This is a genomic window from Micromonospora sp. NPDC005203 (genome assembly GCF_042872705.1).
Lineage (GTDB): Bacteria > Actinomycetota > Actinomycetes > Mycobacteriales > Micromonosporaceae > Micromonospora.
On the sequence record NZ_JBIAKV010000005.1, the window covers coordinates 1 to 55,432 of the forward strand.

The 55,432-nt window shown below is 71.3% G+C and carries 56 protein-coding genes, 1 tRNA gene and 1 riboswitch (1 of these 58 cut by a window edge); of the genes, 27 read left to right on the forward strand and 30 right to left on the reverse strand.

Annotated features, from left to right (window positions below):
- Positions 1-125: 125 nt before the first annotated feature.
- The 5 genes from ACFYPM_RS13660 to dnaK form a co-directional block, all read right to left on the reverse strand.
- Positions 126-320: a hypothetical protein gene (locus tag ACFYPM_RS13660; RefSeq protein WP_387195469.1), complete on the reverse strand. Its 195-nt coding sequence runs from the start codon at positions 318-320 to the stop codon at positions 126-128.
- A gap of 137 nt (positions 321-457) precedes the next feature.
- Positions 458-898: a heat shock protein transcriptional repressor HspR gene (locus ACFYPM_RS13665; protein ID WP_387196385.1), complete on the reverse strand. Its 441-nt coding sequence runs from the start codon at positions 896-898 to the stop codon at positions 458-460.
- Positions 899-928: 30 nt separating this feature from the next.
- Complete coding sequence (dnaJ, locus tag ACFYPM_RS13670) at positions 929-2,110, reverse strand: molecular chaperone DnaJ (RefSeq protein ID WP_387195472.1); 1,182 nt, start codon at positions 2,108-2,110, stop codon at positions 929-931.
- 159 nt (positions 2,111-2,269) lie between these two features.
- Positions 2,270-3,028: a nucleotide exchange factor GrpE gene (locus ACFYPM_RS13675; RefSeq protein WP_365065629.1), complete on the reverse strand. Its 759-nt coding sequence runs from the start codon at positions 3,026-3,028 to the stop codon at positions 2,270-2,272.
- Between the two features lie 48 nt (positions 3,029-3,076).
- Positions 3,077-4,939 (reverse strand): molecular chaperone DnaK, encoded by a 1,863-nt coding sequence (gene dnaK / locus ACFYPM_RS13680; RefSeq protein WP_387195475.1) that lies wholly within the window; start codon positions 4,937-4,939, stop codon positions 3,077-3,079.
- Positions 4,940-5,159: 220 nt separating this feature from the next.
- Between dnaK and ACFYPM_RS13685 the strand changes: the two genes are divergently transcribed.
- From ACFYPM_RS13685 to ACFYPM_RS13695, 3 genes are read left to right on the forward strand one after another with little or no spacing between them, the layout of a single operon-like run.
- A complete protein-coding gene (locus ACFYPM_RS13685) occupies positions 5,160-7,001 on the forward strand; it encodes an ABC transporter (protein ID WP_387195478.1) in 1,842 nt (613 codons plus the stop codon).
- The gene (locus tag ACFYPM_RS13690) at positions 6,998-8,683 is read left to right on the forward strand and encodes a GTPase (RefSeq protein ID WP_387195481.1); all 1,686 of its coding nucleotides are present in this window, start codon (positions 6,998-7,000) and stop codon (positions 8,681-8,683) included. The genes ACFYPM_RS13685 and ACFYPM_RS13690 overlap by 4 nt, the downstream gene beginning before the upstream one ends.
- 57 nt (positions 8,684-8,740) lie before the next feature.
- Positions 8,741-9,964, forward strand: coding sequence for a hypothetical protein (locus tag ACFYPM_RS13695; RefSeq protein WP_387195484.1), 1,224 nt, complete (start codon positions 8,741-8,743; stop codon positions 9,962-9,964).
- A gap of 84 nt (positions 9,965-10,048) precedes the next feature.
- Here ACFYPM_RS13695 and ACFYPM_RS13700 read toward each other — a convergent pair whose 3' ends face one another.
- Together ACFYPM_RS13700 and ACFYPM_RS13705 are read right to left on the reverse strand one after the other, a co-directional pair.
- The gene (locus ACFYPM_RS13700) at positions 10,049-10,672 is read right to left on the reverse strand and encodes a phosphatase PAP2 family protein (protein ID WP_387195487.1); all 624 of its coding nucleotides are present in this window, start codon (positions 10,670-10,672) and stop codon (positions 10,049-10,051) included.
- A 105-nt stretch (positions 10,673-10,777) separates the two neighbouring features.
- Positions 10,778-11,668, reverse strand: a complete 891-nt coding sequence (locus ACFYPM_RS13705) for a hypothetical protein (RefSeq protein WP_387195490.1) — start codon at positions 11,666-11,668, stop codon at positions 10,778-10,780.
- A gap of 562 nt (positions 11,669-12,230) precedes the next feature.
- Here ACFYPM_RS13705 and pdhA point away from each other — a divergent pair.
- From pdhA to ACFYPM_RS13735, 6 genes are all read left to right on the forward strand, one after another.
- Complete coding sequence (gene pdhA, locus ACFYPM_RS13710) at positions 12,231-13,406, forward strand: pyruvate dehydrogenase (acetyl-transferring) E1 component subunit alpha (RefSeq protein WP_387195493.1); 1,176 nt, start codon at positions 12,231-12,233, stop codon at positions 13,404-13,406.
- A complete protein-coding gene (locus ACFYPM_RS13715) occupies positions 13,406-14,395 on the forward strand; it encodes an alpha-ketoacid dehydrogenase subunit beta (RefSeq protein WP_387195496.1) in 990 nt (329 codons plus the stop codon). Before pdhA ends, ACFYPM_RS13715 begins: the two co-directional genes overlap by 1 nt.
- Positions 14,396-14,400: 5 nt before the next feature.
- Positions 14,401-15,858: a dihydrolipoamide acetyltransferase family protein gene (locus ACFYPM_RS13720; RefSeq protein ID WP_387196388.1), complete on the forward strand. Its 1,458-nt coding sequence runs from the start codon at positions 14,401-14,403 to the stop codon at positions 15,856-15,858.
- A 218-nt stretch (positions 15,859-16,076) separates the two neighbouring features.
- Entirely contained in the window at positions 16,077-16,214 is a 138-nt protein-coding gene (locus tag ACFYPM_RS13725; protein WP_357243345.1) for a hypothetical protein, read from the forward strand.
- Between the two features lie 342 nt (positions 16,215-16,556).
- A complete protein-coding gene (locus ACFYPM_RS13730; RefSeq protein WP_387195500.1) occupies positions 16,557-19,343 on the forward strand; it encodes a hypothetical protein in 2,787 nt (928 codons plus the stop codon).
- Positions 19,344-19,465: 122 nt separating this feature from the next.
- Positions 19,466-21,304 carry an NHL domain-containing thioredoxin family protein gene (locus tag ACFYPM_RS13735; protein ID WP_387195503.1) on the forward strand — a complete coding sequence of 613 codons (1,839 nt, stop codon included), beginning with the start codon at positions 19,466-19,468 and terminating at the stop codon, positions 21,302-21,304.
- Between the two features lie 35 nt (positions 21,305-21,339).
- Here ACFYPM_RS13735 and ACFYPM_RS13740 read toward each other — a convergent pair whose 3' ends face one another.
- The 3 genes from ACFYPM_RS13740 to ACFYPM_RS13750 are packed head-to-tail and all read right to left on the reverse strand — an operon-like array spanning position 21,340 to position 23,646.
- Positions 21,340-22,089 (reverse strand): 5-oxoprolinase subunit PxpA, encoded by a 750-nt coding sequence (locus ACFYPM_RS13740; protein ID WP_357571654.1) that lies wholly within the window; start codon positions 22,087-22,089, stop codon positions 21,340-21,342.
- Positions 22,073-22,936: a biotin-dependent carboxyltransferase family protein gene (locus tag ACFYPM_RS13745; RefSeq protein WP_387195507.1), complete on the reverse strand. Its 864-nt coding sequence runs from the start codon at positions 22,934-22,936 to the stop codon at positions 22,073-22,075. Before ACFYPM_RS13745 ends, ACFYPM_RS13740 begins: the two co-directional genes overlap by 17 nt.
- On the reverse strand, positions 22,933-23,646 hold the full coding sequence (locus ACFYPM_RS13750; RefSeq protein WP_387195510.1) for an allophanate hydrolase subunit 1: 714 nt from the start codon (positions 23,644-23,646) through the stop codon (positions 22,933-22,935). Before ACFYPM_RS13750 ends, ACFYPM_RS13745 begins: the two co-directional genes overlap by 4 nt.
- A gap of 107 nt (positions 23,647-23,753) precedes the next feature.
- Here ACFYPM_RS13750 and ACFYPM_RS13755 point away from each other — a divergent pair, with 107 nt between their 5' ends.
- Entirely contained in the window at positions 23,754-24,431 is a 678-nt protein-coding gene (locus ACFYPM_RS13755) for a hemolysin III family protein (RefSeq protein ID WP_387195513.1), read from the forward strand.
- A 299-nt stretch (positions 24,432-24,730) separates the two neighbouring features.
- On the opposite strand, the gene ACFYPM_RS13760 is transcribed toward ACFYPM_RS13755, so the two are convergent.
- A complete protein-coding gene (locus tag ACFYPM_RS13760) occupies positions 24,731-25,018 on the reverse strand; it encodes a DUF6458 family protein (protein WP_387195516.1) in 288 nt (95 codons plus the stop codon).
- A 112-nt stretch (positions 25,019-25,130) separates the two neighbouring features.
- On the opposite strand from ACFYPM_RS13760, the gene ACFYPM_RS13765 reads away from it, so the two are divergent.
- On the forward strand, positions 25,131-25,670 hold the full coding sequence (locus tag ACFYPM_RS13765; RefSeq protein ID WP_387195519.1) for a SixA phosphatase family protein: 540 nt from the start codon (positions 25,131-25,133) through the stop codon (positions 25,668-25,670).
- Between the two features lie 46 nt (positions 25,671-25,716).
- On the opposite strand, the gene ACFYPM_RS13770 is transcribed toward ACFYPM_RS13765, so the two are convergent.
- The 4 genes from ACFYPM_RS13770 to ACFYPM_RS13785 all read right to left on the reverse strand — a co-directional run bounded on the left by ACFYPM_RS13770 (position 25,717) and on the right by ACFYPM_RS13785 (position 30,030).
- A complete protein-coding gene (locus ACFYPM_RS13770) occupies positions 25,717-25,986 on the reverse strand; it encodes a DUF6458 family protein (protein ID WP_030487564.1) in 270 nt (89 codons plus the stop codon).
- Between the two features lie 197 nt (positions 25,987-26,183).
- The gene (locus ACFYPM_RS13775) at positions 26,184-28,040 is read right to left on the reverse strand and encodes an acyl-CoA dehydrogenase (RefSeq protein WP_387196391.1); all 1,857 of its coding nucleotides are present in this window, start codon (positions 28,038-28,040) and stop codon (positions 26,184-26,186) included.
- Positions 28,041-28,168: 128 nt separating this feature from the next.
- Positions 28,169-29,293 (reverse strand): PP2C family protein-serine/threonine phosphatase, encoded by a 1,125-nt coding sequence (locus ACFYPM_RS13780; RefSeq protein WP_387196394.1) that lies wholly within the window; start codon positions 29,291-29,293, stop codon positions 28,169-28,171.
- Positions 29,294-29,397: 104 nt separating this feature from the next.
- Positions 29,398-30,030, reverse strand: coding sequence for a septal ring lytic transglycosylase RlpA family protein (locus tag ACFYPM_RS13785; protein ID WP_387195522.1), 633 nt, complete (start codon positions 30,028-30,030; stop codon positions 29,398-29,400).
- 187 nt (positions 30,031-30,217) lie between these two features.
- On the opposite strand from ACFYPM_RS13785, the gene ACFYPM_RS13790 reads away from it, so the two are divergent.
- Positions 30,218-30,769, forward strand: coding sequence for a phosphoribosyltransferase family protein (locus ACFYPM_RS13790; RefSeq protein WP_387195525.1), 552 nt, complete (start codon positions 30,218-30,220; stop codon positions 30,767-30,769).
- Between the two features lie 49 nt (positions 30,770-30,818).
- Positions 30,819-31,250 (forward strand): ASCH domain-containing protein, encoded by a 432-nt coding sequence (locus ACFYPM_RS13795; protein WP_387195528.1) that lies wholly within the window; start codon positions 30,819-30,821, stop codon positions 31,248-31,250.
- A 71-nt stretch (positions 31,251-31,321) separates the two neighbouring features.
- Here ACFYPM_RS13795 and ACFYPM_RS13800 read toward each other — a convergent pair whose 3' ends face one another.
- Positions 31,322-32,209, reverse strand: coding sequence for an LLM class flavin-dependent oxidoreductase (locus ACFYPM_RS13800; RefSeq protein ID WP_387195531.1), 888 nt, complete (start codon positions 32,207-32,209; stop codon positions 31,322-31,324).
- A 99-nt stretch (positions 32,210-32,308) separates the two neighbouring features.
- On the opposite strand from ACFYPM_RS13800, the gene ACFYPM_RS13805 reads away from it, so the two are divergent.
- The 3 genes from ACFYPM_RS13805 (at position 32,309) to ACFYPM_RS13815 (ending at position 34,011) form a co-directional block, all read left to right on the forward strand.
- Positions 32,309-32,503: a hypothetical protein gene (locus tag ACFYPM_RS13805; protein ID WP_387195534.1), complete on the forward strand. Its 195-nt coding sequence runs from the start codon at positions 32,309-32,311 to the stop codon at positions 32,501-32,503.
- Positions 32,504-32,630: 127 nt separating this feature from the next.
- Positions 32,631-33,335 carry a dihydrofolate reductase family protein gene (locus ACFYPM_RS13810; protein WP_387195538.1) on the forward strand — a complete coding sequence of 235 codons (705 nt, stop codon included), beginning with the start codon at positions 32,631-32,633 and terminating at the stop codon, positions 33,333-33,335.
- Between the two features lie 31 nt (positions 33,336-33,366).
- On the forward strand, positions 33,367-34,011 hold the full coding sequence (locus ACFYPM_RS13815; protein WP_387195541.1) for a dihydrofolate reductase family protein: 645 nt from the start codon (positions 33,367-33,369) through the stop codon (positions 34,009-34,011).
- Between the two features lie 12 nt (positions 34,012-34,023).
- On the opposite strand, the gene ACFYPM_RS13820 is transcribed toward ACFYPM_RS13815, so the two are convergent.
- Complete coding sequence (locus ACFYPM_RS13820; RefSeq protein ID WP_387195544.1) at positions 34,024-34,443, reverse strand: VOC family protein; 420 nt, start codon at positions 34,441-34,443, stop codon at positions 34,024-34,026.
- Here ACFYPM_RS13820 and ACFYPM_RS13825 point away from each other — a divergent pair.
- The 3 genes from ACFYPM_RS13825 to ACFYPM_RS13835 are packed head-to-tail and all read left to right on the forward strand — an operon-like array spanning position 34,342 to position 35,910.
- Entirely contained in the window at positions 34,342-35,097 is a 756-nt protein-coding gene (locus tag ACFYPM_RS13825; RefSeq protein ID WP_387195547.1) for a hypothetical protein, read from the forward strand. The two genes, ACFYPM_RS13820 and ACFYPM_RS13825, sit on opposite strands and share 102 nt — an antisense overlap.
- Entirely contained in the window at positions 35,094-35,438 is a 345-nt protein-coding gene (locus tag ACFYPM_RS13830; protein ID WP_387195550.1) for a transcriptional regulator, read from the forward strand. Before ACFYPM_RS13825 ends, ACFYPM_RS13830 begins: the two co-directional genes overlap by 4 nt.
- A 34-nt stretch (positions 35,439-35,472) precedes the next feature.
- Positions 35,473-35,910, forward strand: coding sequence for a GyrI-like domain-containing protein (locus tag ACFYPM_RS13835; RefSeq protein WP_387195553.1), 438 nt, complete (start codon positions 35,473-35,475; stop codon positions 35,908-35,910).
- Between the two features lie 25 nt (positions 35,911-35,935).
- Here ACFYPM_RS13835 and ACFYPM_RS13840 read toward each other — a convergent pair whose 3' ends face one another.
- Together ACFYPM_RS13840 and ACFYPM_RS13845 are read right to left on the reverse strand one after the other, a co-directional pair.
- Entirely contained in the window at positions 35,936-36,736 is an 801-nt protein-coding gene (locus ACFYPM_RS13840; RefSeq protein ID WP_387195556.1) for a hypothetical protein, read from the reverse strand.
- On the reverse strand, positions 36,733-37,320 hold the full coding sequence (locus tag ACFYPM_RS13845; protein ID WP_387195559.1) for an RNA polymerase sigma factor: 588 nt from the start codon (positions 37,318-37,320) through the stop codon (positions 36,733-36,735). The genes ACFYPM_RS13840 and ACFYPM_RS13845 overlap by 4 nt, the downstream gene beginning before the upstream one ends.
- A 138-nt stretch (positions 37,321-37,458) precedes the next feature.
- On the opposite strand from ACFYPM_RS13845, the gene ACFYPM_RS13850 reads away from it, so the two are divergent.
- Together ACFYPM_RS13850 and ACFYPM_RS13855 are read left to right on the forward strand one after the other, a co-directional pair.
- The gene (locus ACFYPM_RS13850; RefSeq protein ID WP_387195562.1) at positions 37,459-38,403 is read left to right on the forward strand and encodes an ATP-binding cassette domain-containing protein; all 945 of its coding nucleotides are present in this window, start codon (positions 37,459-37,461) and stop codon (positions 38,401-38,403) included.
- On the forward strand, positions 38,400-39,149 hold the full coding sequence (locus ACFYPM_RS13855; protein WP_387195565.1) for an ABC transporter permease: 750 nt from the start codon (positions 38,400-38,402) through the stop codon (positions 39,147-39,149). The genes ACFYPM_RS13850 and ACFYPM_RS13855 overlap by 4 nt, the downstream gene beginning before the upstream one ends.
- On the opposite strand, the gene ACFYPM_RS13860 is transcribed toward ACFYPM_RS13855, so the two are convergent.
- Complete coding sequence (locus ACFYPM_RS13860; RefSeq protein WP_387195568.1) at positions 39,133-42,270, reverse strand: BTAD domain-containing putative transcriptional regulator; 3,138 nt, start codon at positions 42,268-42,270, stop codon at positions 39,133-39,135. The two genes, ACFYPM_RS13855 and ACFYPM_RS13860, sit on opposite strands and share 17 nt — an antisense overlap.
- A gap of 60 nt (positions 42,271-42,330) precedes the next feature.
- Positions 42,331-42,717: a winged helix-turn-helix transcriptional regulator gene (locus ACFYPM_RS13865; RefSeq protein WP_387195571.1), complete on the reverse strand. Its 387-nt coding sequence runs from the start codon at positions 42,715-42,717 to the stop codon at positions 42,331-42,333.
- A 102-nt stretch (positions 42,718-42,819) separates the two neighbouring features.
- Here ACFYPM_RS13865 and ACFYPM_RS13870 point away from each other — a divergent pair, with 102 nt between their 5' ends.
- The 4 genes from ACFYPM_RS13870 to ACFYPM_RS13885 all read left to right on the forward strand — a co-directional run bounded on the left by ACFYPM_RS13870 (position 42,820) and on the right by ACFYPM_RS13885 (position 45,351).
- A complete protein-coding gene (locus tag ACFYPM_RS13870; RefSeq protein WP_387195574.1) occupies positions 42,820-43,443 on the forward strand; it encodes an NAD(P)-dependent oxidoreductase in 624 nt (207 codons plus the stop codon).
- A complete protein-coding gene (locus ACFYPM_RS13875) occupies positions 43,443-43,868 on the forward strand; it encodes a nitroreductase family deazaflavin-dependent oxidoreductase (RefSeq protein WP_387195577.1) in 426 nt (141 codons plus the stop codon). The genes ACFYPM_RS13870 and ACFYPM_RS13875 overlap by 1 nt, the downstream gene beginning before the upstream one ends.
- Positions 43,869-44,065: 197 nt before the next feature.
- Complete coding sequence (locus ACFYPM_RS13880) at positions 44,066-44,569, forward strand: NUDIX hydrolase (protein ID WP_387195581.1); 504 nt, start codon at positions 44,066-44,068, stop codon at positions 44,567-44,569.
- A gap of 236 nt (positions 44,570-44,805) precedes the next feature.
- Positions 44,806-45,351, forward strand: coding sequence for a 2'-5' RNA ligase family protein (locus tag ACFYPM_RS13885; RefSeq protein WP_387195584.1), 546 nt, complete (start codon positions 44,806-44,808; stop codon positions 45,349-45,351).
- Between the two features lie 128 nt (positions 45,352-45,479).
- Here ACFYPM_RS13885 and ACFYPM_RS13890 read toward each other — a convergent pair whose 3' ends face one another.
- The 4 genes from ACFYPM_RS13890 to ACFYPM_RS13905 all read right to left on the reverse strand — a co-directional run bounded on the left by ACFYPM_RS13890 (position 45,480) and on the right by ACFYPM_RS13905 (position 47,290).
- The gene (locus ACFYPM_RS13890) at positions 45,480-45,713 is read right to left on the reverse strand and encodes a hypothetical protein (protein ID WP_387195587.1); all 234 of its coding nucleotides are present in this window, start codon (positions 45,711-45,713) and stop codon (positions 45,480-45,482) included.
- Positions 45,714-45,805: 92 nt separating this feature from the next.
- Positions 45,806-46,174, reverse strand: coding sequence for a hypothetical protein (locus ACFYPM_RS13895; RefSeq protein WP_387195590.1), 369 nt, complete (start codon positions 46,172-46,174; stop codon positions 45,806-45,808).
- A 116-nt stretch (positions 46,175-46,290) separates the two neighbouring features.
- A tRNA-Gly gene (locus tag ACFYPM_RS13900) sits at positions 46,291-46,364 on the reverse strand.
- A 353-nt stretch (positions 46,365-46,717) separates the two neighbouring features.
- Positions 46,718-47,290, reverse strand: a complete 573-nt coding sequence (locus ACFYPM_RS13905) for a pyridoxamine 5'-phosphate oxidase family protein (protein ID WP_387195593.1) — start codon at positions 47,288-47,290, stop codon at positions 46,718-46,720.
- Positions 47,291-47,389: 99 nt separating this feature from the next.
- On the opposite strand from ACFYPM_RS13905, the gene dcd reads away from it, so the two are divergent.
- On the forward strand, positions 47,390-47,968 hold the full coding sequence (dcd, locus tag ACFYPM_RS13910) for a dCTP deaminase (RefSeq protein WP_196928889.1): 579 nt from the start codon (positions 47,390-47,392) through the stop codon (positions 47,966-47,968).
- Positions 47,969-48,031: 63 nt separating this feature from the next.
- On the opposite strand, the gene ACFYPM_RS13915 is transcribed toward dcd, so the two are convergent.
- Positions 48,032-49,072: an NlpC/P60 family protein gene (locus tag ACFYPM_RS13915; RefSeq protein ID WP_387195596.1), complete on the reverse strand. Its 1,041-nt coding sequence runs from the start codon at positions 49,070-49,072 to the stop codon at positions 48,032-48,034.
- Between the two features lie 13 nt (positions 49,073-49,085).
- Positions 49,086-49,221, reverse strand: a riboswitch (cyclic di-AMP (ydaO/yuaA leader).
- Between the two features lie 235 nt (positions 49,222-49,456).
- On the opposite strand from ACFYPM_RS13915, the gene ACFYPM_RS13920 reads away from it, so the two are divergent.
- On the forward strand, positions 49,457-51,448 hold the full coding sequence (locus ACFYPM_RS13920) for an N-acetylmuramoyl-L-alanine amidase (RefSeq protein ID WP_387195599.1): 1,992 nt from the start codon (positions 49,457-49,459) through the stop codon (positions 51,446-51,448).
- A 55-nt stretch (positions 51,449-51,503) separates the two neighbouring features.
- On the opposite strand, the gene ACFYPM_RS13925 is transcribed toward ACFYPM_RS13920, so the two are convergent.
- From ACFYPM_RS13925 to ACFYPM_RS13940, 4 genes are all read right to left on the reverse strand, one after another.
- On the reverse strand, positions 51,504-52,514 hold the full coding sequence (locus ACFYPM_RS13925; RefSeq protein ID WP_387195602.1) for an NlpC/P60 family protein: 1,011 nt from the start codon (positions 52,512-52,514) through the stop codon (positions 51,504-51,506).
- A gap of 167 nt (positions 52,515-52,681) precedes the next feature.
- The gene (locus ACFYPM_RS13930; RefSeq protein ID WP_387195605.1) at positions 52,682-53,683 is read right to left on the reverse strand and encodes a hemolysin family protein; all 1,002 of its coding nucleotides are present in this window, start codon (positions 53,681-53,683) and stop codon (positions 52,682-52,684) included.
- The gene (locus ACFYPM_RS13935; protein WP_387195608.1) at positions 53,676-54,998 is read right to left on the reverse strand and encodes a hemolysin family protein; all 1,323 of its coding nucleotides are present in this window, start codon (positions 54,996-54,998) and stop codon (positions 53,676-53,678) included. Before ACFYPM_RS13935 ends, ACFYPM_RS13930 begins: the two co-directional genes overlap by 8 nt.
- A 107-nt stretch (positions 54,999-55,105) precedes the next feature.
- Positions 55,106-55,432 carry the 3' portion of a (Fe-S)-binding protein gene (locus ACFYPM_RS13940; protein ID WP_387196397.1) on the reverse strand. Its footprint extends 1,929 nt past the window's final position, so 327 of the gene's 2,256 nt are visible here — the last part of the coding sequence; the start codon falls outside the window, past its right edge; its stop codon occupies positions 55,106-55,108.

Sequence of the window (55,432 nt, forward strand, 5' to 3'; positions counted from 1 at the left end):
GCCCGCACTCATGACGACGAACGGGCCGCGACCCCCACCCTGGCATCACCGCGTCCCGGCCCGCACTCATGACGGCGTGCGGGCCGGGACCCCCCGTGGGTCCCGGCCCGCACGTCGGTCACCGGTCAGTCCTGCTTGCGTTCAGTTTCGGCTCGGCTCCGGTCGCCGCCATGGTCGCCCTGTTCGGCGAACCGGCCCTCGACGATCCGGTCCCGGTAGGTCCCCTCGGTCACCTTGTCGAACTTCTTGCGGACGGTCTCGGCCAGGTCGTCCAACCGATCTTCCGTCTGCTGGGCGACCTTCTTCGCCGGTTCCGCCATCGCTCCCCCTCGCCATGCCGATAGGTCCGTATTAAGCCGATTGGACCCGTATCAACAGGCTAACCGAAGCGGCCCGGACCGCGCCGGGGAATCCGGTGCCGTCCGGGCCGAGAAGACAGCTCCGGATGTGCGGCAGGTCAACGATCGGGAGTACGACGGGGTCGCCACACCACAAGCGCGGTGGACGTGCGATGGGTCGGCACGAGATCCCGTCCCGGAAAGCGGGCGAGTGATTCCAGCTCGGCCACCCGTCGGTACGCGGCGTCCAGCTCCGCCTCCAGTCGGGCCACCCGCTGCTGCGCCTGCTCCAACAGCCGCTCCAGCCCGATGATCCGCTTGACGCCGGCCAAATTGATCCCGTCGTCCTGACTGAGCCGCTGCACCTCGCGCAGCAGCACCACGTCACGGACGCTGTACCGACGTCCGCCACCAGCGGCCCGGCCGGGCTGCACCAGCCCCAGCCGGTCGTACTGGCGCAGGGTCTGCGGGTGCATCCCCGCCATTCGAGCCGCAACCGAGATCATCAGCACCTTGGCCTCGTAGGCAGGGTCACCCGAACCGAGGAACTCGCCCGACATCCCGCTCACCTCCGCGTCCCTTCCACCGGACTAACTGACCCGACGCACCCGAGCCTCGAGATGGTCCCGGGCCGCTGGCGGGCTCTGCTCGGCGAACGCCTCCAGCGCGGTGCGCGCCTCGTCGGACACCCGGGCCGGCACCACCACGTCCAACGTGACCAGCAGGTCGCCGGCCTGCCCGTCGCGGCGGACCACACCCTTGCCCCGGGCGCGCAGCACCCGCCCGCTGGGCGTCCCGGGCGGGACCCGCAGGGTCACCGCGCCGTCGAGCGTGGGCACCCGCAGGTCCGTGCCGAGCACGGCCTCCGCGAAGGTGATCGGCACGCTCAGCGTCAGGTCGTCGCCGGTACGCCCGAACAGCTCGTCCGGCCGAACCTTGACGTGCACGAACAGGTCACCAGCCGGGCCGCCGCGCTCGCCTGGCTCACCGCGCCCGGCCAACCGGATGCGCTGACCGTCGGCCACGCCGGCCGGGAAGCGCACGTTCATGGTGCGCGTCTTGGTGACCCCGCCGCTGCCGTGGCACTCGGGGCACTTCTCCTCGACCACCGTGCCGACGCCCTGACAGTTGCGACACGGCTCGGAGAAGCTGAACGACCCCTGGTCGCGGGTGGTCACCCCGGCACCGTGGCAGACCGGGCAGGTCCGCGGCTGGGTGCCGGGCTTGGCCCCGTTGCCGTGGCAGGTCTCGCAGACGCCCGGCGCGCGCAGTGTCAGGGGCAGCGTCACCCCGCGCACCGCGTCGCCGAAGTCAAGTGCCACCTCGGTCTCCACGTCCCGGCCACGGCCCGGACCGCGGGGCGCCGCCTGCCCGCCGCCCTGGCCGCCACTGAAGATCGAACTGAACAGGTCCTGGAAGCCGGCGCCGCCGAAGCGACGATCGCCGGCCCCGCCGCCGCCGAACATGTCGGAGACGTCGAACGGCATGCCGCCCGGCTGACCCGCGCCACGGGCGTTGCGCCGGAACGCACCCGAGCCGAACAGCGAGCGCATCTCGTCGTACTCGCGACGGCGGCCGGCGTCCGACAACACGTTGTACGCCTCGGACGCGGCTTTGAACCGCTCCTCCGCCTTGGCGTCGCCCGGGTTGTGGTCCGGGTGCGACTCCCGGGCCACCTTGCGGTACGCCTTCTTGATGTCATCCGCGGAGGCGGCCTTGTCCACGCCGAGCACGGCGTAGAAGTCCTTCTCGATCCAGTCCTTGGAACTCACCGGTCCACCCCCTCTCGACCGTCGCCGCCCGGCCGTGGCCCCCCCCCCCCCGCGGGGGGGGGGGGGCGCCCCCCGGGCCCCCCCCCCCCCCCCGGCCCCCCCCCGCCCGCCCCCCCCCCCGGGGGGGGGGGGGGGGCACGGCCCGGTCACTGCTTCGCACTATTCCGGATCCGCGACCGCGACCAGCGCGGGGCGCAGCAGCCGCTCACCGAGCTGGTAGCCGCGCCGCATGACCTGCACGCAGGTCGGCTCGGTGACCTCGGCCGAGGTCTGGTGCGCGACCGCCTCGTGGCGGGTCGGGTCGAACGGGTCGCCCTGTTCGCCGAAGGCGTTCAGGCCGAACTTGCCCAGCGCGGTGGTGAGCTGTTCCGCCACCGTGCCGAACGGCCCGACCAGGTCGCCGTGTTCCCGAGCCCGGTCCAGGTCGTCGAGGATCGGCAGCAGCGCGGCAAGCACCGAACCGGTCGCCTGCTCCTGCACCAGGTTGCGGTCGCGGTCGACCCGCTTGCGGTAGTTGGCGTACTCTGCCGACACCCGCTGCACGTCCCGGGTCCGCTCGTCCAACTCGGCCCGGAGCGCCTCCATCTCGGCACCGAGCGACGTGCCCGTGCCGGCGCCGTCAACCGGCTGCGCCGGGGCGTCCACCACCGGCGGACCGGACGGCTCCGGACCATCGGTGGAGTTGACCTCGACCTCGATCTCGTCGACCACGACCTCGGCGTCCTCGACCAGACCCTCGGCCGGCACACCGGTCTCCGCGTCGGCGGCGGTGCCCTCCGGCTCCGCCGTGTCGACGAGCTTGCGCTTGTTGCGGATGACGACCCGCTCCCCGTCGCCGGTGGTCGGCTCCGTGGGCGCGGAGCCACCCGGCGTCGACCCGGTGTCGCCCGGGTCGGCGGCTCGTGGCTTCTGCGTCATGCGGCTACCTCATCCCCTTCGCCGTGACCAGGTGTCGGAGGCCGACGGTCACTTCTTGCCGTCCTCGTCCACGATTTCCGCGTCGACCACGTCGTCGGCACCGCCGGACTGCGGGCCGGGCTGGGCGCCGGTCGCACCCGGGCCGGCCTCGCCACCCGGCTGCTGACCCTGCTCGGCCTGAGACGAGTAGAGCAGCGAACCGGCCTCCTGGGAGACCTTCGCCAGCTTCTCGTGGGCGGACTTGATCTTCTCGATGTCCTGACCGCCGAGGGCACCGCGCAGCTCGCCGAGCGCCTCGTTGAGCTGCTCCCGGTTTTCACCGGGCAGCTTGTCGCCGCTCTCGGCGAGGAACTTCTCGGTCTGCCACTGGAGCGCCTCGGCCACGTTGCGAGCCTCGGCGTCGTCGCGGCGACGCTTGTCCTCCTCCGCGTGCTCCTCGGCGTCCCGGCGCATCCGCTCGATGTCGTCCTTCGGCAGCGAGGAGCCACCGGTGATCGTCATCTTCTGTTCCTTGCCGGTGCCCAGGTCCTTGGCGTGCACGTTGACGATGCCGTTGGCGTCGATGTCGAAGGCGACCTCGATCTGCGGCACGCCGCGCGGCGCCGGCGGGAGACCGGTCAGCTCGAAGGTGCCGAGCTTCTTGTTGTAGGCCGCGATCTCCCGCTCACCCTGGAAGACCTGGATCAGCACCGACGGCTGGTTGTCGTCCGCCGTGGTGAAGACCTCGGAGCGCTTGGTCGGGATGGTGGTGTTGCGCTCGATCAGCTTGGTGAAGATGCCACCCTTGGTCTCGATGCCCAGGCTCAGCGGGGTCACGTCGAGCAGCAGGACGTCCTTGACCTCACCCTTGAGCACACCGGCCTGGAGGGCGGCGCCGACGGCGACGACCTCGTCCGGGTTGACGCCCTTGTTGGGGTCGCGGCCGGTGAGCTGCTTGACCAGGTCGGTCACGGCCGGCATCCGGGTCGAACCGCCGACCAGGATGACGTGCTCGACGTCGGAGATCTTGATCCCGGCGTCCTTGACGGCCTGCTCGAACGGGCCCTTGCAGCGGTCCAGCAGGTCCTGCGTCATCCGCTGGAACTCGGCGCGGCTGAGCGTCACGTCGAGGTGCAGCGGGCCGGCCGCGCCGGCGGTGATGTACGGCAGGTTGATGTTTGTGGTGGTGGCGGCGGACAGCTCGATCTTGGCCTTCTCGGCGGCCTCACGGAGGCGCTGGAGGGCCATCTTGTCCTGACCGAGGTCGATGCCGTGCTCACCACGGAACGTCTTGACCAGGTGGTCGATGATCCGCTGGTCCCAGTCGTCGCCACCGAGCTGGTTGTCACCGCTGGTCGACTTGACCTCGACGACGCCCTCGGCCAGCTCCAGCAGCGAGACGTCGAAGGTGCCGCCGCCGAGGTCGAAGACCAGGACGGTCTGCTCCTTGGAGCCCTTGTCCAGCCCGTACGCCAGGGCGGCCGCGGTCGGCTCGTTGACGATCCGCAGCACGTTGAAGCCGGCGATCTCGCCAGCCTCCTTGGTGGCCTGGCGCTGGCTGTCGTTGAAGTAGGCCGGAACGGTGATCACCGCGTCGGTGATCTGCTCGCCCAGGTACGCCTCGGCGTCCCGCTTGAGCTTCATCAGCGTCCGGGCCGAGATCTCCTGGGGGGTGTACTTCTTGCCGTCGATGTCGACGGACCAGTTCGTGCCGACCTCGCGCTTGACCGAGCGGATCGTCCGGTCCGGGTTGGTCACTGCCTGGCGCTTGGCGACCTCACCGACGAGCACCTCACCGTTGCGGGCGAACGCGACGATCGACGGGGTCGTCCGCGAGCCCTCAGCGTTGGCGATGACGGTGGGCTCACCGCCCTCGAGAACGCTGACGCAGGAGTTCGTCGTGCCGAGGTCGATACCGACCGCACGTGCCATCTTCGCTTCCTCGCTTCATAAGGTTGTGCAGGTGACGGGCGTCGCCCGTGGGCTGCTGGCGAACACCGCCGGCAGCGGGCCCCACCACAAGTTGAGTGAACTGGACTCAATAGTGCCACGCGTTGGCGAATCGTCAAGTCGGGTTGAGTCAACCCGACGCAACCCACCCGTTACTACCGTCCGGTTGTCTTCCCTTGCATCGGTCGGGCACGCTTTAGCGGTGACGACGCCCGGCGATTCCGCCACCCGTTCCGGCGTGCCCGCCGTCGCAGCCCGCACCGGTCCGCCGGACGCCGCGGAGGAGCCGCCCGCCACCACCGGGGACGACGGCCTCCCCGGCGCCCTGTCGGGCCTCCGGGAGGCGATCGGTGCGACCCGGTACCCCCTCGCGCTGCCCTCCGCCGGCCCCGCCCGGCACACCGCCACCGCCCTCGCCGACCAGCTCGACGACTACCTGCTGCCCCGGCTCGCCCGGCTGGACGCCCCGCTTCTCGTGGTGGTCGGCGGCTCCACCGGCGCGGGCAAGTCGACACTTGTCAACAGCCTGGTCAAGGCCCGGGTCAGCGCCGCCGGCGTGCTCCGGCCGACCACCCGCTCCCCGGTGCTGGTCTGCAACCCGTCCGACGCGGCGTGGTTCCGGCAGGGCGACCTGCTGCCCGGCCTGACCCGCACCACCGAGCCGAGCGACGACCCCCGCGCCCTGCACCTCGTCACCGCCCCCGCCCTCCCCGCCGGGCTGGCCTTCCTCGACGCGCCCGACATCGACTCGGTGGTCGACGCCAACCGGGCGCTCGCCACCCAACTGCTGGCCGCCGCCGATCTCTGGCTCTTCGTCACCACCGCCGCCCGATACGCCGACGCGGTGCCCTGGGAGCTGCTGCGCAGCGCCCGGGCGCGCGGCGCGGTGATCGCCATGGTGTTGGACCGGGTGCCCGCCGAGGCCACCGAGGAGATCGCCGCGCACCTGACCGAGATGCTCGCCGAACAGGATCTCGGCCGGGCGCCGCTGTTCGTGTTGCCGGAGACCTGGGTCGACGGGCAGGGACTGCTGCCCGAGGGCGCGACCGCGGCGCTCGCCGACTGGTTCGCCCGGCTGGCCGGCGACGCGGACGCTCGGGCGGCGGTGGTCCGCCAGACGCTGGACGGTGCGCTGGCCGCGCTGCACCCCGCCGTCGAGGAGTTGGCCGACGCCGCCGACGAGCAGGTCACCGCCGCCGACGGACTGGACGACCGGGTCCGTTCCGCGTACCGGGGTGCCGAGCGCACCGTCGAGCAGGGGCTTCAGGACGGCCGACTGCTCCGGGGCGAGGTGCTCGCCCGCTGGCAGGAGTTCGTCGGCACCGGAGAGTTCTTCCGCACGCTGGAGGCACGGATCGGCCGCCTCCGGGACCGGGTCGTCGCCGCTGTCACCGGTCGACCGGCACCCGCCGTCGAGCTGCGCAACGCCATCGAGTCGCAGCTGGTCACGCTACTGCGCGGGGTGGCCTCGGAGGCTGCCGAGTCGGCGTACACGGGTTGGCAGGCGCATCCGGCGGGCAGCGAGCTGCTCGAGCCGGCGCTCGCCCACCCGAGCGACGACCTGCCCGAACGCGCCGAACGGATGGTGCGGGACTGGCAGCGTGGGGTGTTGGAGCTGGTCCGGGTCGAGGGCGGCGACAAGCGGTTCGTGGCCCGCACCGCCGCGTACGCGGTCAACGCCACCGGCCTGGCCGTGATGATCGCCGTCTTCGCCTCCACCGCGTTCATTCCGACCGGGCTGGAGCTGGCCACCGGGGCCGGCACCACGGTCGCCGCGCAGGCCGTACTCCAGGCGATCTTCGGCGACCAGGCGGTGCGTACCCTGGCCGCCAAGGCCCGCACCGACCTGCTGGCCCGGGTGCGGACGCTGCTCGACGCGGAGGCCGACCGGTTCCTCAGCCGCACCGCCGACGCCCGCCCCGCCGCGGACGTCGGCGACGGGCTGCGCCGGGCCGCCGGCCGGGTCGAGCTGGCCCGGCACCGCAGTGGCCTGTCCGCTGGCGGCGACACCCCGCCGGCCCGCGACGAGGAGGGCTTCCGGTGACCAACCTCACCGGCCGGGTACGCGAGGCGTTCCGCGGTGACCAGCGGGTGGACGCCGACGCGCTGATCGCCCGACTGGACGCGGTACGGCGCTTCCTGACCGCGGTGGACGGCCTGCTGCCCGACGCCGAACTGGTGCCCGCGCACACCCTGGTCGAGCGGGCCGGCACCCGGCTGACACTGTCCCGGGACCACACAGTGGTCGCGCTGGCCGGTGCGACCGGCAGCGGCAAGTCGAGCCTCTTCAACGCGTTGGCCCAGCTGGAGCTCTCGCCGGTGGGGGTCCGCCGGCCGACCACCGGCGTCACCCACGCCTGCGTGTGGGGGCCGTTGGCGGGCGCCAACCAGTTGCTCGACTGGACCGGCGTGCTGCCCCGACACCGCTTCGTCCGGGAGAGCGCCCTGGACGCGGACGACGAGACGGCGCTGCACGGACTGGTCCTGCTCGACCTGCCCGACTTCGACTCGGTGCAGCGTTCCCACCGCCTGGAGGTGGACCGGCTCCTCGGCCTGGTCGACCAGGTGGTCTGGGTGGTCGACCCGCAGAAGTACGCCGATCGGGTCATCCACGACAGCTACCTGCGCGAGTTCCACCGGCACCGCGACGTCACGGTGGTCGTGCTCAACCAGGCCGACCGGCTGTCCCCGGCCGAGGTGCCCCGGGTCCTGGACGACCTGCGTCGACTGCTCGACTCGGACGGGCTCACCGGGGTGCCGCTGCTGTCCACCACCGCCATCGACCCGGCCGGCATGGTGGGGCTGCGCGGCGCGTTGGAGCGGACCGTCGCCGAGCGGCAGGCCGCGCTGCGCCGACTCGCGGGTGACGTCGACACGGTCGTCGCCGGCCTGGACGAGTTGGTCGGCTCGGCCCGCCCCACGGGTGGACCGGGCAACTCGACTGTCGACGGGCTGAACCGGGCGTTGGCCGGAGCGGCCGGCGTGCCCGCGGTCACCGCCGCCGTGGAGCAGGCGTACCGGCATCGGGCCGGCGCGGCCACCGGCTGGCCCGTGGTCCGGGGTTGGCGGCGGCTGCGACCCGACCCGCTGCGGCGACTGCACCTGCCCGGCCCGACCGGCGGCCGGGACGACCCGGCGGAGAGTCTGGTCGCGGCCACCTCGGTGCCGGAACCATCGGCCGCCCAGCGCTCGGCGCTGAGCCTCGCGATCCGCGCGGTGGCCGATCGGGCCGCCGCCGACCTGCCCGCCGCCTGGCCCGGAGCGGTGACCTCGGCCGCCCGGTCCCGCCTCGGCGACCTGCCGGACGCGCTGGACCGCACGATCGCCGGCACCGACCTCGGCCTGGACCGTCGACCGCTGTGGTGGCGGGCCGTCGGCGGTGTCCAGTGGCTGGTCACCCTCGCCGCCGTGGTGGGGCTCGGCTGGCTTGCGCTCGGGTACGCCCTGCGAGCACTGGGCCTGCCGGCGCTGGACAACCCGACGGTCGGTCAGGTGCCGCTGCCCACCCTGCTGCTGCTCGGCGGCCTGCTGGCCGGGCTGCTGGTGGCGGCGTTGACCCGCCCGGTGGTGCGCTGGGCCGCGCGGCGTGCCCGAGCCCGAGCCGAGCAGCGGCTGACGGCGAAGGTCGCCCTGGTCGGCGAGGAGTACGTGCTGGCACCGGTGCGGACCGTGCTCGACTCGTACGCGCAGGCGCGCGACGCGCTGCGGGACGCCGCCCACCGCTGACGCCTCGCACGGCTCGCTACCGCTCTCCATCGGCCCCGGGCGGCGTAGGGTCGGAGCATGGCCACGCCTGAGACCCCCTACGACGCGGTGCTGCACGCCGCACGCGACGTGACCAAGCTGGAGTCCGCCCTCGACGCCGAGATGCTCGGCAGCGCGCTGCTGGGCAGTGTCTACGCCATCGCGGAGACCGACCGCGACACCGCCGTACGGGAGTTCGTCACCGGGTTCCTCGCCGCCACCGCCCGTCGCCGGGTCGCGGCGGCGACCACCATCCGGCAGGTCTTCGCCGCGCTCGTCCCGGACGCCGGGGGCGCCGATCGGGTCCGTCCGGGCAGCCAGGCGCCCCCCTGGTCCGGGCAGCTCGGCCGGGTGCACCTCACCGGCACCTGGGCGTACGGCGACGTGTACGGCGACCAGACCTCCTACCTCGCCACCTTCGCCTACGACGACGCGTCGGGCGGCACCGAGCACGCGTTGGTGGCCCTGGTGGACCACAACATCGGGATCACCAAGGACATCTTCGTCGGCGGCCCGGCGGAACGGATCCTGGACCAGGTCCGGCAGATGTGCGCCGACGACGAGTTGACCTGGTTTCGTACCGAGAATCCGGCCCGGCTCCGGGGCGAGGTGGCCCGCCATCTCGCGGTGACCGACGACCTCAGTGAGCTGCCCGGCGAGGGTTCACTCGCCACCGACCGGGCGCTCGTCGGTGCCCGACTGGCGCTGCTGCCCACCGCGGCCGAGCCGACCGGCCCGGCGGCGGTCGAGCCGCTCTCCGCTGCTGAGCGCACCGACCTGGTCCGGCAGTTCCTCGCCGCGCCGGAGGCCGCCCGCTTCGGGTTGGACGCCGTCGACGGCGCGGAGTTGGCCTCACTGCACTTCTGCCTGAGCCTGGTGCTGGACCACTCGGCGAGCTTCCCGGACGGCGACCCGATGCGCTGGAGCCCGGCGGTGTCCGGGCTGTTCCTGCTCGACTGGGTGCACCGCCGTGCGGTGTTGGACATGGACGACGCGGCGATGCTGCCCCGGGTGCTGCGCGCCTGGGCACGGTACGCGTCCCGCCAGCGCGGACTGCCGGAGGCGGCGGCGACGCGCACCGACGAGGCGATCGAGGAGATGGTGCCGGAGTTCGCCCGCCTCTACTCGACGGGTGAGCGGCGCAGCCCGGCGACCGCGGCGGTGGCGCAGCTGATGGCCGACGGGGTGGACCCGGACGATCCGGCCGCTCTGGACGCCTGGATCGAGGCGAACCGGCACCGCCTCGCCGACGACGGCGCCTGACGGTTTACCCGGGGCGGGCGACACCCCGTCCGCCCCGGCTCTCGTCCGCCCCGGCGGCGGGCCTCGGTCGGGAGCAGATCGCGGTCAGCGCAGCGCGCCGAAGACCACTGCGGCGATCAGCGCGCCGAGCACACCGCCGGCGAGCACCTGCGACACCGTGTGGTCCCTGAGCCGCACCCTGGACCAGCCGACCACCACCAGCAGCGGTGCCGCGACGACCAGCCGGGTCCCGAAGGTCAGCATCAGGATGACGAGTGTGCCGGCGGCCACCGCCGAGTGGATCGAGATCTTCCACCAGTGGCTCACCGACACACTGACCACGAGACCGACGAGCCCGGCCACGGCCAGCGCCAGCACCGGGCGGGGCGCGCCGAGGACGACGAGCAGGACGAGCCCTGCCGTCACCGAGGCGAGGCCGACCAGCAGCGGGGCGCGGCGCTGCTCCCGGCGGCCGACGTGGTGGTCGGTGAGGCGGCCACGGCGTACCCCGCCGACGACGTAGGCGAACGGAATGCCGATGACGAAGAGCGTGGCGAGCAGACCCCAGACCAGGCCCTCACCCGGGCGGCGCGCGCTGTGCCAGCTCACGGTGATGATCAGCAGCGACACGAGCACGGCCGGCGCGCTCACCTCGGTGACCAGCCGGGCGACCCGCAGCCCCGGGCCGGGTCGGGTGGTGACCGGGCGGAGTCTCGCACCGCCGCCCACGTCACCCCCTCCGGTACGTGCCTGACGCCGGCACACCGCCGGCACCGGATGGGTCACGCCTGAGGGTCACCGTACCGTCGGGGCGTCAACCGTGGGGTGCGTTGGTCAGGCCACCGGGGAACCACCGACCGGGTGCGTCTGCGATACGACCGGAGGCGTCGGGACCGCTGGGCCGGGCCGGCTGGTCGGTGACGCGGGAGCGGCGGGTGACCCGGGGGTGGTGACCGGCGCTGACGGCGCCCTGGTCGGTACGGCGGTCGCGGTGGGGACGTCGGTCGGGCTCGGACCCAGCGTGGGCGTCGGATCCAGCGTGGGCGTCGGATCCAGCGTCGGCGTCGGATCCAGCGTCGGCGTCGGGTCCAGCGTCGGCGTCGGATCCAGCGTCGGCGTCGGGTCCAGCGTCGGGGTGGGGCCGGGATCCGTCGGGTCAGGTTCGGTGGGGTCCGGGTCAATGGGGTCGGTCGGGTTGGGATCCGGGAGGTCGGTCGGCGGGCCGGTCGTCGGCGCTGGCGGGCCGGCCGGCGGCATGGCGGGCCAGGTGCCGCGGGAGGGCTTCGGCGCCAGCGGCGGGTAGGTCGCCGGTCGACCGGGCCCCGTGCCGGTCACGGTCTCCGATCCGGGCCTCTCCGAGGTACGCCGGGGAGCGGCGGGCAGCCAGCCGCTGGTCGGGCCGACGCTGGGTGTGCCGGGTGGTGGCAGCGCCGGCTGGCTGGTCATCGGCATCGGGATCACCACCGGCCCAATCGACGGGGTCGGGATGAACGGGGTGCTGCTGTCGGGCAGCGCGGTGCTGCCCGGGGTGGCCGAGCCGGCGCTGATCGCGGCGAGAATGGGCATCGACGCGGTGCCGGCCAGCAGTGCGACGGTCAGCAGGTAACCCCGGGAGGGCCCGCCCGCGCCGGGGGCGCGGTGGACGCCGACCACCCGGCGGTAGCCGCCGGCGGACCGATGCCGGCCGAGTGCTGGCGGGCCGGGACCGTCACCTGGCTCGTACAACGCGCACCCCTTGTTGTCGGCCGTCAGTGGACATGGATGGACGCCGCGTCATCGCTTGGCCGCCACCGCCGCCAGGCTCGCCGCCGTCAGCTATAAAACAGGCATATAACCCGACAAAGATGATCCTGCGGGGATCAGCCTGGCCCAGTCACCCTCCGTCAGCCAACCTCCACCGCGTGTCGACACGCCGGGCTGACCGAACCGTGACGAATCAGTGCCGGAACGTCTCGGAACGGCAGGCCGGCAGGAGGGCGACAAACAGCGGCAAAGGGTGGGCGGTCGGAATACGGGGCGGGCGTACTGTGGGCGCGCTCACCTGCTCTGCGAATATGGAGCACGACGGCAACGCAGCCGTGACCTCCGCGCACCCACGCGGCAGGCGCGGCCCGGGGCCGGCGCTCCCGATCCGGGTTCGGCCAGAACCCGGCTCACGCCGTGCGGCAACCCCCACCGGGGCTAGGCGCGGCCGCCAGGAACCGGTCCGGCAAGAGCCGGACAGGCGCACGAGTTGCGTGGCCGGGTGACCCCCCGGTGCCGACGCAGACACGACAGGGAGAGACCGATGGCAAAGGGCGACCCCGGGGGTACCACCCGCGGCAGGCGGGCGACACCCCGCTCCAAGAAGGGCACGGCCGGCGACCCCGAGCTGGTGCAGCTGCTCACCCCCGACGGCGAGCGGATCGACAGCGCCACCGGGCCGGACGGCACCGAGTACCGCGTCGACTTCACCGACGAGGAATACCGCGGGCTCTACCGCGACCTGGTGCTCGTCCGCAAGCTGGACGCCGAGGCGACCGCTCTCCAGCGCCAGGGCGAGCTGGGTCTCTGGGCCAGCCTGCTCGGCCAGGAGGCCGCGCAGGTCGGCTCCGGGCGCGCCCTGCGGGCGCAGGACATGGCCTTTCCGACCTACCGCGAGCACGGCGTCCTCTACTGCCGGGGCATCGACCCGATCATGCCGCTCGGCCTGTTCCGCGGTGTCGACCAGGGCGGCTGGGACCCGAACGAGTTCAAGTTCAACATGTACACGATCGTCATCGGCGCGCAGACCCTGCACGCGACCGGGTACGCCATGGGCATCACCATGGACGGCAAGGTCGGCACCGACGACGGCGAGGCCGCGATCGCCTACTTCGGCGACGGGGCCACCAGCCAGGGCGACGTGAACGAGGCCTTCGTCTGGGCCAGCGTGTTCAACGCCCCGCTGGTGTTCTTCTGCCAGAACAACCAGTACGCGATCTCCGAGCCGCTGGAGCGGCAGACCCGCGTCCCGCTCTACCAGCGGGCCGCCGGCTTCGGCTTCCCCGGTGTACGGGTGGACGGCAACGACGTGCTGGCCTCGTACGCGGTCACCCGCACGGCGCTGGACAACGCCCGGCACGGGCAGGGCCCGAGCCTGATCGAGGCGTACACCTACCGGATGGGCGCGCACACCACCTCCGACGACCCGACCCGCTACCGCATCGCCAGCGAGGTCGAGGCGTGGCAGGCCAAGGACCCGATCGCCCGGGTCAAGGCCTTCCTGCAGAAGCAGCAGATCGCCGACGCGGCCTTCTTCGCCGAGGTGGACGAAGAGGCCCGCCGCGAGTCGGTGCACCTGCGTGAGCGGGTGCTCGACATGCCCAACCCCGAGCCGGTGACGATGTTCGACCACGTCTACCCGAACGGGTCTCCCCTGCTCGACGAGCAGCGCGCGCAGTTCAGCCGCTACATGGAGTCGTTCGAAGGGAGCGCCCACTGATGGCCACGGAGACGCTCACCCTCGGCAAGGCCCTCAACACCGGCCTGCGCCGCGCCCTGGAGACCGACCCCAAGGTCATCATCATGGGCGAGGACGTCGGCAAGCTCGGCGGCGTCTTCCGGATCACCGACGGGCTCCAGAAGGACTTCGGCGACCAGCGGGTGATCGACACCCCGCTGGCCGAGTCCGGCATCATCGGCACCGCGGTCGGTCTCGCCATCCGCGGCTACCGGCCGATCTGCGAGATCCAGTTCGACGGCTTCGTCTACCCCGCGTACGACCAGATCGTGTCGCAGGTGGCGAAGATGCACTACCGCTCGGGCGGCAAGCTCAGCATCCCCATGGTGATCCGGATCCCGTACGGCGGTGGCATCGGCGCCGTCGAGCACCACTCCGAGTCGCCCGAGGCGTACTTCGCGCACACGGCCGGCCTGAAGGTGGTGACCTGCTCCAACCCGCAGGACGCGTACGTGATGATCCAGCAGGCCATCGCCTCGGATGATCCGATCGTCTTCCTGGAGCCCAAGCGGCGCTACTGGGAGAAGGGGCCCGTCGACCTGGACGCGCCGTTGTCCGAGGCGTACCCGCTGCACTCGGCCCGTGTGGTGCGGCCCGGCACGGACGTGACCGTGCTGGCCTACGGGCCGATGGTGCGGACGTGCCTGGAGGCGGCGACCGCCGCCGCGGAGGACGGCCGGGAGTTGGAGGTCATCGACCTGCGTTCGCTCTCCCCGCTGGACCTGGCGGCGGCCTACGAGTCGGTGAAGCGCACCGGCCGCGCGATCGTGGTGCACGAGGCGCCGTCGAACATCGGCCTCGGCGCCGAGTTGGCCGCCCGGATCACCGAGGAGTGCTTCTACTCCCTGGAGTCGCCCGTGCTGCGGGTGACCGGCTTCGACACCCCCTACCCGGCCTCCCGGGTGGAAGAGGAATACCTGCCCGACCTCGACCGAGTGCTCGACGCCGTCGACCGCACCTTCGGCTGGTGATCGACATGTCCCGGATCAAGACGTTCAACCTGCCCGACCTGGGCGAGGGGCTGACCGAGGGCGAGATCCTGGCCTGGCTGGTCAAGGTCGGCGACACGATCGAGCTGAACCAGCCGATCGTCGAGGTCGAGACGGCCAAGGCGGCCGTGGAGATCCCGGCGAAGTGGGCCGGCCAGGTGCAGGCGATCCACCACCCGGAGGGCACCACGGTCGAGGTCGGTACGCCGATCATCGCGATCGACACCGACCCGGGTGCCGGGCCGCTGGACGCGCTGTCGACCACGGCCACGCCCAGCGCGGACCTGCCCACCCCGTCGGCGGCTTCGCTGGCGGCGGTGGAGGTGGCACCGGCCGAGGGCATGATCGAGCCGGGCCTGATCGGCGGTGCCGCCCCGGGCGGGCGGACGGCGGTGCTGGTGGGCTACGGCCCGCGTACGACCGCCGCGAAGCGCCGCCCGCGCAAGGGCGGCGTCCCGGCGCAGGCCGCATTGGCACCTGCTCCGGCGGCACCTGCTCCGCAGCCGGTGGTCGCGCCCGTGGCGGCGCCGGCTCGTAACGGGCAGTCCGCGATGGCAGCCGGTGGGCTGGTCCTGGCCAAGCCTCCGGTGCGCAAGCTCGCCAAGGACCTCGGGGTCGATCTCGGCACGGTGACCGGGTCGGGGCCGCTCGGCTCGATCACCCGGGAGGACGTGCAGCGGGCGGTGAGCGGCGCCGTCGTGGTGGCGGAACCGCTCGCCGCGACGACGGCTCCCAGCTTCGGCGCGGACCGGGAGCAGCGCATCCCGGTCAAGGGGGTCCGCAAGTTGACCGCCGAGAACATGTCCCGCTCGGCGTTCACCGCCCCGCACGTGACGGAGTTCCTGACCGTCGACGTGACCCGGGCGATGAAGGCACTGGACCGGCTCCGGGGTCGGCGGGAGTGGCGCGACGTGCGCGTCTCGCCGCTGCTGCTGGTGGCGAAGGCGGTGCTGTTGGCGGTACGTCGGCACCCGATGGTCAACTCGACCTGGGCCGGCGACGAGATCGTGGTGAAGGAGTACGTCAACCTCGGCATCGCGGCGGCCACCGAGCGCGGTCTGATCGTGCCGAACGTCAAGGATGCCGGCCGGCTCTCGTTGCGGGAGTTGGCGGACGCGCTGACCGACCTGGTGCAGACGGCGAAGTCCGGGCGTACCTCGCCGGCGGCCATGTCCGGCGGCACCCTGACCATCACCAACGTCGGCGTGTTCGGGGTGGACACCGGCACGCCGATCCTGCCGCCGGGTGAGTCCGCGATCCTGGCCCTCGGCGCGGTGCGGGAGATGCCCTGGGTGCACAAGGGCAAGGTCAAGGTGCGTCAGGTCACCACGCTGGGGCTGAGCTTCGACCACCGGATCATCGATGGTGAGCTGGGTTCGAAGTTCCTCCGCGACGTCGGCGACTTCCTCGCGGATCCGGAGGCGGCGCTGCTCGCCTGGACCTGATCGTTCGAGACGCCAGCCACGGCCGGTGTGCCACGGGTTAACGCCCGGCACACCGGCCGTGTCCGTTGGGCGACGTAACCGTTGGTCGGATGGCTTGTTGACCTTCGATTGTTAGGCGGGTGTCTCAGCTCACCTAATAATCGTTGGAAGTTCCCCGGCTTCTGCTGTTGAATAGACACATCAGGGGCTGACAACCGAATAGCTAGGGGGACCCACCAATGAGCATGATCGAGCGAATCCGCAACCACCGCGACGCCACCCGCCGCGCCCGTGCCATCGAGCACGCGCTGCGCTCGGCGAACACGCCGGCAGTTCGCGAGGAACTCCTCGTCATCGCCCAGCGTCACATGAGCTGACGCTCCACGACATTCCGCACCTCCTCCAGATCGATGGCCCACCCGGCCCACCGGGTGGGCCATCGGCGTTCCCGGCCACCCGCCACCGGGATTCCGCCCTGCCGCAGCGCCCGGTACGGTGGGCTTCGGTCGCCGCCCGCCGACCCGGCAGAGGCCGAGCAAACCGAAGCTGCTCGACACCGACCGGCAACGGGGAGTGACGACCGGGCTCCTTGGACGTGCCGTGCCCGCACCCGATACCGTGCGGGGAGCCGGCACAGCGGTACGCCGGTGACGCCGGCAGCCGTGCCGAGGAGACCGATCGGCGCCGGCGAGCCGACATGTGATGGAGGAGGCGCACCCATGACGTCCGAGGGCCCGCACCGCACCGGCCAGGAGCCGGACGAGGTGTCACCGGGCGCCGGCGGACCGGCGCCGTACGGCGACCGCCCGGCGCAGCCGGACAACGGCCACAACGCCGCCGGCCCCGACCTGGGCTGGGCACCCCCGCCACCGGCGCGGCCCGACGCGTCGACGCCGGCATGGGCGACTCAGCCCGAGCAACCGCCGGCCCCCGCCTGGGGTGCCGCCGCTGCCCCACAGCCCACCGACCCGCCGCAGCCCGCCTGGGGTGCCGCCCCCGTGGCGCAGCCCAACGACCCGCCGCAGCCGGCGTGGGCGTCCGGCGGTGGCGTGAGCGAGCCGCCGCAACAGCAGCCGATCGCCTGGCCTGGCAGCGAGGGCGCAGCAGCCCCGGCGCAGCCGGCCTGGGCCGCACCGCAACAGCAGGGCTGGACGCCGGCTGAGCAGAGCACGCCCGCACCCACCTGGACCGCGAACGCCGCCGAGCAGCCCGACTGGGCGCAGGCCCAGCCGCCCGCGCGGGGCGCCGCACAGGTGCCGCCCGCCACCACCGCCTGGCCCGCCCAGGAAGACCCGGCCACCTCCGGTGGCTGGGCTGGCGCGGCGCAGACCAACCCGCCCACCACTGAGTGGCGCGGAGCCGAAGCCCCGCAGGCCGAGCCGCCGCAGGCCACCACCTGGTCCGGCGGTGCCCAGCAGGACGAGGCATCCGGCAGCGGCGGCTGGCCCGCCACCACAGCGGGACGCGACGACCAGCCCGCGTGGACGCCGGCCGAACAGTCGCCGCCGGCCTGGGGTCAGTCCGCCGAACCGGCCGAACCCGCCCCCGGGTGGGGTCAGGCCGCCCAGCCCGCCGCGGCCCGTGGCGCAGCCCAGGTGCCAGCACCGGCGACGAACTGGCCCGGGCAGGACGACCGGGCCCGCTCCGGTGGGTGGGCCGCGCAGCAGCAGGCGCAGCCCGCCGGGTGGGGTGACGGCGACGCGCGGCAGGACCAGCCCGCGCAGCCGGCCGCCTGGGGCGATGCCGAGAGCCGCCCGCAGCAGCCCGACTGGGTGCTCTCACCGCAGGAGCAGCCCGCCGAGCGGCCGGAGCCGGTCGGGTGGACGCCCCCGGAGCAGAGCGCACTGCCCTCGCGTCCCAGCGCGCCCGGTAAGGACGGCCCGTCGGAGGTCGAGCCCTGGGCACCCGGCGAGGTGTGGGGTCGCGCCGAAGCGGAAGCCTCCGCGCAGGCCCGTGGCGGTTGGGAGGCGGACCGGGGCGACGAGGTTCCGGCCTACCAGCCCGGCCCCGCGCCGGGCATCTCACCGGCGAACGCGGTGCCGCTGCCTCCGCAGGAGCAGCGCGTGCCCGGCGCCAGCCTGGCGGCTGCCCCGCCGGCCGACTACGCGCCCCAGGCCGCCCAGTTCCCCCCGATCCCCGAGCAGCCCGCGTACGCCGAGCGGGAGATTCCGGACGCCGCCGCGCAGTACGAGGCGGACCAGGCCGGTTGGGGCCGCGCTGAGGACGTTCCCGCGAGTGGCGCAGTGGTGCCCGCACCGCGTACCTCACCGGAGTCCGGAGCGGGCCGCGCGGTGGTGCCGGTGTCGGACGCCGAGTCGGCAGCCGGCGCGGCGGCCCGGGCCACGGCAAGCGCTTCGGTGCCGCTGGCCAGCCGGGTGATGCCCCCGACCGACCAGGCCATCCGTCCGACCGGCACGGCCACACCACAACCCCGCGTGTACGGCCGGCCGGCCCGACCCGAGCCGGAGAACGAGCCGGAGCCGGAGGCGTTCCCGGCCGACCCGGGTGCCGAGCGCCAGGCCGCCCCGGAGTGGCAGAACGACTCCCCGCACCAGGCCGCACCGGAGTGGGCGAACGAACCGTCCCGCCCGGCCGCACCCGAGTGGGCGAACGAACCGTCCCGGCCGGCCGCACCCGAGTGGGCAAACGAACCGCAGCGCCAGGCCACGCCCGAGTGGCCGAACGACCCGCAGCGGCAGGTCGGCTCCGGCTGGGGCGGCGAATCCGCCGCTGAGCCGCGCTTCGACGACCGGCAGCCCACCCCGAACGCGTTCGGCGAGGCCCAGGCACCGCCGCCGGCGTTCCCGCCCGGCGTGCCGTCGTTCGTCGACGCGCCCGGCAACAACCGGCCGGTGAACGGCACGCGGCCGCACGGCGGCGCCGAGCGGCCAGCCGACCAGTTCGGCGGCCCCGGTTCGCCAGCCGCCGGCACCGCCGCGGTCGGCGGCGCCTCGACCTACGGCGCGCCGAACTTCGGCGCGCCGAACTTCGGCGGACCGGGCTCCGGCGGGCAGGGCTTCGGCGGGCCGGCCATCGACTCGGGGCCGGGCAGCAGCTTCCCGCCAGCCTTCCCGCCACCGCAGCAGCCCGTGCCGTCCTGGGGCCAGGAGCCCGGCAAGTCGGATCACGGTCGGTTCGACGCGTTCAAGCCGGACGCCGAGGAGCCCAAGGCAGAGCTGCCGACACCGAAGGTACGCAACGGTCGGGTGCTGTCCGCCGTACTGATCGCCGCGGTGCTCATCCTGGCGGTGCCGCTCGGCCTGCTGCTGCTCCTCGGGAAGGTCGGCGAGGACGATCCACCGGCCTTCGACCCGGCGGTCGGCAGTTGCGTGAAGCAGTCCGGTCAGGGTGGCGCCTCGGCAGCAACCTGCGGCGAGGCGGGCTCCTTCAGCGTCGTCTCCAAGGTGGACGCGAAGGAGAAGTGCACCGACACGACGCAGCCGCACGTGGTGCTGCCGGGTAGCGGTGCCAACCGGGTGCTCTGCCTCAAGCCGGCCAACAAATAACTCCACCAACGGCGGGGTCACGGGGCAACCGTGACCCCGCCGTCGTCGTACCTCCGCGACGACGACGGGATCTGTCGTCCGGGTCACGGCGGCCGGGACCAGGGCGTGGCAGGCTGACAGGCATGGGAACGACAGCGCGTGTACGTGCGCCCGAGCTGCGGGGCCGCCAGTGGCTCAACACGGGCGGGCGGAACCTGACCTTGCAGGACCTTCGCGGCAAGATCGTGATCGCGGACTTTTGGACGTTCTGCTGCATCAACTGCCTCCACGTTCTGGATGAGCTGCGCCCGCTGGAGGAAAAGTACGGCGACGTGCTCGTCGTGATCGGTGTGCACTCGCCAAAGTTCGAGCACGAGAAGGACGCCGACGCGCTCGTCGCGGCCGTCGAGCGGTACGGGGTGCACCACCCCGTTCTCGACGATCCGGACATGGACATGTGGCAGCAGTACGCGGCCCGTGCCTGGCCGACCCTGTCGGTGATCGATCCCGAGGGTTACGTGGTGGCCAGCATGGCGGGCGAGGGTCACGCCGAGGGGTTGGCCCGGTTGATCGACGAGCTGGTCGCCACCCACGAGGCCAAGGGCACCCTGCACCGGGGTGACGGGCCGTACGTTCCGCCGCCGGCCCCGGAGACGGCGCTGCGCTTCCCGGGTAAGGCGGTGCTGCTGCCGAACGGCAACCTGCTGGTCTCGGACTCGGCCCGACACTCCCTGGTCGAGGTGGCCCCGGACGGCGAGACGCCGGTGCGCCGGATCGGCTCGGGCGAGCGGGGCCGGGCCGACGGGCCGGGTGCCGCGGCGACGTTCTCCGAGCCGCAGGGGGTGTGCCTGCTGCCCACCCATGTCGCCGAGGTCGCCGGCTACGACCTGGTGGTGGCCGACACGGTCAACCACCTGTTGCGGGGCGTACGGCTGGAGTCCGGCGAGGTGGTCACCGTGGCCGGCAGCGGCCGGCAGTGGCGTGCCGAGGTCGACGACCACGCCCACGACGCGCTCGCGGTGGATCTCTCCTCCCCGTGGGATCTGGCCTGGTACGACGACAAACTGATCATTGCGATGGCCGGCATCCACCAGCTCTGGTGGTTCGACCCGATCAAGCGGACCGCGGGCATGTACGCCGGCACCACTGTCGAGGCGCTGCGGGACGGCCCGTTGGCCGAGGCGTGGATGGCGCAGCCGTCGGGGCTGTCCGTCTCCACCGACGGCGCCCGGCTCTGGATCGCCGACAGCGAGACCAGCGCCCTGCGGTACGTGGAAAACGGCGTGCTGGGCACCGCCGTCGGGCAGGGCCTGTTCGACTTCGGGCACGTGGACGGTCCGGCGGAGTCGGCGCTGCTGCAACACCCGCTGGGCGTGTGCGCGTTGCCGGACGGCTCGGTGCTGATCGCGGACACGTACAACGGCGCGGTTCGTCGCTTCGACCCGGCCACCAACCAGGTCTCCACCGTCGCGGAGGGGTTGGCGGAGCCGAGCGACCTGGTGCTCAGCCCGGCCGGCGAGGTGCTGGTGGTGGAGTCCGCCGCGCACCGGCTGACCCGGATCGCCCCGGGTGCCCTGTCGGCGGCGGGTGCCAGCACGGTCGACGGTCCCCGGCACCGTACCGAGCGCAAGCCGACCGACGTCGCGGCCGGTGAGGTCACCCTGGACATCGTCTTCACCCCGGCGCCAGGGCAAAAACTGGACGAGACGTTCGGGCCGTCGACCCGGTTGGTGGTCTCCGCGTCACCGCCGGAACTGCTGGTGGATGGTGCCGGCACGGGCACCGAGCTGACCCGTCGGCTGGTGCTCAACGGCGATGTCACCGCCGGGGTGCTCCAGGTGACCGCTCAGGCGGCGACCTGCGACGCGGACGTCGAACACGCGGCGTGTCACCTGACCCGGCAGGACTGGGGCGTACCGGTCCGGGTCGTCGACGGCGCCGTGACCCGCCTGCCGCTGGTGCTGCGCGGCCTGGACGCCTGAGGTGATCGGAGGGGTCCACCCGGACCCCTCCGATCTCACGCGAAGGGCGCCAGGGTGATGTCGGCGTCGATCAGGCTGGCCCGGACCAGTTCGGCGGCGGAGACCGCTCCCGGGGTGTCGCCGTGCACGCAGATCGAATCGACCGAGCAGGGAATGACCGTGCCGTCCACCGCCACCACGATCCGTTCGGTGGCCATCCGCGCCGCGCGTTCGGCCACCTGCTCCGGGTCGGTGATGACCGCGCCGGGTGTGCCGCGCGGCACCAGCGCCCCGTTGGGCAGGTAGGCACGGTCGGCGAAGGCCTCCGCGACGACCGGCAGGCCCGCGCCGACGGCGAGTTGAGCGAGCATCGAGCCGGGTAGGCAGAGGATGGGCAGCTCAGGGTCGTAGCCGGTGACCGCCGCGACCACCGCCGCCGCCTGGGACTCGTTGGTGCTGGCCGCGTGGTAGAGCGCGCCGTGCGGTTTGAGGTAGCGGACCCGGGTGCCGAACAGCCGGCAGAACGCGTCCAGCGCCCCCACCTGGTAGGTCACCTCGTCGCGCAGCTCGGCGAAGTCGTACGCGATGTGCCGTCGACCGAAGCCGGCCAGGTCCCGGTAGCCGACCTGCGCGCCCACCGCGACCCCGCGTCGCGCGGCGCCCTCGCAGACCCGCCGCATGGTGGACGGGTCGCCACCGTGGAAGCCGCAGGCGACGTTGGCGGAGGTGACGAGGCTCAGCAGCGCCTCGTCGTCGCCGAGACGCCAGATGCCGAATCCCTCGCCCAGGTCAGCGTTGAGGTCCATGGAATCTGACGGTAGTACCTGGCCGGGCCTGCGCGAGCGGGGTCACGTCGGTGACCACCCCGATGACGGGGTATCCACCGGTGGTCGGATGGTCGGCGAGGAAGATCAGCGGCTGTCCGTTCGCGGGCACCTGCACCGCGCCGAGCACGATGCCCTCGCTTGGCAGTTCCCCGGCCACCGCGCGGGGCAGGGCGGCGCCGGCAAGCCGCGCGCCGACCCGGTTGCTCACCGGGCTGACGGTGTACGAGGTGCCGAACAGCCGGTCGAACGCGGTAGGCGTGAACCAGTCCTCCCGAGGACCGGGACCCACCATCAGGTGCAGCTCCGACTCCGCCGCGGAGCAGACGGTCACGTCCACCGGCGCGGGTGGGCCGGGTGGCTCGCCGAGGGGCAGCCGGTCGCCATCGCGCAAGGGAGCCGGGCCGAGCCCGGACAGGGTGTCGGTGGCCCGACTGCCGAGCACCGGCGACACGTCGATGCCACCCGCCACCGCCAACCAACTCCGTACGCCCCGACGGGCCGGGCCGATCCGCAGCACCGTCCCGGCCGGCACGGTGAGCGGTCGTCCGGTGTCACCGGGCCGATCGCCCGCCTGGACCGTCACCTCGGCCCCGGTGACCGCCACCGTGGTGGCCCGGGTCAGCCGCACCGTGCAACCGGACAGGGTGACCTCCAGGCCGGCGGCGTGCTCCGGGTTGCCGACCAGCCGGTTGGCCAGCCGCAGAGCAGCCGGGTCGAGGGCACCGGAGCGGGGTACGCCCAGGTGCGCCCAACCGGGCCGGCCCAGATCCTGCACGGTGGTGAGCGCGCCGGCGCGAAGGACCTCGACGGCGGCCGGACGGGTCATGCCGCCACCATCCGCACCCGGGCGCCGGGTCCGAGTCGGGCCGGCGGGTCGGCGTACACGTCGAAGAGCACCAGCTCGGTCCGGCCGACCAGCAGCCAACCTCCGGGGGACGCGCTCGGGTAGATGCCGGCGTACGGGCCGGCCAGGGCGACCGACCCGGGCGGCACCCGGGGGCGAGGGGTGGCCAGCCGGGGCAACGCCAGCTCGGCGGGGAGCCCGGTCAGGTAGGGGAACCCGGGGGCGAAACCGCAGAATGCGACCCGGAACCGGGTGCCGGTCAGCCGGCGCAGCACGGCGGGCACGTCCCCGCCCCAGTGCGCGGCCACCACCGGCAGGTCCGGCCCGTCGAACTCGACTGGAACGATGACCTCCGCACCGCCGGCGCGGTTGTCGGTGCCAGGTTCGATGTCGGCGCTGTCGTCGGCGCTGCACTCGATGGCGCCGCGCTCGTCGGCGGCGTTGGGACGGGCGGCACGGGGGACATCGGCAGCCCACCGGGTCAGCTGCTCGATCGTGACGGCCGGGTCGGGCAGCCCGTCGAGCAGGACCGTGCTGGCCGCTGGCACGATCTCCACGGCGGTCAGGTCACCCCGCTCCCGACGCCGCCACAGCTCGGCGCGCCACGCTTCCACGAGCGCGGCTTCGGACGTGCCGGCGGGGGCGGTGCAGTCGAGTAGCAGGGCGTGCGCCCCGACCTGTCGGATCCGCATCCGCTCATCTTCGCCGATGTCGTGCCGGTACGGAGTTCACGAGGGCGGTGCCCGGCGTCACCAATACCACTACTTGCAAGTAACCTACGGTGCCGTAACCTGACTGCGTGAGTACCTCCGCCCCGCTTCGCCTGAAGCCGGTCGACATCGGTAAGCCCCGGATGCGCGGCTGGCTGCACACGTACGCCTTCTTCGTGGCCCTGATCTGCGGCGTCGTGCTGTGCTCGATCGCCGCGACCCGGCCGGGGTGGGCACCCCTGGTCAGCTGCCTGATCTACAGCGTCACGGTGTGCGGGCTCTTCGGCACCAGCGCGCTCTACCACCGTCGGGTGTGGTCGGAGCGCGGCTACCAGGTGATGCGCCGGATGGACCATTCGATGATCTTCGTGTTCATCGCCGGCACGTACACGCCTCTCTGCACGATGCTGCTCACGCCCCGGCCGGCCACGGTGATGCTGGCCCTGGTCTGGTGCGGTGCGCTGGCCGGTGTGGCAGTCAAGGTGGTGTGGCCGCACGCGCCACGCTGGGTGTCCGCGCCGCTCTACCTGGCGCTGGGCTGGGTGGCCGTGGCCATGTTGCCGGACATCCTGCACGGCGGCGGCGTCGCGGCACTGGTGCTGCTGATCGCCGGCGGCGCGATCTACAGCATCGGCGCGGTCTTCTACGCGCTGCGCCGGCCCAACCCGTGGCCGACCGTCTTCGGTCACCACGAGTTCTTCCACGCCTGCACGCTGCTGGCGGCACTCTGCCACCACATCGCGATCTACTTCGCGCTGTTCGCCTGACCCAGACGCCCCGGCCAAAACGCCACGGCTGACTGTCGTGGCTTGTAGATCATGACGCGTCGAGCAGGACAATCGCGCCGATCTTGCACTTCCTGTCGCCGATTAAATTGGGAATGCACCTTATGTCGGGGCAGAAAGTGCAAGATCGCGATGCAGGATCGGTTGACGAACAGTCATTCCGCCTCACGGCGTTGATGTCCTGGATCGAGCACGATTCCCTCCGCGCACGCACGCGTTGGGGTCGAGACGCGAGCCGGGGTCCCGCGACGCTGCGGGACCCCGGAGTTCGTGAGCGAGGATCAGACTGGCCGGCCCGGCCGACGCACCTCGCGGTACTCCTGCACGACCTGGTTGTCCTGGACCGGCACGACCCGCTCGGCCACCACGTGCTCTTCGCGGACCGGCGCGGCGACCACGGTGCGACGGCGGCTGCTCCAGAAGTAGAGGGTGGTGATCAGGCCGGCGACACCGGCCAACATCAGCACCCAGCCGACCACGGACAGGTCCAGCCAGCCCAGATCGGCTTCCACGGCGAATGCGAGGATCGCGCCCAGCGCGATCAAGAAGATGCTGCCACCAATGCCCATGTCTCGCTCCTCGGCTCTAACCTGGCGTACGACGCGCCGCGGCCGTCGGTAGGGGTGCGGCATCCATCGACTTACCCAGGCACGGAGATCGCCAATCGGGCAAGCTGGGGGCATGACGGACGCCGACTCCGAGACGCGGACACTTGTGTTGCTCCGGCACGCGAAGGCCGAGCAGGGCAGTGACGCGGCCGATGATGCCCAGCGCCCGCTCAGTGCCCGCGGGACCGCCGACGCGGCAGCGGCTGGCGCCTGGTTGGCGCACCACGGGTTGCTGCCCGACGTGGTGATCTGCTCGACGGCGAGACGTACCCGGCAGACCTGGCACGGCGTGGCGATGGGGATGACCGGCACACCGCCGGAGGGCGGCCCGACCGGTCCCCGGCCGACGGTGCGTTACGAGCCCGGCGCGTACGACGCCCATCCGGAGGAGTTGTTGGCGCTGGTCCGCACGGTTGACGAGGCGGCCGGCACGGCACTGTTGATTGCCCACAACCCGGGCATCTCCCTGCTCGCGGCCCTTCTCGACCCGGAGGGTGCGTCCGACGAGGGGTTACGGACCGCCGAACTGTCGGTGCACCGTGGCCGGTTCACCTGGGCGGAGTTGGGGCGGGCGGGAGCGCCGATCACGGCACGGCACATCGCACGCAGCTGAGCCACCCGTCGATCAGCGACAGGTGGCTCAGGGGCACGTCCCGGCGTCAGGACGGCGGCGCGGTTGGTGGCGGTGGGTCTGGCGGTGGCGGCATCATCGCCGTCGGATGGGAGAGCCGGTTCTCCTCCACGATGAGGGTCCGGGCCCGCTTGCGTCGGTCCTGCCAGAACCAGACCGTGGTCAGCAGTACGGCCAGCCCGGCCAGGATGAACACCCAGCCGACCGCCCGTACGTCGATCCACCAGACGTTGGCTCTCAGCGCGAAGGTCAGGATCGCGCCGATCGCGATGAGAAAAATGCCGCTTCCTACACCCATGTGCGCTGCACTCCCCCGTGCGGTGGCTCTGGGCGTTCCCTTTCGAGGTCACGCGACGGTTACCCGCCACGCCAGCGGCATACCCGACCGGCCCCGCCCAATACGCGGCGACGGCCGGCGGGCCAGCGCCCCGCCGGCCGTCGGTGTGTCCGGTCCCGGGTGGTGCGACCCGGAAGGTCAGCCGTGCCGTGGCACGGTCAGAAGGCCTCCTCCGGGAGGTCCATGATGTCGAGGTCGGTGCTCTCGATGATCCGTCGATCGGCGCCGATGCGGGGCAGCACCTCGCGGGCGAAGAAACGGGCGGCGGCCACCTTACCGGTGTAGAACGCCTTGTCGCTGGCGGTGACCTCGCCGGCCAGCGCCTTCAGCGCCACCTCGGCCTGCCGCTGGAGCAGCCAGCCGACCACCAGGTCGCCGATCGCGAGCAGGAAGCGCCGGCTGCTCAGCCCGACCTTGTAGAGCGCGCGGGTGTCGCCACCCTGCGCCTCGCCCAGCCAGCCGGTCAGCACACCGAGGATGGTCTGCACCTCGACGAGCGCCTTGCCGAGCGCCTGTCGCTCCTCCTTGAGCTGACCGTTGCCCGCCTCGGAGGAGATGAACTCCTGGATCTCGCCGGCGACCGCCATCAGCGCCTTGCCGTTGTCCCGGACGATCTTGCGGAAGATCAGGTCCAGGCTCTGGATGGCGGTGGTGCCCTCGTACAGGGTGTCGATCTTGGCGTCGCGGACGTACTGCTCCAGCGGGTAGTCCTGGAGGAACCCGGAGCCGCCGAAGGTCTGCAGGGCCTCGTGCCCGAGCATCTCGTAAGCCCGCTCCGAACCGACGCCCTTGACCAGCGGCAACAGCAGGTCGTTGACCCGCTTGGCCAGCTTGGTGGTCTTCTCGTCGCCGGCGGCCTCGGCGATGGCGACCTTGTCCTGCCAGGTGGCGGTGTAGAGGACAAGGGCACGAAGACCCTCGGCGTACGACTTCTGCAGCAGCAGCGAGCGGCGGACGTCCGGGTGGTGGGTGATGGTGACCCGCGGGGCGGTCTTGTCCGCCTGCTGGATCAGGTCGGCGCCCTGCACCCGGCTCTTCGCGTACTCCAGGGCGTTGAGGTAGCCGGTGGAGAGGGTGGCGATGGCCTTGGTGCCGACAAGCATCCGGGCGTACTCGATGATCATGAACATCTGCCGGATGCCGTCGTGCCTGTCGCCCAGCAGCCAGCCCTGGGCCGGTACGCCGTGCTCGCCGAAGGTCAGCTCGCAGGTGTTGGAGACCTTCAGGCCCATCTTGTGCTCGACGTTCGTGGTGTAGACGCCGTTGCGCTCACCCAGCTCGCCGGTGGTCTCGTCGAAGTGGAACTTCGGCACCACGAAGAGCGACAGGCCCTTGGTGCCGGGGCCACCGACGCCCTCCACGCCGACCGGGCGGGCCAGCACGTAGTGCACGATGTTGTCGCTCAGGTCGTGCTCGCCCGAGGTGATGAAGCGCTTCACGCCCTCGATGTGCCAGGAGCCGTCGGGCTGCTGGGTCGCGCGGGCGCGGCCGGCGCCCACGTCCGAGCCGGCGTCCGGCTCGGTGAGGACCATCGTCGAGCCCCACTGCCTGTCGATGAAGAGCTTGGCCCACTTCTTCTGCCGCTCGGTGCCCTCGACGTGCAGCACGTGCGCGAAGGACGGGCCGGAGGCGTACATCCAGATCGGGGCGTTCGAGCCGAGCACCAGCTCGGCCATCGCCCACCAGAGGGCGCGCGGCGCGTTCGTCCCGCCCAGAGCCGGCGGGAGGTCGAGCCGCCAGAACTCGGAGTCCATGAACGCCTGGTAGGACCTCTTGAACGACGCCGGCAGCGGCGCGCTGTGCGTGGCCGGGTCGAACACCGGCGGGTTGCGGTCACTGTCGGTGTAGCTGGCGGCCAGGTCCTCGCGCGCGAGGCGGTCGAGCTCGGCGAGGAAGCTGCGGGCGGTGTCAGTGTCGAGATCCGAGTACGGCTCCTGGCCGAACGACCGGTCGGCACCGAAGACCTCGAACAGGTTGAACTCAAGGTCCCGCAGGTTGCTCTTGTAGTGGGTCATGCTCACTGGCCCCGCTTCCGGACAGGTGTTACCGATCAGTAACCCTGACTGTATTACTCGCGGGTAGGCAGCGACAAGCGGATCACCCAAGTGACAGCGATTACACAGAACTCCGTAACCCAGCCCGGTCAGCTCTCGGCGGCGCCGACCTCCCAACTCGGGACGGCCGCCGCCGCGCCGGCACGGGCACCGACGTACTCCATCAGGACCAGGGCGATGTCGTCGTCGAGGTGGCCGTGCACCCACTCGATCAGGGCGGTTTCCAGGGAGGCCAACCCGTCGGCGACCGTGCCGTGACCGAGCAGCCGCCAGGCGCGGTCGGCGGTGGGGAAGAACTCACCATCCCGCCGCGCCTCGCCGAGGCCGTCGGTGAACAGCAGCAGCCGGTCTCCCGGCTCCAGGCGCTCGACCCGGGGGCGGACCACCGGCATGAACCCGAGCGGGGGTGCCGGCGCCGGCGGTTCCAGCGGGATCACCGCACCCCGGCGCAGCAGCAGCGGCGCCGGATGCCCGCAGTTGACGATGGTGAGCGTGCCACCGCGCTCCTCGACGAGTGCCGCGGTCACGAAGTCCTCGTCGCCGACGTTGCGGGCCACCGCGCGGTCCAGGTCGGCGACGACGGCGCGCAGGTCGGCACGCTCGTAGGCCACATGCCGGTAGGAGCCGAGCACGATGCTCGCCAGCCGAACCGCGTCCAGGCCCTTGCCGCGCACGTCACCGATGATCATGCGGACGCCGTAGGGCGTGTCGATCGCCTCGTACAGGTCACCACCGATCTCGGCAGTCGCGGTGGAGGAGATGTAGCGTCCCGCGACCGAGAGCGTCCCGACCTGTGGCCCGAGTGGACGCAGCACCGCCTGCTGGGCCACCGAGGCGAGCTTGGTCAGCTCGACGATCTGCTCCGCCTGCCGCTGCCGGACCGACGCCACCGCCACGGCCAGTCCGGTGACGACCGCGACCGCGACCACGCTGACCGGAGTGATCATTGACATCTTCGGCTCGGTCAGGGCGAAGCCGGCCCCGGTCAGGGTCGCCACGACACCCACACCCAGCACCACCGGCCACGACGCCACGGCGGCGGCCAGCAACGGTACGGCCGACAACAGCGCGACGTAGTGGGCGAAACGGCCGTCCGCCGCCTCCACCGCCGACACGATCGCGAGCAGGACAAGGGCCGCGCCGAGGCCGGCGCGGGATCCGGGGCTCAGCGGGCGACGGCCCGACTGGAGGAGTCGCGTGGGTACGACTGACAGTTTGCCTGATCCACGTGAACCGGTGAATGAACCTGACCCGTCGTCCGAGAAGGTTCTGTCCGGCCGGCCCAGTGGACAGGCCGAATCGGCGCGACCCGAGCCGGTCAGCCGAGGACCTCGTAGCGGACGGTGAGCGCGCCCACGTCGACCGAGGCGATGGTGGCGAACGCCGCCCGGGAGAGGTCGAGGCAGCGGCCGTCGATGAACGGGCCACGGTCGTTGATCCGCACCACGACCGACTTGCCGTTGGCCGGGTTGGTCACCCGGACCTTGGTGTTGAACGGCAGCGTCTTGTGCGCGGCGGTCAGCGCGCTCGGGTTGAACGACTCACCGTTAGCCGTCAACTGCCCGTCGGAGTAGAACGACGCGCCACACGAGCCGCTCTCCACCACCTTCGGCGCCGGGGTGGTCTTCTTCGCGGTCGGCTTGGGCTTCGGCGGCGCGGTACGGGCCTTGCCCCGGGAGGCCGCCTGCTGCGACCGGATGGCCGACGGGCTGGCGGACACGCTCGGCGAAGGGCTGGCGGTCGGGGAGGCGGCCGGGGAACTGGGGGTGAGGCTGCTCGCCGCGGTGGTCGGGGTGAAGTCGAGGGTCGTCTGCCCCGACTGAGCGGAGTCGGAGGTCAACTGAACGGCACCGACCGTGCCCCCGACCGCGAGGGCGACGCCGACCGCCGCGGTGGCCACGATGCCCGCCGGGGAGGAGAAGATGCGGGTACGGGAGTGCTTGGCTGCCACCGGCCCGGTCCTTTCGTCGTCTGAACAAACCGGGTCGGACCGTAACGAGAGAAGCACTTCCGACGTCAACGTGATCATGGCGGTATGCCCGTATTTGCACAGGTACGTGTAGCCGATCATCCGACCCCGGGTGGGCCGGCCGGCCCGGGTGCCGACGTCCCGGCCCCGGGTGTCGCAGGATGAGCGGATGCCCGCCGACCTGACCGCACGCCTGGCCACCCTGTTCCAGTGGGTCGACCCCGGGCCGGGCACCAGCCACCTGGTCAGCGACATCTCCGGCTGGTGGCGGGACCCGACGGTGCTGGCGGAGCTGGGACCGGCCCTGGTCGCGCCGTACCGGTCCGCCCGGCCGACGGTGGTGCTCGCCCCGGCGGTCACCGGGTTGCTGCTCGGGCCGCTGGCCGCCACCGCCCTCGGGGTCGGCTTCGTGGCCGCCCACAAGCCCGCCGACGGGCGGTTACCGGCCGGACCGCTCACCTGGGCGCAGAGCCCGCCGGACTACCGGGGCCGGCGGGTCGACCTGGCCGTACGGGACCGACACCTCGGCCCCGGCGACCGGGTCCTGGTGGTCGACGACTGGGTGCGTACCGGCGCTCAACTCCACGCCCTGTACGACATCTGCGCCGCGCGCGGCGCCGAGGTGCTGGGCACCGCCGTGGTGGCGGTCGACTGCCCACCGGAGGTCGCGGCTGAGCTGCGCGTCACCGGCCTGATCAACGCGGCCGATCTGCCCATCTGACGGCGTATTGCGGCGGCGGTACGGGGCGCACTGGCCTAGCCTCGGCAGGATGTGGCCTCGGATCGGTGGACTGCGCACCCTCGCCCTCGGCACTCCCGGTGAGCTGCGGACGACCCTCAACACCCTGGTACTCGCCGGCGTGAAGACCGCGACGGCCGGACGGCTCGCCTACTACGCCGAAGAAGGCGAGGAGTTGGAGCACGTCGGCGAACGGCTGGCGCTTGTCGACGACGACGACGCGTTGGCCGGTGTGGTGGAGGTCACCGGGCTGGAGGTGGTCCGCCTCGCGGACGTGTCCTGGGACTTCGCCCACTCCGAGGGCGAGGGTGACCGGTCGATCGAGGAGTGGCGGGCCGGGCACTCGGCCTACTGGGCGCGGCTCGGCACCCCGGTCGACGACGACACCCCGATCGTCTGCGTCCGCCTGCGGCTGGTCTCCGGCGGGGAGGGCGGCGTGGCCAGCGGCGACCTCGGCACCTGAGTTGGTCGCGTCGGCAGAGCGGGCACGGCCCGGGCGCCTCCGCTGGCGCGGTCCCTACTGGGGACGCGTGTTCAGCCGCGCAACTGCGGGAGCAGTCGGGTCGCCACGTCCGCCAGGACGGCCTCGTCGCCCGCGTGCCAACTGCTGGCCCGCGGCCAGTGCGCCACCACGTCGGTGAAGCCGAGGTCGGCGGCCCGGCCGACCTGATCGGCGAAGAACTGCGCGCTGCTGAGCGAGAAGACCGGTGCGGCGTCCAGCGAGAGATAACGGTCCAGGGTTGCCGGATCGCGGCCGGCCTCGTCCAACGTCCGGTCCATCCGCGCGGACAGGGCGGCCACGCTGTCCCACCAGCCGGCCAGGTCCATGTCGTCACCGGTGCCGGTGGTCACCCAGCCCTGGCCGAAGCGGGCCACCAGCCGCATCGACCGTGGCCCGTTGGCGGCCACCACGAACGGCACCCGGGGCTGCTGCACGCAGCCGGGGTTGTTGCGGGCGTCCACGGCGGCGAACCAGTCACCACGCCAGGTGGTGCCGTCCTCGCGGAGGATCAGATCCAGCAGCTCGGTGAACTCGGCGAACCGTTCGACCCGCTGGCGTGGCGGCAGCGTCTCGCCGCCCAGCACCGCCGAGTCGAAACCGATGCCGCCCGCGCCCAGGCCGAGGACCAACCGACCAGCGGAGACGTCATCCACGGTGGTGATCTGCCGGACGAACGCGGCCGGGTGCCGGAAGTTCGGCGACGCGACGAGGGTGCCCAGCCGGATGCGGGACGTTACCGTGGCGGCGGCGGTCAGCGTGGCCATCGAGTCGAACCACGGGCCGTCGACGAGGTCCCGCCAGCCCAGGTGGTCGTACGTCCAGGCGTGGTCGAAGCCCCACTCGTCGACCTGCCGCCAGCGATGCCGCGACTCCGCCCACCGCTGGTCCGGCAGAATCACGATGCCTATCCTCATGATCACCAGCCTAGTCGTGCCCGCCGGAGCTGCCCTGACATCGCGCTCGGTATCCGGCGACCTCGCAGGGCACCGCGTGGCGCTGGTTCCCGCTACCGTTCCGGCGTGGACCTACCGGCGCAGCGGGTCGAGACCGTACGAGCACTCGGCACGGTGTCGCTGGTGGCCGGGTTCATGACCTCGCTCATCACCATGGCGTCCGACTACAGCGGGCTTGATCCGCACATCCTCGCCACCTTCCTCATCCTGACCGGCCTCGGTCTGCGGATCGAGGCGGCGATCCTCAACCGCAGGTCGTAGCCGTCCCGGCCGGAGCAACGGGTGACGCGTGTCACACTCCGGCTCGGTAGGGCGCCGGCGTTCGGCTCCGACCCCTCGGGGAGCGACACCCGAGTCGAGGTGTCAGCCGAGGAGAGGACCAGGCGCGATGACGAAGGTGACCGCACAACTGTCCGTGTCGATGGACGGCTTCTACGCCGGCCCACAGTTCGACGGGAACGGCAACTGGATGGACTCGGCGGAGAGCGCGGGGTTCTTCCGGGTGACCCGCTGGGCGACCGAGGTGGCGGCGTGGCGGGAACGACAGGGCTTCGCCGGCGGGGAGCGGGACGCCAACTCCGAGGTCGTCGCCGAGTCGTTCGGAGCCGCCGGGGCGTACGTGATGGGGCGCCGGATGGCCGACGGCGGTGAGGTGCCCTGGGGCGAGGAGCCGCCGTTTCGCGCGCCGGTCTTCGTCGTCACGCACCGCCCCCGTCCGACTCTGCTGCGCGGTGGAGGCACCAGCTTCACCTACGTCACCGAGGGCGTGGCCAGCGCCGTCGAGCAGGCGCGCGCCGCGGCCGGCGGTAAGAACGTCGCCGTGGCCGGAGGCGGCGCCCTGGTGCGGCAGGTGCTCGGGGCGGGCCTGCTCGACGAGTTGGAGCTGCACGTCGTACCCGTCGTTCTCGGCACCGGACTCCGGCTGTTCGACGCGGACCTCGACCTCGGCGAGAAGGAGGCGATCGAACTGACGCCAACCCGGGTCATCCACACGCCGCAGGTCACCCACATCCGGTACGAGGTGAACGGTCGGGCGCCCCTCGTGCTCGACGATCGGGGCAGCGGCGGTGGCCCGACGGCGACCACCAACTGAATCCGACACGTCGAACCGAGAGGAGATGGCCATGCCGCAGCTGCTGCGGGTGCAGTGCTTCAACGTTTCGCGGGACGGATTCGGCACCGGAGAGGGACAGAGCCTGGAACGGCCCTTCGGCCACGCGGACCCCACCCCGCTGTTCTCCTGGCGGGCAGCCACCGCCAGCTTCGTGTATCGCACCGAGCCGGGCGGCACTCGCGGCCTGGACGACTACCTGACCCGCGACGCCGAGTGCAACATCGGCGCGGAGATCATGGGTCGCAACAAGTTCGGCCCCCAGCGGGGTCCCTGGGAGAACCATGACTGGCAGGGCTGGTGGGGCGACAACCCGCCGTTCCACACGCCGGTCTTCGTGCTCACCCACCACGGGCGCCCGTCGTTCAGCCTTTCCGACACCACGTTCCACTTCCTCGACGCCAGCCCCGCCGAGGCCCTGGCCCAGGCGAAACAGGCAGCCGACGGTCGGGACGTGCGCCTCGGTGGCGGGGTCGACACCATCCGCCAGTTCATCGAGGCCGACCTGGTCGACACGATGCACATCGTGGTCGCGCCCGTCGATCTCGAGCGGGGCGAGCGGTTGTGGGACAGCCCGGACGACCTTCTCGACCGCTTCCACCGTGAGTCGGTGCCCAGCCCCAGCGGGGTCACCCACCTTCTCTTCTGGCGACGGTGACGGCAGCCGACCCTAGGGCAGGCGGGACAGCACAAGCATGCGGTTGCCGTCGGGGTCGGTGACCCCTGCGGACCGCTCACCCCACGGTTGGTCGACCGGCTCCTCAACGACCGTCGCGCCGGCCGAGCGCAGAGCGGTCACGGCGGCGTCGCGGAAAGGCTTCGGTGAACACGGACCACCTCCGCGCCGGACCCCAGCCGCGCCTTGGCTCCGGTGGAACAACCACTGTCGATACCGGTGGGCGTCGTTGTTCGCTGACTCTCTTGCGCAGAATGATTTGCGATGCAAACCTATTGGTATCGCAGCAGCGTTAGGGGCCTGGAGGTCACCGTGTCGGAACAATCGAGCACCGCGCCGAACAGCAGAGACAACCCCGGGGAGCTCCTCGCGTCGATGGCCGCGCTCCGCCGCCGCACCCGGGTCGCCCGGCACGCCTACTGGTTGCCACTCCTGCTGTTCGGTCTCCTGATCGCGGCGGCGGCACCCCTGTACGTGGAGTCGACCGACCCGCTCGCCATGCGCGGGTCGCAGGACAATCCCGCGCTGACCGGCCTCGGTGGGGACTTCCTCGAACGCTCGGCGGGCCTCGGGTGGTACTGGTTGGTGGCACTCGTCGGCGGCTACCTGCTCACCCTCGGGTGGTACCGATGGCACGGCGCGCGGGTGGGTGTCCAGACCCCCACCCGGAGGTACGTCCTGGCCGGCATCGTCGGCACGCTGGTTGGGCTCGTGCTGCCGATCGTGCTGCGATTCCTGTTGCTCAACTCTGCGACGGCAGTGTCCAGCGCGACCAGTTGGGTGACCACACCACTGTTGGGCGTCTCCGATCGCGGCATGTTTCCGCATCTGGTCATCGCGGTGGGACTGCTGGTCCTGGCCCGACTGGAACGCAGCCGCGTACTGACGGCCGTGACCGTGTGCTACGTCATCGCGGTCGTCCTGGTGAACGTCTACTTCCAGACCGCGGACTTCCAGCCGGGTGACCTCAACCGCTACAGCGTCCTGCTGGCGGCCCTGCTGCCGGCGCCGATCCTGCTCGTCGGTGGCATCATCGCTACCTTCACCACGGGTAAGGGGTCGACATGAGCACCGGCACCGGCGGGCACCCGACGAACGGGCTCAGCGACACCGTCCACCAGCGCAACCGGCTCGGCATCCTCACCATCGCCGCCGAGGCCGAGCAGGTGGAGGTCGCCTACCTGCGCGAGGCGCTCGAACTCACCGCCGGCAACCTCTCCCGACACCTCGCCGTGCTGGCGGAGGCCGAACTGATCCACATCGACCGGGGCTACCACGGGCGCAGGCCCAAAACCTGGATCCGGATCACCGAGCAGGGGCAGGCCGCGTTGACTGCCGAGATCGACGCGCTGCGGGAGCTGCTCCGCCGCCACCAGGAGTTGGGTGACCCTCCGCAGCCAACCGGGTAGGAGCCTGTCGTACGGGTGGCATAGGTTGCCGGTCATGAATGCGCCGATGCCCGCACCGGATCCGATCACCCGGCGCGTCGAGCGCCAGGAGACACCCGTCCTGTTCATCTCGACCGCCGACGAACAGGACGCGATCACCGAGGCGTGGGAGCGCCTGGAGACGACCGTCGGGTCACTCCACGGGCGGAAGTTCTTCGGGGTCTTCGGCCCGCCCGACGGTTCGTACCGGGTCTGTGTGCAGGTCCAGGACGACGACGATGCCACCGTGAGCGGGCTCGAGTCCGGGTCGATCCCCGGCGGTCACTACCTGTCCACGACCGTGCAGGGCGAGCCGCCGGAGATCTACTCGCACATCCCCACCCGGTACGCGGAGCTGAAGCAGGTCGCCGACCACGACTCGACGCGTCCCAGCATCGAGTTCTACCGCCGCCGCGATCAGATCGACCTGCTGATCCCGGTGAACGTCCGCTAGCGACGCGGGCGTTCACCGGGCTCGCCTATCGTCCCCAGGGCTCGGCGGGTCGGCAGTCCCCCGGCTTGCCGTAGACGAGGGTGCCTGCGGAGTCCACGTAACAGTTGTCGAACTCGTCCGACGGTCGAAACAGCAGTCGGCGGTCGATCTCCACGCCAGTGGTGTCATAGCTGACCAACTCGGCGTCCCTGGTGACTTCTGCGTGATCGGTGAGCAGGCCGAACACCCCGTCCGCCAACCGCGCCGTGGTCGACTGCCCGTCGCCGTGCTCCAGTACCAGCCGTTGCACCCGAGCGCTGACCCGGCCGGTCACCCCGACGTCGCCCCCGTCGGCTTCGGTCGACATGAGCAGGAGCCGCTGGACCGGGCCAGGCAACCAGGCCCGTTGCGGCCAGACACGTGCACCTGTGGCACCCCCACTGATCTCCTCACCCGGCCGCATCGTGACCTCGCAGGTGAAATATCCGGTGTCCGTGATAAACAGCGCCAGGCCGCGGTCGTCCTGCTCGGCGGCCACGGCCACATCGTTCATTGACAGTGGAATCCGCTCCATCTGCCCGTTCCACTCCAGGCACTTCTCCACCGCCCGGTGCAGCGTCGGGGACAGTTCACCCGAACCCATCGCCAGATGCCGCACCTCGTCCCCCCTCGGCACCGTCGCCACCCCGGCCACCACCGCGGCAGCCGTCGCCACGGTGGCGATCCCGAGTCGTACCGCCCTGCGGCGTCGAGGCCGGCGGATCGACGTCATCAGCTCCGCTCGCATCCGCACCGCCCTGCCCGGCGGCAGATCGCGTTCGGCCGGCAGGTCGAGAATGTCCTTCATCGTTCCTCCTCCTGCTTGTTGCCGTCGGTAACCATCCGTGCCAGCCGAGCCCGTGCACGACTCACGCGCGAACGGAGTGCGCCCTCGCTGATGCCGAGGACCGTCGCCGCCTCGGCGTACGGCACGCCGGACCACAGACACAGGGCCACCGCCTCGCGTTCCGCGCGAGGTAATCGGCGGACCACCGCCAAGAGCTCGGTCATCTGCCGTTCGTCATCGAGCCGCGCGACGATGTCGCCGGCCGGGTCCGCGGTCGCCTCCCGCTCGGGTGGCAACCTCCGCAGGGCTGCCAACCATCGGCGGGCCGAGCGCCACTCGGTGCGGGTCGTGTTGGTGGCGACCACCAGCAGCCACGGCAACGCCGACCCGTCCACCAGGACCGCCGCTTCGCCGCGTCTCCGCCACGCGACCAGGAAGGTCGCCTGCGTGACGTCCTCAGCGAGCGTCCACGAGCCGGTGAGCCGGAACACGTGGTTGTAGACCGCCCGGGCGTACCTGTCGAAGAGCCGGCCGAAGGCGACCTCGTCACCGGCCGCGATGGTCGACCACAGATCCTGGTCGGACGGTTGTATCTGGCTCGTCACACCTGACTATTGCCGGTCGCGGTGGATCCGTTGCAGTCCTGCTCGCAGTCGCGGGGCGGGACGAGGTGAGACACCGTGTCAGTGGCCGTGTCACGGTCGCGTCAGGGCGGTGACAGGCCGGCCGCCGATGGTAGCCACATGACGAGTTCAGCGATTGCGGTCTCCGGGCTGCGAAAGGCCTACAAGGACAAGGTCGTGCTTGACGGCATCGATCTGGATGTCCCCGCGGGCACGATCTTCTCCCTGCTCGGCCCGAACGGGGCGGGCAAGACGACGACAGTGAACGTGCTGACCACACTGGTGAAGGCCGACGGCGGGACCGTACGCGTCGCCGGCCACGATGCCGCGACCCAGGCCAGGGCGGTACGCGCGGCGATCGGGGTCACCGGTCAGTTCGCGGCCGTGGACGAGCTGCTGACCGGACGCGAGAACCTGCAGCTGATGGTGGACCTGAGCCAGGTGCCCGCGAAGGATGGCAGGAGGGTCGTCACGGAACTGCTGGATCGGTTCGATCTCACGGAGTCCGCGCAGAAGCCGGTGTCGACCTATTCCGGCGGTATGCGCCGCAAGCTGGACCTGGCGATGACGCTCGTCGGCGAGCCGCGGATCATCTTCCTCGACGAGCCGACGACGGGCCTCGATCCGCGCAGCCGCCGCACGATGTGGTCGATCATCCGGGACCTGGTGGCCGACGGGGTGACGATCTTCCTCACGACCCAGTACCTCGAGGAAGCCGACCAGCTCGCCGACCGGATCGCCGTCCTCGACCAGGGGCGCGTTGTCGCCCAGGGCACGCCCGACGAGCTCAAGCGCCAGATGCCCGGCACCCACGTCCGACTCCGCTTCACCACCGTCGCCGAACTCGACACCGCCGCCCGGGTGCTCGCCGACGCCACCCGGGACGACGAGGCGCTGGCCCTGCGGGTCCCCAGTGATGGCGGAACCGCCTCGCTGCGGGCCCTGCTCGACCGGCTCGACGAGTACGCGATCAGCGCCGAAGGGTTCTCCGTGCAGACGCCGGACCTCGACGACGTCTTCCTCGCCCTGACGGGCACCCGCACCCCGGAGGTTTCCGCGAAATGAGCGCCAAGACCCACTCGATCGTCATGCTGCGTCGCAACCTCACGCACCTCACCCGCAACCCGACCTCGGTGTTCAACGCGGTCCTGATGCCGATCGTGATCATGTTGATGTTCGTCTACATGTTCGGCGACGCCTTCAACGTCGGCGTCGACTACATCGACTACGCCACTCCAGGACTGATGCTGTTGGCAGTCTGCTACGGGCTGGGGGCCACCGCGACGGCGGTGAACTCCGACATGACGAAGGGCATCATCAACCGGTTCAAAGTCATGCACGTCTCCCGGGGCGCGGTGCTGACCGGTCACGTGGTCGCCAGCGTACTGACCAACCTGGTCGCCATCGCGGCGCTGGTCGGGGTGGCCTTCCTGCTCGGATTCAGTCCGTCGGCGAGCCTCCTCGGCTGGCTCGGCGTGCTCGGCGTCATCGTGCTGCTCGGCTTCGCCGCCGGCTGGCTCACGGTCGCCCTGGGGCTCTCGGCGAAGTCTCCGGAAACGGCGGGGCTGGCTTCCGTACCGCTGGTCATGCTTCCGTTCTTCAGCAGCGCGATCGTCCCGGCGGACAAGATGGGACCCGGGCTGCGGGAGTTCGCGGAATACCAGCCGTTCACGCCGATCATCGAAACGCTGCGTGGACTCCTCAACGGCACGCCGTCCAGCGGTGACGTGATCCCCGCCCTCGCCTGGTGTGTCGGGATCGCTCTCGTCGGATACCTGTGGTCACGCTCCACGTTCACGAAGCGAGCGTGACCGCGACCAACCGATTCCACTCCGTCCGACTGCCTTCTCGCGCCGCCTCTGCGAATCTCACTTCGCCGAGGCGGCGCCGTACTTCCCGCTCGATCCGGGCCACATCCGGCTGGGAATGATCCTGCCGTCCTCGCACGCCGGTGCTCGCGGCGAGCAGCCGCGCGGCCAGCTCATGCTGGTCACGGCGCAGCGCCAGGTCCGCGGCACCGACGAGTACCCGCGCGATCGAGGGTGCGTGCCCCGTCGCGGCTGCCGCCTCGCAGGCCAGGGAATGGTGTCTGCGAGCCGCGTCGAGATCGTCGGCGACATAGCCGAGCAGGTCGTGCGTCAACACGCGGATGTGCGCCTGCGTCGCCTCGTCGCCCAACAGGCTCGTCGCGACACCGACCTGGTGGGCCACCTCCTCGGCCTGGCCACGCCAGCGAGCGAGTTCCGCCTGGGACAGGGCCAGCATGGCCAACGCACCGGGCCACGTGACCCGCGCCGCGCATCGCCGCGCCTCGGCCATGGCTGCCGCGCTGGACAACTCATCGCCGAGCAACCAGTACAGCTGAGCCTGCCGGGACCGCATCCGGATGATGTCCTCGACGGTGCCGACCTCGGTGACGACCGCGGTCGCCTCCTCGTAGAGCTGGCACGCACCGGCGAACTCACCGCGTACGGCAATCAGCTCCGCCAACTCGGTCAGGGCGAACGAGATCCCGAACCGTTCACCGAGCGCCCGGAACTCGGCGAGCGCCGCCACGAGATGCGCCTCCATATCCCCACCATCCTGGCCGAAGATGATCCGCATCTTGCCCAGCTGCAACCGGGCCAGCGCACGTACCCAGGGATCCTCGTCGTCCAGCAGCGGTTCCCACGCCTGCAGGATCGCGTCCGGGGCTCGCAGCATGCGTTCCAGCGGGACGACGAGCGCCGTCCCCGGGTGGCTGCCGTTACTGCGTTGGCTGAACTCGTACGCCTTGTGGATCCACTCCGCCGCCTGGCGTTCGTCACCCGGTCCCGAGTTGATGAAGAGCACGACGAGCGCGTACACCGTGGCCCGGATCTCGTCGCTGACCTCGCCAGGCGTCTCGGTGGCCGCCGTGATCAACTCCATGCCTTCGGTCCGGTGACCACCCAGCCACCAGTACCAGCCGGCACCCGCGGCCAGCCGCATGGCCGCGTGCGCTTCGCCCGCGGCGAGCGCACCGCGCATCGCGGATCCGATGTTGTCATGTTCGACCTCGAGAGTGGCGAGCCAGGTCACCTGGTCCGCGCGGCGGAGCTGCGGCTCCGCGGTCGCGGTCAGTTCGATGAAGTACGTCAGGTGCGTGTGGCGCGCCAGGTCCGATTCCCCCGCCTCAGCGAGGCGGTGCGCGGCGTACTCCCTGATCGTGCCGAGCATCCGGTAGCGCGGAGCCTCACCGCCCTCGGCGACCACCAGCGACTTCTCGGCCAGCGCGGTGATCAACTCGAGCACATCCTCCGGCTCGACCTCGTCGCCGGCGCAGACCCGTTCGGCCGCTTCCAGGCTCACCCCGCCCGAGAACACCGAGAGCCGGCGCAGGACCGCCCGCTCCGCGTCGGTCAGCAGCTCCCAACTCCAGTCGACCACCGCGCGCAGCGTCCGGTGCCGGGGCAACGCGGTACGGCTGCCGCCCGTCAGCAGGCGGAACCGGTCGTCGAGCCGCCTGGCGAGCTGGTCGATGGACATGGTGCGCAACCTGGCGGCGGCCAGTTCGATGGCCAGCGGCATCCCGTCCAGCGCCCGACAGATCCGCGCCATCGTGGACAGCGTGAGATCGTCGACGGCGAGATCCCTGCGCACCGCGCCCGCTCGGTCCCGCAGCAACCGGACAGCGGGGGAGGTCTCGATCTCGCTGGGGTCGGCGTCGACGTCCGGCAGGTCCAGCGGCGCGACCGGCCAGAGCGCCTCGCCGGTGATGCCGAGCGGTTCCCTGCTCGTCGCGATGATCCGCAGCCGCCGACACTCCCCGAGCAGCCGGTCCGCGAGCACCGCCGCCGACTCGATCACGTGCTCGCAGTTGTCCAGGATCAGTAACGCCTCCCGCTCGCGGATCGCGGCGACGAGCCGGTCGATCAACTCCACGCTCGGTGGCTCACCGAGCAGGGCGTCCCGGAGTCCGAGCCCCACGAGCGTCGCCTGCACCACGTCACCGTCCGCACCGATGGGGGCGAATTCGACAAGCCAGGCCCCGTCCGGCAGGTCGTCGAGCATCCTGCGCGCGGTCTCCGTGGCCAGCCGGGTCTTCCCGGAGCCACCCGGCCCGATCAGGGTCGTGAGCCGGTGCTCGGCGACGAGCGCGCCGACCTCAGCGACGGCCTCGTCCTTGCCGATGAAGCTGCTCAATTCGGCACGAAGGTTGGTCTTCCGGTGCTCCTCGCGCCGCTGCACCTCACCCCGCAGGAGCGCGACGTGCAACGCCGAAAGTTCCGGCGAGGGGTCGACGCCCAGCGCGTCGGCCAGCGCCGCACTCGTGCGCTGATACACGAGCAGCGCCTCGTTGTCTCGGCCGCTCGCGGCGAGCGCCCGCATCAACGCGAGGACCAGCCTTTCCCGTACCGGGTGCGCGGCCACCAGATCGGTCAGCTCCGCGACCAGCTCCGGACCGTGGCCGAGGCCGACCTCCACGTCGAAGCAATCCTCCAGGGCGGTCAGACGCAGCCTGTCGAACCGGGTGACCGCCGCGTCGAGCGCCGCGCTGTCGGCCAGGCCGACGTCCTGCATCGCCGCACCGCGCCACAGATCGAGGGCCTCGCGCAGCCGCCGTCCCCGCTGCGCGCGCTCGTCATCGCGAGCCAGGCCGACGAGCCGTTCGAACCGTACGGCGTCCACGTCATCGGGTTCGACGATCAACCGGTAGCCGTCCGCCTGCCCCTCGATCGACCCCTCCGGCAGCGCCTTCCGCAGCCGGGAAACCAGGCGGTGCAGGGCATTTGCCGCATCGGAGGGCGGATGTTCACCCCAGATCCAGTCGACGAGGCTCCCCTTCGCGACCACGCGACCCGGGTTGAGCGCGAGGACGGTCAGCAGCCCGCGCAGCCGCGCGCCCGGCACGTCGATGACGGTGCCGACGTCCGCGCGAACCTCGAATGGACCAAGCATCCTGACCTGCACCTGGCAGATCCTGCCACGAACGTGAGAAGCATCCGTGTCGCCGAGGGCGCGCCGGGTGGCTCACCCCGGGGTGTCGCGCCCGGCGACGTTGTCGTACGACTCGCGGGCGTCAAGCAACTCGTCCCAGTGCCGCTCGGTCCAGGCGCAGACGACCGCGATCGGTTCGAGCATGCTGCGGCCCACCGGGGTCAACTCGTACTCCACGTGCCGAGCGACCTCGGTGAGGACGGTGCGCGTGATCAGCCCGTCCCGTTCCAGGGAGCGCAGCGACTGGGTGAGGACCTTGGGGGTGACGCGGCGCAGCGGCACACGCAGCTCGGAGAAGCGACGAGGCCCCGGCTCAAGACAGCGGATGATCAGCGCCGCCCACTTGTCGCCGAAGCGGCTCGGGTTGAGCGAGGACGGACACAGCTCGTCGAACATGTCGTCGGGCAGAGGTTGCCTCATCGCCAAACCATAACTGGTATCCCGGAGGTAACCACGGCCCTCGATAGCGTCGGCGAATCGGCCGGGCATGCCAGCTCCGGCCCCGGCGGAGAGGTGCCCGTCATGCGGATCGTGATCTTCGGCGCGGGCGGTCGGGCCGGACGGCAGGCCGTCGCCGAGGCGCACCGACGCGGCCATCAGGTCACCGCCGTGGTGCGCAACCCCACCGAGCACAGCGACTTGACCGACGTACGGTTGGTGGCGGGCGACGTGGTCGGCGCCGGGAGCGTCGCACGGGCAGCCGACGGGCACGACGCCGCCATCAGTGCCGCCGTCGACCTGTCCGTACCGCCGCACGACTTCTTCACCGCAGCATCGCGGGCCCTGGCCACCGGTCTGACCAGCGCAGGGGTACGTCGCCTCGTGGTGGTCGGCCTCGCCTCGATCATGCCCGGGGCGTCCGGTGCCGCCCTGATGGACGAGCCCGGGTACCCGAACGCGTACCGGTCCTTCTACCTGGGTCACGCGGCGGGCCTCGACGAACTCCGGACCTCCGACCTCGACTGGGCCTACCTGGCTCCCGCCGGCGACTTCGACCACGACGGCACCCGCACCGGCCACTACCGGCTTGCCGCACACGGCGACCCGGCCAGTCGAATCAGCTACCCGGACTTCGCCATCGCACTTGTCGACGAGATCGAGACACCCCGCCACCACCGGGCCGCCGCGAGCGTCCGGGAGGTGTGATGCCCGAGGTCCACGACAGCTTGAACGCCTGGGTCGCGGAACACATCCGTCGTTTCGAGGAGACCGACGGCCGACCCCGCCCTGGAGTGAACGACCTGCTCCTGACAACCCGCGGCCGAAGAACCGGCGAACTGCGCCGCACCGTACTCGTCTACCAACGCGACGGCGACCGCTACGTGCTGGCCGCCTCCAACCGGGGCGCAGACAACCACCCCGCGTGGTACCTCAACCTGCTCGCCGACCCGTACGTCACGGTGCACGTCGGCACGGAGCGCTTCAGCGCGTACGCACGCCCCGCCACCGCCGGGGAGCGTCCGCAGTTGTGGCGGCTGATGGTGTCGGCCAACTCGGAGTACGCGGCCTACCAGCAGCAGACCACGCGGACGATCCCGGTGGTCCTCCTGGAACCCCGTCTCCTTTGGTAGGCCCGCGCAACACGGAGCAGCAGACCGACGCTGAGCACCGCGTTGGAGGGCGACATCCAGGTGAGATGCTGTCGATGTCGCGGCAGCGCGACGATGGTCACGACGCAATCTGAAGGCAGCATGCGGGTGAGGTGCGCGGCACTACGATTGCCCGCGTTTCCGCACCGCATGGCTCACCGATTGGATTGGACGGCCCCATGAGAATCCCGCCGTTCGCGTTCAAGGTGCTCTATCACCTGCGCAGGATGTACTGGCGGATCGCCAAGCCGACCATCCATGGCGTGAAGGCGCTGATCATGCATCCGGTTGACGATGACCGATTCCTCCTCGTTCGACACAGCTACGGTGACCAGTCGCTGTGGAGCCTGCCCGGAGGCGGATACAAGCCAGACCGGGAGACCCCTGAACAAGCGGCCAGGCGTGAGTGCGTCGAGGAACTGGGCGTTGAATTGGACCCGTCCGCCTCGGTGATCGACGAACACGTGACCACCAACGGGAGCAGACCGGGCTACCTGAAGGTTGTCCGCCTGCGCGCGATCTCAGAGGTGCTCCACCCCAACGGAGAGATCTCCCAGGCCCGGTGGGTAGCCGTGGACCTTACCGAACTACCCGACGATTCGGCGGTCTCCGAGTGGGTGCATTCGACCCTGGAAGCGCATGCCCGCCGACCTGACGCCCAGGAAGGCGGAATGACCGCGTGAGCAGACCTGGTCTGCGGTACGCGAAAGTGGCAGCGTCGGTGGTGTCACTCCAGGTCGTTCAAGCGCAAGCAGCAGCGCATGCGCCAGTGGCAGGCTGATTCGGAGAGGCCGCCCACGTCGACCGGCGACGTGGCCGCTGCTGTCCTCGCCCAATGGCATTTGGTTGCTCCCATGACGGCCCAGCACCGGTGGCGAATCCCTAGACGAGCACCGACCATGACCGGGAAGCTTCCGGGATGGACCCGACACAGACGGCACTGATCGTGCCGATACCCGAGGCCGAGGAAGCGGTGGGCCGGTTTCGGGAAGCTCTCGACCCGGCGGCATCATGGGGCGTGCCGGCGCACGTGACCGTCCTCTACCCGTTTCTGCCTCCGCAGCAGATCAACGACCAGACCCTGACCGTGCTGCGCGAGACCATTGCCGGCATACCGCGGTTTGACGTTGCGCTGACTCACATCGGCTGGTTCGGTGACACGGTCGTCTGGCTGGCACCGCAGCCGGACCGTCCGCTGGTGAATCTCACCGCGGCGGTGTGGCAGCGGTTTCCGGAGACCGCCCCCTATGCCGGGGCGCACACCGATGTGGTGCCGCATCTGACGTTCGGCCAGGACGCCCCGAAGCCCACATTGAGCCACGCCGCGGAAACCGTCTCGGCGCGGCTGCCGATCAGCGCGGCCATCGACATGGTTTGCCTCATCGCCGGTACGCCGGGCCTCAGCCCTTGGCGCACCGTCTGCGAGTTCCCGTTGGGGGCGGATCTCCTCGTCGGGCAGTCGTGATCCGTCCCAGCTCGTTACCTTCCTGGTCGTCCCCGGCCGGGGACCCTGGGTTGCCCAGCCCGGTACGACGCCCTGCCCCTGTCGTCCGGAACCGACAAATTAGCCGATCCACATTCAGAGACAAGGCACTAGCTATCGGTGCCGACCTCTGAGCGCTGGCGCCGGAGCAGCAGCACGGCGGATACCAGGTAGCCGACGGCAAGCAGCACTGCCAGCGCATCGAGGACCACCGACCAACCGACCGGCTCCCCGATGGCGAACACCCAGTACGTCGCGGCAAGAAAGAGCCAGAAACCACCCAGGCTGAAGCCCTGCTTTGGCGTCTTCGTTGTCTGCCACCACGGGCTACCGGCTGTTCCCATAGCCAAATCCTGCCATTGTCGAAGGGAAATGAGCACTCGTGATCACTGCGCGTCATGGTCATTGACCCACGGCGGCCGGTGAGGGTCCAGTTTCAGTCGTCCTGACCGGCAGCGGGGCGGAGCTCTTCCCACTGCGGGTCGTAGCAGACGAGCCCGTGTTCGGCGGCGATCCGTGCCGCCGCAGCGGAGACCTCGTCGGACCGACTGAACCGCATCGTGAAGTAGACCATGGGGCCGGACGTTTGATCGATGAGGCCATTCGACAGTGGGTGTAGCTCGGCGTCGTGGCCGTACGGGTCGGGCCATCGAGCCACCACGGCATCGACGTAGGCCCGGATGCGCGGTGTCGGCGGCTGATCCTCGCTCTCGAAGTACCGCTGATACAGGGCGTCGTATGCCTCACCGGCCGCTTCGTCGTTGGCAGGCCTGTCGGCCTCCCACACCGCCAGGTCGTAACTCATGCGGGCATCATGCCAACGCTGCCGGATCGCCAAGCATAGTGCCCGCCGGGCACTGGCGGTCCGTGGCACATCGAAGGCCCTGGCTGGGACTGCCGTCCTGGCCAGGGCCTTGATCGTGGAGCGGGTGACGGGAATCGAACCCGCACTGTCAGCTTGGGAAGCTGATGTTCTGCCATTGAACTACACCCGCAAGCGGCACCACTGTACCCGAGTCGTCGAGCCCGTGCACCCAGGTACCCCCGCCCGCCGCACGACCCGGGTTGATCCACTCGGGGTCCTGGAAGTCGGGGCATCCGAGCGGCCGGGAGACCGCGACATCACGGAAACCGAGTGGATCATGCCGGAGCGCCCCCGTCCGCGGGGCGATGCCAGGCGGCCGTCCGCGGGGCGATGCCAGGCGGCCGTCCGCGGGGCGATGCCAGGCGGCCGTCCGCGGGGCGATGCCAGGCGGCCGCCCGCCCGCGGGGCGTACAGCCGAATGCCGGCTCCGTCAGCACGGAGCCGGCATTCGGCTGTCGCTGGGCCACGATCAGGCGGCCATGGTCAGGCGGCCGTGCACTGGACGTCGCGGCTGCGGCGGGTCGGGCGGGTCTGCGGCACGGTGAGCGGCGCGGTGAGCGGCGCGGCCGCCACCGCCGATGGCGCCTGCGGGTCGAGCCAGACCCGAACGGCCGGCCGGGCCGGCGCGAGGCCCGGGACGCCGGTGATGTACTGCTCGCGGCGGGTCAGCATCGCCACGTCGACGGTGAACTCGAACAACTGCCAGTCGACCTGCGGCTCCGCGCGGGCGCCCTGCGCCAACCGGGCGACTCGCGCCGGATCGGTCACCGGGCGGGCATGACCCGCCACGTACGCCTCGTCGTCGCTCTCCTCGGGCGGGAACGAGTGCAGCGCGTAGCGGCCATCGCGTTCGAGGTCACGGCGCTTCGGGGAGTCGATGATGAAACAGAACAGACCCTCGTCGGTGATGACCGGGGAGACCGGATGGACCCGGGGTCCGCCGTCGGCACGGACCGTGGCCAGGTAGCCGAAGCCCGGCCCGTACTGCTGGAGGAGAACGCGGATCCCGTCGGCGAGTCGGGGCTCGTCGGCGGCGAATTCGGACCAGGAAGCCATGTGGGCATTCTATCGAACAAATGTACGAGGGGCGACCTCGACGCGCTGGTCACCGGCACTGAATTCGGGGGTTTTGCGGCCCGCCGCTAAGGTGGTCCGATGCTGCTCTCCGACCGCGACCTGGTCTCCGAGATCAAGGCCGGCACGCTGGGCCTGGAGCCGTTCGAGCCCACCCTGGTCCAACCTTCCAGCATCGACGTACGGCTGGACCGACTTTTCCGGGTCTTCAACAACCACCTCTACACCCACATCGACCCGGCCATGCAGCAGGACGACCTGACCTCGGTGGTCGAGGTGCCCGACGGGGAGCCGTTCGTGCTGCACCCCGGGGAGTTCGTGCTCGCCTCGACGCTTGAGGTCATCTCGCTGGGCGACCAGCTCGCCGGCCGGCTGGAGGGCAAGAGTTCACTGGGGCGGCTCGGGCTGCTGACGCACTCCACCGCCGGCTTCATCGACCCCGGCTTCTCCGGTCACGTCACGCTCGAACTCTCGAACGTGGCGAACCTGCCCATCACTCTCTGGCCGGGCATGAAGATCGGGCAGCTCTGCATCTTCCGGCTCTCCTCGCCGGCCGAGCACCCGTACGGCTCGGCGGTCTACGGCTCGCGCTACCAGGGGCAGCGGGGGCCGACGCCGAGCCGCGCCTGGCAGCACTGGCGCACCTGGCCCACCCGCTGACCCCGTGAACGACGAGGGCCCGCCGCGACGAATCGCGACGGGCCCCTCGGTCAGTACCCATGATCAGCCTGGACGGCCGTAGCTGTGGATCGGGCCGTCGTCGACCTTCTTCATCTTGACCGGTTGACCGGCCTGCGAGGCGTGCACCACCCAGCCGCCACCGACGTACATGCCGACGTGGTGGATGTCGCTGTAGTAGAAGACCAGGTCGCCGGGGCGCAGGTCGGCCTTGCTGACGTTCTTGGTGACGCGGCTCTGCGCCGCGGCGTTGTGCGGCAGGGACACCCCGGCCTTCGCCCAGGCGGCCAGCATCAGCCCGGAGCAGTCGTACGAGTTCGGGCCCTCGGCACCCCAGACGTAGGGCTTGCCGATCTGCGCGCAGGCGAACTTGACAGCCGTCCCCGCGGCGCCGCCGGGATAGCTGCCGGGGCAGGGAGCTGGGCGCAACGGACCGCCGCCACCGCTGCCGTACACCTTGAGGCGCAGTTTTTGCAGCTTGTCGATCTCGTCGTTGATCTGCTTCTTCTTCGCGGCCAACTGAGACTCGGTACGGGTCAGCTGGGTCACCATCTCGTCGAGTGGCGCCTTCTGCCTGGCCAGCTCGTCGCGCAGGTCGGCCACCTCGCGGACGTCCTGCTGCTGGTTGTGCGCGAAGCGGTCGAGCATTTCGAGCTGGCCGACCACCTCGCTGGGTGACTGACTGCCCAGCACCGCGTTGACGGTCAGCACGTTCTCACCCTTGTAGGCGCGTACGGCCAGGGCACTGACCTTGTCCATGGCGGCGTCGACCTGACGCTCCAGCGGGGCGATCCGGGCGGCCAGCGCCTGGGCCTGCCTGCGCTTGTTGGCCAGGTCGATGCGGGTGGCGTTGTGCTGTTCGATGATCGGTTCGAGTTTGTTCCAGTCGGCGTCGATCTGGCGTTCGATCTCGGCGACGGACGGGTCGGCGTGGGCCGCCGTGGCGCTGCCGGTCAGGACGACGGCGACGCCGGCCAGGGCGGCGAGCGCGGTGGTGAAGCGGGACCAGCGTGGGCGCGGCGCGATCGACGGCGGGCCGGCTGCTGCCGACCGCTCGGACGACGGCCGCGGGGCATGGAGTGCCACCGGGGTTCCGTACTCCTTCTTCCTGACCGCCTACCGGGTTAGCTGACGGGTTCGGGCGGGAAGTGGGCGCCCTACCGCAGTGACTGCGGATTCACCCCGGGGGACATGGGTCCCCGGTTCGTTCGGAAACGACTCGGCGGTGTCGGACCGTTACCGCCCGGGCTGGACGGAGCTGCTATCGGGCCGACGAATGACCAGAGTAGAGACGCTTGTTACCACTCCGCAACCCGTGCGGCCGTGACACTCCGTACCGATCGGAGCGGATCACCGGCCGGAGGTGAAGAATTCTTTCCCCCACGAGTCGACACATGGAAAGGTATTGACGCGGACTCCCGGGCGGAGCGAGGGTGACCTCACCTTGACCCGCGAAATCTAGGGGGTTCGATGCACCATCCAACCCTGTTCCTCGGCCGGCGCGCGCTGCTCGCCGCAGCCGTGGTCGCCGCCGTGGTCGCCGCCGCGACCGCGGTCCCACCACCCGCCACCGCCGTCGCCGCACCCACCACCGACCGGCAGCAGCGGTACGCCGCCGCGGCGGCCGAGTACGGCGTACCGACCGACGTGCTGCTCGGCGTCTCCTACCTGGAGTCCCGCTGGGACAGCAACGCCGGCACACCCAGCACCAGTGGCGGCTACGGCCCCATGCACCTGACCGACGCCCGACACGTGGCCGCCCTGCCCGTGGGCGGCCACCACGACACCGGCGCCGAGGACCCGCGTGGCGACGACTCCCGTACCGCGCTGGCACCCGCGCCCCGGCCGGCCGAGGACCCGGCGCCACCCGCCGCCGCGTTGCAGACCGTGGATGCCGCCGCCGGGCTGACCGGCGCGACCCCCGACGCGCTACGCACCGACGCCGACGTCAACATCCGGGGCGGGGCCGCGCTGCTGGCCTCGTACCAGCGGGAGTTGGGCGCGCCGGTCGGTGCCGGCACCGACCCGGCCAGCTGGTACGGCGCGGTGGCCCGCTACGCCGGCGCGGACAGCGCCGACGCCGCGGCGGCCTTCGCCGACGAGGTCTTCACCACCATCGGCAGCGGCGAGTCGCGGGTGACCGACGACGGCCAGCGGATCACGCTGCCGGCCCGGGCGATCCGGCCGCAGCGATCGTGGCTGGACCGGCTGGGTCTGCGTCGGCTCGCCCGCCCGGACGGGCTGGAATGCCCCCGGACCATCTCCTGCGAGTGGATCCCGGCGCCCTACGCGGCGTTCGGCGACGGGGACTACGGCAACCACGACCTGTCCGACCGGCCCGCCCGGCAGAAGATCGAGTACATCGTCATCCACGACACCGAGGGAAGCTGGGCCACCACCCTGCGACTCGTCCAAGACCCGACGTACGTGAGCTGGCACTACACGCTGCGCTCGGTGGACGGGCACATCGCCCAGCACGTCAAGACCAAGGATGTCGCCTGGCACGCCGGCAACTGGTATGTCAACGCCAAGGCGGTCGGGCTGGAGCACGAGGGCTTCGCGGCGCAGGGCACCTGGTACACCGAGGCGATGTACCGGACCTCGGCGAAGCTGGTCCGACACCTCGCGCTGCGCCTCGGCGTCCCGCTGGACCGCCAGCACATCATCGGCCACGACAACGTGCCCGGCACCATCGCCGCGAACGTCCGTGGAATGCACTGGGACACCGGCCCGTACTGGGACTGGAACCACTACTTCGAGCTGCTACACGCGCCCCGGTTGGACACCGGCACCCCGGCCACCGGTCTGGTCCGGATCGACCCGGACTTCGCCACCAACCAGCCGGCGTTCGTCGGCTGCGTCACCGCCAGCGTGCCGTGCGCGCCACGCGGCTCCTCGGCGGTGGTGCTGCGCTCGGCGCCGGCCGCGGAGGCGCCACTGGTGAACGACATCGCGCTCCGCCCCGACGGCACCCCGAACTCCATGGAGGTGTCGGATCACGGCGCCCGCGCCTCCGCCGGCCAGACGTACGCGCTGGCCGGCCGGCAGGGCGACTGGACGGCGATCTGGTATCTCGGGCAACGCGCCTGGTTCCACAACCCGGCGTCCGCGCCCACCGCCAGCTGGACGGTCGGCCTGGTGGCCACTCCGAAGCCCGGCCGGACCACCATCCCGGTGTACGGGCGGGCCTACCCGGAACAGGCGGCCTACCCGGCCGGCGTGCCCTACCAGACGATCTCACCACTGCAGTACACCCTGGCCGCCGGGCAGCGGTACGCCGTCGGCGCGGTGCTGCCGGGCGAGTACTACCGGGCCAGCACGGTCGACGGCTCCTCGCCCGGTGACTGGACGGTGATCCGCGGCAAGAACAGGTACGCACAGATCCAGTTCGGCCACCGCATCATGTACGTCGACCTGGCCGACGTGCAGCTCCTGCCGTCCCCGGTGGGCGCACCCCGCTGACAACGACGACGGCCCCCGGTCGGTGACCGGGGGCCGTCGTGTCGAACAAGGTGGGTCAGGGTCTCCGGAATCCGGCGACGGGCATCGTGTTGATGCTGGACACCTGCACCGGTTTACCGGCTCGTGGTGCGTGCACCATCTGGTTGTTACCCAGATACAGCCCGACATGACTCAGGCCCGAGTAGAAGAAGACCAGGTCACCGGGGCGGGCCTCGGCTCGCGCCACGGCCTTGCCCTCGTTCCACTGGTCTCCGGTGTGGTGGGTGAGGGAGATCCCGGCCGACTTGTAGGCGTACTGGGTCAGCCCCGAGCAGTCGAACGAGTTCGGGCCGGTGGCACCCCAGACGTACGGATCGCCGACCTGCTGGCAGGCGGTCCTGATCGCCTTCTGGGCGGCCACGGCGAGCACACCGTTGATGGTCGGGCAGCCGGCGGTCTTGACCGTGGTCTTCGGCATCGACGCCTCAAGCTGCTTGATCTCGGCGTCGATCTGCTTCTTCTTGGCCGCCAGCTCGTTCTGCTGCTTGGTCTGCGTGGCGATCAGGGTGTCCAGCTTCTGCTTCTCGCCGTCGTACTTGGCCCGCACGGCGAGGACGCCCTCGACCTCCTTGCGCTCCTGCGCGGCCAGCCGGTCGAGGATGGTGAGCTGCTCGGTGAGCGTGTCCGGCTTGGCGCTGACCAGCAGTGCGCCAATGTCGTGCGACGGTCCCGAGATGTAGTAGCGGGAGGCGAGATCGCCGACCCGGTTGAGCGCCAACTCGCTCTGCAACGCCAGCGGCTCGATCTTCTTCTGTAGATCCGCCGACTTCTGCCGGTTGACCTTCAGCTGCGCCCTGACCTTGTTGTACTGCTCGATGGTGGGCTCCAACTGCTCCCACTTCTTGTCGATCTGCGCCTCGATCTCGTCGACCGTGGGCGCGGCGTGCGCCGGGGCGGCAAGCAGGCCCGCGCCGACCACCGCGGCGGCGACCAGGACGAGCAGACGATGACCGGCCCGGCGCAGACCACCCGGCCGAGCAGACGCAGACAGGTCGTGACGATGAGGGGGCATGGTTGCCACCGGCACCGACTCCTTTGCAACCGACCGCCGGGCGCCTCGCGTGAGGGAAGGGCCGAGGCAGACGACCCACAGCGGTCGGTGCCTCACATTAGGGAAGCGCGGGGCGGTAATCAAGGCGAGTGGAGTAACCGTCACTGTCGTGCAACCGCTTGCACACCATGGGTATTGGGACGTCAACCAACGATTGCCGTCAATACATCATCGAGGGTGACGACACCGAGCGGGCGCCGGCCGTCGCTGACGAGCACCATGTGCCGCCGTTCGCGGCGCATGGCCAGCAGCAGGTCCGCCAGCGTACGCTCCGGTGGCACCACCGCCAGCGGCCGGTAGACCTGGGCCGGCACCGGCGACCGGCGACCCTGCCCCGCGTATCCGAGCACGTCCTTGACGTGTACGAAGCCGAGCACCCGCCGGGTCGACCGCTGCACCACCGGGAACCGGGACCGGCCGGTCCGGGTCGCCAACACCTCCAACGACGCCGGCGAGACGTCCTCGGCCACCGTCACCACAGTCGACCACGGCTGCAGGGCGTCCGCCGCCGTACGGCTGTGCAGGGCCAGGGCACCGGTGATCCGGACGTGCTGCTCCTCGTCGAGCAACCCCTCGGTGCGTGCCTGTGCGACGAGCCCGGCCAGCTCCTCGGCGGTGAACACCGTCTTCACCGCCTCGGACGCCTCGATCCGCCAGATCGCGAGCACCCGGCGGGCCGCCCACTTCATCGCCAGGAGCAGCGGTTTCGTGGCCACACAGAACGCCAGCATCGCCGGGCCGAGCCACAGCGCGGAGACCTCCGGACCGGCCAGCGTGATGTTCTTCGGCACCATCTCACCGACGACCGTGTGTAGGAAGACCACCACGCCCAGGGCCAGCACGAAGGCCACCGGGTGCACCGCCCGCTCGGGCAGGCCGGCCGCGTGGAACGGTGGCTCCAGCAGGTGTGCCAACGCCGGCTCGGCGATCGCGCCCAGGCCCAGCGAGCAGACCGTGATGCCGAGCTGCGCGCCGGCGATCATCAACGGGATCTGGTTCATCGCCGACAACGCCCACCGGGCGCGCTTCGACCCGGCGGCCAGCGGCTCGATCACCGTCCGGCGGGACGCGATGAGCGCGAACTCACTACCCACGAAGAACCCGTTGCCGAGGAGCAGCAGGACGGTCACCAGCAGCTCAGTCATCGTCGTCCGGTTCCGCCGGGCGCAACACCCGGACCTGCTCGATCCGGTGCCGCTCCACCTCGATCACAGTGAACTCCCAGCCGTCCGCCTCGACCGTCTCGCCGGCCAGCGGGATGTGCCCGAGCTGGGCCATCAGGAACCCGGCCAACGTCTCGTAGGGGCCCTCGGGCAGCCGGAAGCCGGTCTGCTCGGCCACCTCGTCGGAGCGGAGCACCCCGTCGACGAGCACGGTGCGCTCACCACCGGGCACGGTCAACTCGACCGGGTCGGCGTCGTCCACACTCGCCGGGTCGAACTCGTCGGCGATCTCTCCGACCAGCTCCTCGACGAGGTCCTCGATCGTCACCACGCCGTCCGTGCCGCCGTACTCGTCGACCACGATGGCCAGGTCGGCGCCGGCCGCCTTCAACGCGGCCAGCACGCCGTCCAGGTTGAGGCTCTCCGGCACGTACACCGGCTCCCGGGCCACCGAGCCGACCACGGTCGACGCCCGGTCGGCGAGCGGCACGCCCAGCGCGTCGGGCACCCCGGCCACACCGGTCACCAGGTCCAGGGTCTCCTCGTACACCGGGAACCGGGTCCGCCCGGTCTGCCGGGACTGTTCGAGCAGCTCGGCCACGGTGGCCGTGGCGCGCAGCGCGACCACGTCCACCCGGGGGGTCATCGCCTCGGCGGCCCGCTTGTCGCCGAAGCGGATGGTCCGGCGCAGCAGCATCGCGGTGTCGCTCGGCAGCGCGCCGGCCCGAGCCGAGATGGCCGCCAGCAGGCCCAGTTCCTCCGGCGAGCGGGCGCTGGCCAGCTCCTCCTGCGGCTCGACACCGAGCGCCCGGACCAGCCGGTTCGCGGAGCCGTTCAAGCCCCGAATCAGCCAGCCGAACGTCCGGGAGAAGGTGTGCATCGGACCAGCCGTGGCCAGCGCCGCCGGCATGGGGCGGGCCAGCGCCGCGTTCTTCGGCACCAACTCACCGAAGAGCATGGAGAGCAGCGTGGCCAGGGCCAACGCCAGGAACGGGGTGTAGCGCCCGGTGCTCTCCCCGGCCACCGGGCGCAGCAGCGGGGTGAAGATCCGCGCCAGGGCCGGCTCGGCCAGGTAGCCGGTGAGCAGCGCGGTGATGGTGATGCCGAGCTGCGCGCCGGAGAGCTGGAAGGAGAGTTCGCGCAGCGCCGCGCGTACCTTCAGGGCGGCCTCGTCGCCGTCGGCGGCCCGCCTGTCGATCTCCGCGCGGTCGACCGTGACCAGAGCGAACTCGGCCGCGACGAAGAACGCGTTGCCCGCGGTCAGCGCAACGAAGCCGACCAGGGGCAACAGCGTCATCAAGAGCAGGCCGTCGATGTCGCCTCACCTCGGCGAGATTCTTGCACGACGGCGGCGGACCCTGAGGGCCGCCGCCGTCGGTCTGCGCAACGCGGGGGGGTACGGCCTCAGCCGCCGACCGGTGCCGTCTCCTTGCCGCCCTGCGGCTGCTCGGGCTTGACCGAACGGAGCAGCACGCTCGCCACGTCGATGACCTCGACCTGCTCGCCGGCACCCTTGCCGTTGACGCCGTCGCTGAGCATCGTCGAGCAGAACGGGCAGCCGACCGCGACCGTCTTCGCCCCGGTGGCCATGGCCTCCTCGACCCGGTCCACGTTGATCCGCTTGCCGATCTTCTCTTCCATCCACATCCGGGCGCCGCCAGCGCCGCAGCAGAAGGAACGCTCGCTGTTGCGCGGCATCTCGACCAGGCCGCTGTCGCGGCCCGCACCGGA

Coding starts and splice junctions, on each gene's coding strand:
- ACFYPM_RS13715 (WP_387195496.1), top strand. CDS start 13,406: ATGGCCACGGAGACGCTCACCCTCGGCAAGGCCCTCAACACCGGCCTG.
- ACFYPM_RS13750 (WP_387195510.1), bottom strand. CDS start 23,646: ATGCGGATCCGACAGGTCGGGGCGCACGCCCTGCTACTCGACTGCACC.
- ACFYPM_RS13695 (WP_387195484.1), top strand. CDS start 8,741: ATGGCCACGCCTGAGACCCCCTACGACGCGGTGCTGCACGCCGCACGC.
- ACFYPM_RS13765 (WP_387195519.1), top strand. CDS start 25,131: ATGACGGACGCCGACTCCGAGACGCGGACACTTGTGTTGCTCCGGCAC.
- ACFYPM_RS13855 (WP_387195565.1), top strand. CDS start 38,400: ATGAGCGCCAAGACCCACTCGATCGTCATGCTGCGTCGCAACCTCACG.
- ACFYPM_RS13665 (WP_387196385.1), bottom strand. CDS start 898: ATGTCGGGCGAGTTCCTCGGTTCGGGTGACCCTGCCTACGAGGCCAAG.
- pdhA (WP_387195493.1), top strand. CDS start 12,231: ATGGCAAAGGGCGACCCCGGGGGTACCACCCGCGGCAGGCGGGCGACA.
- ACFYPM_RS13885 (WP_387195584.1), top strand. CDS start 44,806: ATGGACCCGACACAGACGGCACTGATCGTGCCGATACCCGAGGCCGAG.
- ACFYPM_RS13870 (WP_387195574.1), top strand. CDS start 42,820: ATGCGGATCGTGATCTTCGGCGCGGGCGGTCGGGCCGGACGGCAGGCC.
- ACFYPM_RS13735 (WP_387195503.1), top strand. CDS start 19,466: ATGGGAACGACAGCGCGTGTACGTGCGCCCGAGCTGCGGGGCCGCCAG.
- ACFYPM_RS13865 (WP_387195571.1), bottom strand. CDS start 42,717: ATGAGGCAACCTCTGCCCGACGACATGTTCGACGAGCTGTGTCCGTCC.
- ACFYPM_RS13840 (WP_387195556.1), bottom strand. CDS start 36,736: ATGAAGGACATTCTCGACCTGCCGGCCGAACGCGATCTGCCGCCGGGC.
- ACFYPM_RS13935 (WP_387195608.1), bottom strand. CDS start 54,998: ATGACGCTGTTGCCCCTGGTCGGCTTCGTTGCGCTGACCGCGGGCAAC.
- ACFYPM_RS13740 (WP_357571654.1), bottom strand. CDS start 22,089: ATGGACCTCAACGCTGACCTGGGCGAGGGATTCGGCATCTGGCGTCTC.
- ACFYPM_RS13725 (WP_357243345.1), top strand. CDS start 16,077: ATGAGCATGATCGAGCGAATCCGCAACCACCGCGACGCCACCCGCCGC.
- ACFYPM_RS13795 (WP_387195528.1), top strand. CDS start 30,819: ATGTGGCCTCGGATCGGTGGACTGCGCACCCTCGCCCTCGGCACTCCC.
- ACFYPM_RS13730 (WP_387195500.1), top strand. CDS start 16,557: ATGACGTCCGAGGGCCCGCACCGCACCGGCCAGGAGCCGGACGAGGTG.
- ACFYPM_RS13760 (WP_387195516.1), bottom strand. CDS start 25,018: ATGGGCATTGGTGGCAGCATCTTCTTGATCGCGCTGGGCGCGATCCTC.
- ACFYPM_RS13890 (WP_387195587.1), bottom strand. CDS start 45,713: ATGGGAACAGCCGGTAGCCCGTGGTGGCAGACAACGAAGACGCCAAAG.
- ACFYPM_RS13790 (WP_387195525.1), top strand. CDS start 30,218: ATGCCCGCCGACCTGACCGCACGCCTGGCCACCCTGTTCCAGTGGGTC.
- dcd (WP_196928889.1), top strand. CDS start 47,390: ATGCTGCTCTCCGACCGCGACCTGGTCTCCGAGATCAAGGCCGGCACG.
- ACFYPM_RS13895 (WP_387195590.1), bottom strand. CDS start 46,174: ATGAGTTACGACCTGGCGGTGTGGGAGGCCGACAGGCCTGCCAACGAC.
- ACFYPM_RS13875 (WP_387195577.1), top strand. CDS start 43,443: ATGCCCGAGGTCCACGACAGCTTGAACGCCTGGGTCGCGGAACACATC.
- ACFYPM_RS13815 (WP_387195541.1), top strand. CDS start 33,367: ATGCCGCAGCTGCTGCGGGTGCAGTGCTTCAACGTTTCGCGGGACGGA.
- ACFYPM_RS13835 (WP_387195553.1), top strand. CDS start 35,473: ATGAATGCGCCGATGCCCGCACCGGATCCGATCACCCGGCGCGTCGAG.
- ACFYPM_RS13660 (WP_387195469.1), bottom strand. CDS start 320: ATGGCGGAACCGGCGAAGAAGGTCGCCCAGCAGACGGAAGATCGGTTG.
- ACFYPM_RS13880 (WP_387195581.1), top strand. CDS start 44,066: ATGAGAATCCCGCCGTTCGCGTTCAAGGTGCTCTATCACCTGCGCAGG.
- ACFYPM_RS13850 (WP_387195562.1), top strand. CDS start 37,459: ATGACGAGTTCAGCGATTGCGGTCTCCGGGCTGCGAAAGGCCTACAAG.
- ACFYPM_RS13775 (WP_387196391.1), bottom strand. CDS start 28,040: ATGACCCACTACAAGAGCAACCTGCGGGACCTTGAGTTCAACCTGTTC.
- ACFYPM_RS13810 (WP_387195538.1), top strand. CDS start 32,631: ATGACGAAGGTGACCGCACAACTGTCCGTGTCGATGGACGGCTTCTAC.
- ACFYPM_RS13770 (WP_030487564.1), bottom strand. CDS start 25,986: ATGGGTGTAGGAAGCGGCATTTTTCTCATCGCGATCGGCGCGATCCTG.
- ACFYPM_RS13920 (WP_387195599.1), top strand. CDS start 49,457: ATGCACCATCCAACCCTGTTCCTCGGCCGGCGCGCGCTGCTCGCCGCA.
- ACFYPM_RS13720 (WP_387196388.1), top strand. CDS start 14,401: ATGTCCCGGATCAAGACGTTCAACCTGCCCGACCTGGGCGAGGGGCTG.
- ACFYPM_RS13745 (WP_387195507.1), bottom strand. CDS start 22,936: ATGACCCGTCCGGCCGCCGTCGAGGTCCTTCGCGCCGGCGCGCTCACC.
- ACFYPM_RS13830 (WP_387195550.1), top strand. CDS start 35,094: ATGAGCACCGGCACCGGCGGGCACCCGACGAACGGGCTCAGCGACACC.
- ACFYPM_RS13905 (WP_387195593.1), bottom strand. CDS start 47,290: ATGGCTTCCTGGTCCGAATTCGCCGCCGACGAGCCCCGACTCGCCGAC.
- ACFYPM_RS13930 (WP_387195605.1), bottom strand. CDS start 53,683: ATGACTGAGCTGCTGGTGACCGTCCTGCTGCTCCTCGGCAACGGGTTC.
- dnaK (WP_387195475.1), bottom strand. CDS start 4,939: ATGGCACGTGCGGTCGGTATCGACCTCGGCACGACGAACTCCTGCGTC.
- ACFYPM_RS13675 (WP_365065629.1), bottom strand. CDS start 3,028: ATGACGCAGAAGCCACGAGCCGCCGACCCGGGCGACACCGGGTCGACG.